Source organism: Massilia sp. P1_C10, from assembly GCF_056406475.1.
Genome location: NZ_JBFUAC010000004.1, coordinates 1 through 54,609 on the forward strand (window position 1 = coordinate 1; position 54,609 = coordinate 54,609).

Here is a 54,609-nt window from a genome sequence, read left to right on the forward strand (position 1 = left end):
CAACTGCCATGACAATGCAGTGATGGAGAACTTCTTTGGCATCCTCAAAAGCGAGATGTTTCATCGAACGAAATTCAGCAGCGTCGACCAGTTACAGCTCGCGATCACAAGCTACATCGAATACTATAATTGCAAGCGCATTAAATCGAGGCTGAAGGGCCTGAGTCCTGTGAAGTACAGGATTCGGTACGCGATCAGCTAGTTATCCTCGCTGTCCAACATTTGGGTGGCACTTCAGACCTGACCCCGAATCTGTCGGCGCCGCGTGAATTACATGTTCGGGTAATTCGGCCCGCCGCCACCCTCCGGCGTCACCCACACGATATTCTGCGTCGGATCCTTGATGTCGCAGGTCTTGCAGTGCACGCAGTTCTGCGCGTTGATCTGCAGCCGCTCGCCCGATTCGCTCGGCACGAACTCGTACACCCCGGCCGGACAGTAGCGCGCCTCCGGCCCCGCATACTTGGCCAGGTTGATATTCACCGGCACGCTGTCGTTCTTCAGCGTCAGGTGGATCGGCTGGTCTTCCGCATGGTTGGTGTTCGAGATGAACACCGACGACAGCCGGTCGAAGGTCAGCTTGCCGTCCGGTTTCGGATACGCGATCGGCTTGTAGTTGGCCGCCGGCTTCAGGCACTCGTGGTCGGCGTGCGTGTGATGCAGCGTCCACGGCGCCTTGCCGCGGAAGACGATCTGGTCGATGCCCGTCATGATCGAGCCGAGGTACAGGCCTTTCGACAGCCACGGCTTGACGTTGCGCGCCACGTGCAGTTCTTCCTTCAGCCACGACTGCTCGAACGCGGCCGGGTAGGCGGCCAGTTCGTCGTGCTGGCGCTGCTCGCCCAGCGCGCCGAACGCCGCGTCGGCGGCCATCATGCCCGACTTGATCGCGGCGTGGCTGCCCTTGATGCGGCTCATGTTCAGGAAGCCGGCGTCGCAGCCGATCAGCGCGCCGCCCGGAAACACCAGCTTCGGCAGCGACTGCAGGCCGCCGGCCGTGATCGCGCGCGCGCCGTACGAGATGCGCTTGGCGCCCTCGAAGAAGGTGCGGATCGCCGGGTGGGTTTTGTAGCGCTGGAATTCCTCGTACGGCGACAGGTAAGGGTTCTCGTACGCCAGGCCGACCACGTAGCCGACGGCGACCTGGTTGTTCTCCAGGTGGTACAGGAAGGAGCCGCCGTAGGTGTCCGCGTCGAGCGGCCAGCCGGTGGTGTGGATCACCAGGCCAGGCTGGTGCTTGGCCGGATCGATCTCCCACAATTCCTTGATGCCGATGCCGTAGGACTGCGGGTCCTTGCCCGCGTTCAGGTCGTACTTCACCATCAGCTGCTTGCCGAGGTGGCCGCGCGAGCCTTCGGCGAACATCGTGTACTTGGCGTGCAGCTCCATCCCGAGCTGGAAGTCGGCGCCAGCTTGGCCGTCGCGCTTGACGCCCATGTTCCCGGTGGCGACACCCTTGACCGAGCCGTCGTCGTTGTACAGGATTTCGGCGGCGGGGAAGCCGGGGAAGATTTCGACGCCGAGCGACTCGGCCTGCTGGCCCAGCCAGCGCACCACGTTACCGAGCGAAATGACGTAGTTGCCGTGGTTTTCGAAGCAGGCCGGCACCATGAAGCCGGGCGTGCGGTAGGCCTTGGTCTCGGTCAGGAACAGGATGCGGTCTTCGGTCACTTCCGTGTTCAACGGCGCGCCGAGTTCCTTCCAGTTCGGGATCAACTCGGTCAGCGCGCGCGGGTCCATCACGGCGCCCGACAGGATATGGGCGCCCAGCTCCCCGCCTTTTTCGAGCACGCAGACCGACACTTCCTTGCCTTGTTCGGCCGCCAGCTGCTTGAGGCGGATCGCCGCCGAGAGGCCGGCCGGGCCGCCGCCGACGACGACGACGTCGTACTCCATCGCCTCGCGCGGACCGTACTGTTCAAGAATATTGATTGGCTCTGTCATGGTATTTTTATAGGGTGAAAAATTTAAGCACGAGTGTGCGGCTTTTTGATGCCGATTGCAACTCAGCCCTCCATTTTACGGGCTTTATTAGGTGAGGCAGTCTAATACTGGCAATTTGTGTAATGATTATGTTTTCTCAAGCAGACCGCACAGGGAGTCGAACGTGGGCATTGAAGTCAATTTCGAAGGAAAAATCGCGATGATCACGGGCGCCTCGAGCGGGCTCGGGGCGCGCTTCGCGAAGGCATTGGCGGGTGCCGGCGCGCAGGTGGTGCTGGCGTCGCGCCGCACCGAGCGGCTCAAGGAATTGCGCGCCGAGATCGAAGCCGACGGCGGCGCCGCGCACGTGGTGGCGCTGGACGTCACCGACATGGCCAGCATCAAGAGCGCGATCGCGCACGCCGAGACCGAAGCCGGCCCGATCGACATCCTCGTCAACAACTCCGGCGTGTCGACCACGCAGCGTCTGCTCGACGTCACGGAAGAAGACTACTCGTACGTCATGGACACCAACCTGCGCGGCGCCTTCTTTGTGGCGCAGCAGGCGGCCAAGCGCATGATCGCGCGCGCCAAGGGCGACCCGAAGAAGCAGCACCGCATCATCAACATCGCGTCGGTGGCGGGGCTGCGCGTGCTGCCGCAGATCGGCGTGTATTGCATGAGCAAGGCCGGCGTGGTGCAGATGACCAAGGCGATGGCGGTGGAGTGGGGGCGCTACGGCATCAACGTCAACGCCATCTGCCCCGGCTACATCTCGACCGAGATCAACGAAGAGTATTTCGGGACCGACCAGGGAAAGAAGCTGATCGACCTGCTGCCGCGCAAGCGGGTAGGCAAGCCGGAGGACCTGGATGGCTTGCTGCTGCTGCTGGCGGCGGAAGAGACCCACTTCATCAACGGCGCGATCATCTCCGCCGACGATGGAATGATGGCGCATTAACACAACGACTTTTCGGACCGAGGCCCCTGAAAACCGGGGTCAGGTCCGCCGGACCTGACCCCGTCTTCGAGTCAGCCGGTCACGCCCATCAGCTTGTGCACCAGCTCCGACGACGTCGACGCCGAGAACTTGCGCATCAGCTTTGCCCGATGCATCTCCACCGTCCGCGGACTGAGATCGGTCTCGCGCGCGATCACCTTGCTGGTCTTGCCCTCGACCAGCAGCGCCGCGATCTCGCGTTCGCGCGGCGTCAGCTCCGCCGTCACCGGCCGCTTCTCGCTCAGATCCTCGAACGTCCACACGCCGGCGCCCAGCGCATGGTGCGGGTCGAGCGCGCGTCCGCTCACGTGGCACCAGAACAGTTCCCCGTTGGCGCGCCGCATGATGCGCTCGTCCGAGTAGCGCCCCTTGGCATTCATGATCGGCACGATGCGGTCGCCCGTGCGCAGGAATTCGTCCAGGGTCGGGTACAGCACCAGGAAGGACTGGCCGCGCAGCGCGTCGCTCGGGTAGCCGAACATCGATCCGAGCGCCTCGTTGGCGGACTGGATCACGCGGTCGACCGAGATGCACATGCCGACCGGCGCATGCTGGAAAATCGTCTCGTAGTCGATGGCGTATGATGCTTTGATCTGGTGCAAATCGATGGATCCCGGTGGTTTGAATAGCAGGTATTTCTACGGTATTGTGCTTTTGGCTGGCGTATTTTATGCTGAGAATCTACTCTGAGGTACAGAAAGAGCGAATTCGGCTTAACTATAAAAAGGGACCGGTATGAATAAAGTTTATCCTGACGCGGCATCGGCGCTCGCCGGTATCGTCAAAGACGGCCAGACCATCGCGGTCGGCGGCTTCGGCCTGTGCGGCATCCCGGAGGCCCTGATCAAGGCGCTGCGCGATTCCGGCGTCACTGGCCTGACCGCCATCTCCAACAACGCCGGCGTCGACGACGCGGGCCTGGGCCTGCTGCTGCAGACGCGCCAGATCAAGAAGATGATCTCGTCCTACGTCGGCGAAAACAAGGAGTTCGCGCGCCAGTACCTGGCCGGCGAGCTTGAGATCGAATTTACCCCGCAAGGCACGCTGGCCGAGAAGCTGCGCGCCGGCGGCGCCGGCATCCCGGCGTTCTTCACCAAGACCGGCGTGGGCACCATCGTCGCCGAAGGCAAGGACGTGCGCGAATTCGACGGCGAACAGTATGTGCTCGAGCGCAGCCTGGTGTCGGACGTGTCGCTGGTCAAAGCCTGGAAGGCCGACAAGTCGGGCAACCTGGTATTCCGCAAGACCGCGCGCAACTTCAATCCGAACGTGGCAATGGCCGGCAAGATCACCATCGTGGAAGTCGAAGAACTGCTCGAAATCGGCGAGATCGAACCCGATCACGTGCATCTGCCAGGCATTTTCGTGCAGCGCATCGTCGTCAATGCGCACCCGGAAAAGCGCATCGAGCAGCGCACCGTGCGCCCAAACTAAGAACAGAATTCGGAGACTACAATGGCTTGGACTCGTGATGAAATGGCTGCGCGCGCAGCGAAGGAACTGCAGGACGGTTTCTATGTGAACCTGGGCATCGGCCTGCCGACCCTGGTGGCGAACTACGTACCGAAGGACATCGAGGTGTACCTGCAGTCGGAAAACGGCCTGCTGGGCATCGGCCCGTTCCCGACCGAAGACCAGGTCGACGCCGACGTGATCAACGCCGGCAAGCAGACCGTGACGGAACTGCCTGGCGCAGCCTACTTCAGCTCCGCCGATTCGTTCGGCATGATCCGCGGCGGGAAGATCAACCTGGCGATTCTCGGCGCGATGCAGGTGTCGCAGTACGGCGACCTGGCCAACTGGATGATTCCGGGGAAAATGGTCAAGGGCATGGGCGGCGCAATGGACCTGGTGGCCGGCGTCAAGCGCGTGGTCGTGGTGATGGAGCACGTCGCCACCGCCAAGGATGGCAGCACGTCGCACAAGATCCTCAAGCACTGCACCCTGCCGCTGACCGGCGTGCGCGTGATCGACCTGATCATCACCGACCTGGGCGTGATCGAAGTGTCGGACAAGGGATTGAAGCTGGTGGAGCTGGCGCCTGGCGTGACCAAGGAGCAGGTCATCGAGGCGACCGAGGCGGAGATCGACGTTTCGGCGGTGTAAGCAGGATGGGGTCAGGTCCACCGGACCTGACCCCGGGTTGGCGCCGGGGCTTACATTCTTATTTCAGCGACCAGACATACTGCATCTGCATCCACGCCTGTTCGGGCGTGCCGTTCAAGGTGGCCGGCTTGAAGCGGCACTTGGAAATACCCACGATGGCGGCCGCATCGAGAGAACGGAATCCGCTCGATTTGACGATCTTCGAATCCGCCACCCGACCGTCCTTGTCGATCAGGAAGGACAGTGTTACCGTGCCGGCCTGGTCGAAACGGCGCGCTTCCTGCGGATAGACCGGTTTCGCACACGAGTTGAAATCCGCGACTGCCGGCGTCCGTACATCAGGGGCCTGCATGGAGGTGGTGTTGGCGCATCCTGCCAGCGCGGCGGCCAGTCCGAGGACGGGAATCGCCGGTTTCAAGTTAAATCGGGACATCGATACTCCTTTGGTGGTGGGTGGTTTACTTCAGTGTCCAGACGTACTGCATCTTCATCCACGCCTGTACGGGAATTCCGTCTTCGGTAGCCGGCTTGAAGCGGCACAGCGCAATGCCTTCGCGCGCCGCACGGTCGAGCGGCCGGAAGCCGCTTGATTTGAGAATCTTCGAATCGGCCACGCGGCCTTCCGCATCGATCAGGAAGGAGATGGTGACGGCGCCGGTGTTCTCGTCACGCAGCGACTGCTTCGGCCACACTGGCTTCGCGCAGGTCTTGAAATCGGCGACGGCGCGGGTCCTCACGTGGTGCGCCTTGGCCTGGGCCGGCACATGCAGCGCGGCCGCACAGAAGACCACCGCCATCGCGCACATCGCGACCGCCGCTTTCCAGTTCAGGGCCTGCATGTCCGGTCGCAGCAGGCGCCGGATGCGCGACACCAGCTCGCCGCCATTCGCGGCCATCGCCAGGTGCTGGCCCGAGAACTGCATCTTCTCCAGTTCGGACAGGGCCAGCGCCAGACGGCGAGGATCGCCAAGATGGGCGGCCGCCAGGTCGTCGGCGATCTGTTCGCGCTCGGCGCGGATGCGGCCCGAGATCCACCACACCGCAGGATGATAGAACAGCAGCGTCTCGACCACGTTCTGCCCGAGGTTGACCAGGTAGTCGAAGCGCTGGATGTGGCCCATCTCGTGCGCCAGCAGCGCTTCGAGCAGGTCGGCCGGCATGCCGGTGAGCAGGCTTGCCGGCACCAGCACCACAGGGCGCCACCAGCCGGCGGTGATCGGGCTGGCCAGCTTGTCGACCAAGCGCAGGCGCACCTCGCGCGCGATGCCGAAATGGCGCGCCATCGCGGACACGCGCGCCTGCCATTCCGGATCGGCGCCGTCGCGCTTCCCCAACCGGCCGATCCACCACAGGCCCATGCCCATGCGCAGGGTCAGCGCGCAGGCGCAGGCGGCCCAACCGATCACGATCCATCCGAGTTTATCCTGCAGCCACGCCAGCGCGCCGGCGTCCGCGGCGTTCGAACTCGAAACCGTCTGCAGGGTGTATCGCATCGCCTCTCCGGCCGCGGCGGCGCCGGACAGGCGCGAAGCCAGCTCGAACGCAGGCCATGCCACGCACAGCAGCAGGGCGCCGCAAGCGACGGCGTAGCGCCGCTCCGGCCTCGCGCCGCGCATGGCGAACATCGCGATGGCGGTGGCGCAGCCGATCAGCGCGCCCTGCCAGACGAAATGGAGCAGCGTCCAGCCGATGCCGCTGACCAGCGAGGCGGCGGAAGCGCTCATTTCTTTTCCTCTTTCAGCATCTTCTCGATCTCCTCCCGTTCTTTTTTCGAGATCCCGCTGCGCAGGGCGGCCATCACCAGCGCCTTGGCCGAACCCGAAAATGCCTTCTGCATCAGGTCTTTCAGCAGGTTGGTCTGCAGCGCATCCTGCGCCTGCGCCGGCGCGTACACGTGCGAGCGCTGGCTCTCGTCGCGGATCAGCAGCCCCTTGGTGTGCATGATCTGCATCAGGCGCAGCACGGTGGCGTAGGTGACGTCCGGGCGCTCCTTCTGGATTTCCTCGTGCACCTGCCGGGCGCTGGCGGCGCCGAGGGGCCACAGGGTACGCAGCAGGTCCAGTTCGGCGGCGGTCGGCTTGGGGATATTCGGTGTGGTCATGATGCGGTCCTTCGATGTTTGATTGCAGGTTAGCGCAGATAGACAGGACCGTCTAGAAAATTATTTGAATACGAATGTCTTGTGCCGCCGACGGTTTGCATCTAGCATAGACATCATTGTCTACATTGAGTCGGGGTTTAAATGAATGTGCGTGACTTTCGGATCGGCTGGCGGCTGCTGCTGAAGGAGCCCGGCTATTCGACGGCGGTGGTGCTCGGCCTGGCAGTGGGATTCGCGGTGTGCTTCCTGCTGCTTGGCTTCGTGCGCTACAGCCTTACTTACAACGCGGCGATCCCCGCCAGCGACCGTATTTTCGTGGTCAAGGAGCGGCGCAACCTGCTGCCGCGTCCCGACTGGCGCGCGAGCGCTCCCTTGCCGCTGCGCGACGTCGCGGTGGCATCCGGGCCAAACATCACCGCCACCGCCGCCAAGACGTTCAGCCTGGCCGCGCGCATCGGGACGCGCGTGGTGCCCTTCCGGTTGCAGGTGGCAGACGCCAACTTCCTCGACTTCTTCGGCATCAGCGCACTGGAGGGTGATGCCGCCGCTGCGCTGGCCAGGCCCGATGCACTGGTGCTCAGCGAATCCCGGGCGCGCCAGCTGTTCGGCAGTGCGCACGCGCTGGGGCAGCGCCTGCAAATCGACGGCGCGACGTTCGAGGTGAGGGCGATCGTGCCGGATCTGCCGGCCAACACCACGATCAGCATCGACGCGCTGGTCGGCAACGGCGCCCACAGCTGGGACGCGGCGGCGCAGGGCGGTCTGCCGTGGCGCCGGACCGCCACCGTGTACGTGAAAGCGGGGGCGGGCGTCGATGAACGCGGACTCGAAGCGCTGCTTCAGGATGCCGTGGCGCGCGAGATCGACGCGCCCATCAAGGCGCGCATGGGCAGCAGCGCCCCTGCCGGGCACCTGACCGATATCGCGATCGCGCGGCTGTCGGACATCTACTTCGACCCGGACCTGCTCAGCGGCCGCTCGGGCGCCCAGTACGGCAACAAGGTCGGCGTCGCCGGCCTGGCCGCGCTGGCGGTGCTGATCCTGGTTCTTGCCAGCGCCAACTACATCAACCTTGCCACGGTGCGCACGCTGGGGCGCCAGCGCGAGATCGGCATCCGCAAGGTGATCGGGGCAAGCGGAGCGCGGCTTGCCGCGCAGTTCGTGGCCGAATCGCTGGTGGTGTCGATGCTGGCCACGCTGTGCGGCCTGCTATTGGCGTGGATCGCAATGCCGGTATTCGGCACACTAGTGAACCGGCCGTTGACCGGCATGTTCTCGGTCTCCGCCTGCGCGGTGATGCTGGCACTCGGCGCGCTGGTCGGCATCGTCTCGGCTGCCTATCCGGCTTCGCTGGCACTGGGCCAGGCAGCCGGCAGCGCGCTTCAGGGCCGCGGCAACAGCGAGACGCGGCACGGGCTCGCGGTGCGGCGCGCCCTGTCGGCGTTTCAGTTTGCTGCCGCAATCGCGCTGATCGCCATCACGCTGGCCGTGAGCTGGCAGACGCGCTACGCGAGCCATGCCGACCCGGGCTTCGACGCCGCGTCGATGCTGGTGGTAGCGATTCCGGGCAAGCCGGACTCGCCGGCCGTGCGCGCGTTCCGGGAGGCGGTGGCGCGCGTCCCTGGCGTGAGCGGGGTGGCGGGAATGTCCGATGCGGTCGGGCGCGACGGCAACAAGATCACCTACATGGTCAATCGCCCAGGGAGAGAAACAGTGCCGGTCGAGGCGCGTATCGTCAGCCCCGAGTTCTTCGGCGTGTATCGGATCGGCGCGCTGGCGGGCAGGGTGCTCGGGCCGGAGCAGGACGGACCGGAAAGCACGTCGGTCGTGATCAACGCCATCGCGGCGAAGGCGCTGGGCTTCGCTCCGCCCGAGGCGGCAGTGGGCAAAATGTTCAACGACACGCTGCGCATCGTCGGCATCGTGCCCGACCTGCGCTACCAGAACTTGCGGCAGGCGCCGCAGCCGATGGTGTACCGGATCGGCGCGGACCGGGAAGTGCTGACGGCGCGCGTCGAAGGCAGCGTCGCCGCGGTCCGGCCGCAGGTCGAAACGCTATGGGCGCGCCATTTTCCTGACGACGTGCCGGATATCGAATCGGCGGATGCCGTGTTCACGGCCGCCTACAGCGAGGATGCGCGGCTGGCCAGGATACTCATGGCTGCCAGCGTGGTCGCCACCGCGCTGGCGTCGTTCGGCATCTACGTGCTGTCGGCGTACAGCGTCAAGCGGCGCGCGCGGGAAATCGTCCTGCGCAAACTGCATGGCGCGCGCGGCGCCGACGTGGGCCGCCTGATCGCGCGCGAATTCGCGTGGCTGATCGGCGCGGGCGCCCTCGTCGGCCTTCCGATCGCATGGTTCGCTACCGCGCGCTACCTGTCCGGCTTTGTCGAGCGCGCGCCGATGGGCGGCTGGCCATTGCTATACGCATTAGCTTGCGTCGCCTTCGTGGCGGCGTGCGCGACGGCGCGTCACACGCTGGTGGCCGCGCGCATGTCGCCGGCCCAGGCGCTGCGCGATTACTGATTCAACCCACGAAGGACCATTACGGAGAACCCATGCTGAAGAAGATCATCCTCGTTGCCTCGCTGCTGCTTCCCTTGGCCTCATCGGCCACCGACTTGCCAGATTATCCGTTCATCCACGTGGGCGGCAATGGCTTTTCATACGTGATGCCGGACGTCGGCGAGATCGACTTCGAAGTCTCGGCCTACAACAGCGATCCGGAAGCGGCGCGCCAGGTGGTCGAAGGCCGCATCGCCGAGATCCGCGCGCTAGTGGCGCAGCTGGCACTGGTAAATACGGACGTCGAGATTCGCGACGTGCGCAAGGAAATCCGCAAGCCCGATCCGGCGCAGCCCGGCGTGGTCCTGTACGACGTCAAGTGCGGCGTGCATATCAAGGTAGCCGACCTGTCGAAGTGGCGAGAGCTTGTGGGGCCGCTGATCGCGATGCCCAACCTCGACGCCTTCATGGGAAGCTTCGACACCAGCAAGCGCGACGAGGTGGAAATGGACCTGACGAGCGAGGCGATCAAGGCGGCGAAGCGCAAGGCCGAAGGGATCGCCGCCGGTTTCGGCCGCAAGCTAGGCCCGGTGAGCGGCGTTTCCGCCGGCGACCTGAAAAACGTCTCGCGCGCGATGGGATTCGCGGGCGTCGAGCCGACTCGCGCGCGCAACGTCGTCGCCCGCAGCGATCGCGAGCGCGAGGCGCTGTTGATGGTCGAGGTGATGAAGATGTCTCGGTCTGTCGACGTTATCTTCAGATTCAAATAGCTGGATCAGCACGCACGCGGATTCCGACGCCGCGCAAAGAAGCAGGCCCCGAGTCCCGCCAACAGCAGTGTGAAGGGAGCGGGTTCGGGTACCGAAGCCCCGACATCTTGCGCGATTGCGTAGTCATGCCCAGACGCGCCGATGAAGTCGACGCCCGAAGCCGTGAAGTAGGTATGACTGCTGTGAAGAGCGCTCACCTGGCCGACATTGCCAGGGAAGGCGCCGGCCGCCTGGTTCGCGCCCACGTCCGCGTGGACTGCGCCGATGAGGTCGCCCTGCACGAGCAGCAGGGCTCCAATCACCGTGTCGAACGAAAATGTGTAGGAAACATTTTCGGCATCGTACCCGGAGGAACAACCCGCATATAGTTCCGGTGCGGTAGCGCTGCACGCCCTAAACTGCAGAAGGGGTCCCACAATATCTTGCTGATAGACGCTGTAGTCAGCCCAAAGATACGCGTAGGAACTTGCAGTGACTTCGCCAGTGATGCTGGTGGCCATGTTTCGGGCGCGTCCATCTATCGACAAGGTCACTGTGACTACCGTCGGCGTGCCAACTGAAAGTGTATTGCTCGTCACCAGGACCTCATCCGCATAGGCCGCCGAAGCGTGTGCGTCGGCGTATGTGCTGACCTGACCTGAACTCGCAAGGGTTGCCGCGTTCAGATAAAGACCGACATCGCCATAATTTGCCCGAACGCCGTATCCAGCCTGGCCAATGCCGGCCGCGATCGATTCGGTGGTCGCGGCGAGCGGTGCAGCAGTGGCTGATGACGCCGGAACGCAATTAACAACCGCCGTTCCTGTATTAACTTCGCACGATGCTGAAGTGGACAGCTGGCTGCACCATCCAGCAATAGGCATCGAGAGGATGCTCATCAAGGCGATTTTGATCGCTGGTCGCATATTCGTGCTCCTTCCGATTGGGCGAATCGTTTATCGATCCGGCAAACGGAGAACCAGAGCATAAAATGTACCAGTTCTTCAAAAGCTAGTTAAATCAATGACTTGCGGAAAATGAGACTGGGCGTTGTAAGAAATTTCGACGCAAGCAGACAGCACGTGGGCAGTCGTTCAAACACGGTCTCTTGCATGCGCTCGCCGTCGCTCACCGGGCAGGCTGAAGCACGGCGCCGTCGCGCTCACTCGTTCTTGACGATGCCACGCACGTTCATGGCGAATAGCCCCACCTGCAACGCGATCAGCGCCCAGGCTTCATCGTGCCAACCCCACACGATCCAGAGCACATTACTGAGCACGAACATCGAAAAGCCGAGGATGCGGCGGTCGGTGCGCTTCGAGCCGATAAGGTAGGCGGCATACAGCGTCACCGCCATCGCCGGCCACTGCACATGGTCGATCCAATCCGGCATGCTGATCAAGCCGCCGATTTGCGGCGCGCCGGCGCAGCCGCCTTGGCCGGCGCGGCCTTCGCCGCAGCCTTCTTCGGCTTCGCGCTTGCCGCGACGCGCTCGGTCGTCTTGCTGACCACCTTGCGCGGCTTGGCTGCCGGGGCCTCTTCCTCGTCGTTGGCCGCGGGCTTGCGCGCCTTGCGCGGCGGTGGCGGCTCGTCGTCGTCCTCCACTTCCGCGGCCGCGGCCTTGCCCGGCTTCTTGCCGATACTTTGCTGCAGCAGCGCGACCAGGTCCACGACGTTGCTCGACGACGGCCGCGCGCTTTCCTTGCCCGGCATCGTGATGGTCTTGGTCTGCTTGGCCTTGACCTTCTTCTCCACCAGCGCCAGCACGTCCTCGCGATAGGTGTCGTGATACTGCTCCGGCTTCCAGTCTTCGCTCATGCCTTCGACCAGCGCCATCGCCATCTTCAGTTCCTTGTCCGTCACCGCCGCCGTCTTGGCGCTCTTGGACGGGATCTTCAGTTCGTCGGTCGCGCGGATCTCGTCGGCGAAACGCAGCGTGTTGAGCACGATGGTGTCGCCCACGCACACCAGCGCGGCGAGGTGCTGCTTGACGCGGATGACCACCGTGGCGATGCCGATCTTGCCGGCCTTGCGCAGCGTCTCGCGCAGCAGCGCGTACACCTTGTCGCCGCCCTTGCCAGGCGCGAGGTAGTAGGGCTGCTCGTAATACAGCAGCGGCACCTGGTCGGCGTCGACGAAGGCGAGGATGTCGATGGTGCCGGTGGCCTCCGGATTGGCGCGCCGCAGGTCTTCCTCCGACAGCACCACGTACTCGCCGTCAGTGTATTCGTAGCCTTTGACGATGTCGTCCCAGGTCACTTCCTTGTTGTTGTTCTTGTTGTAGCGCTTGAAGCCGACCGGCGAAAAGTCACGCCGGTCCAGCATGGTCAGGTCGAGCGAATGCTCGCTCACCGCCGGGTACATATCGACCGGGATGTGCACCAGGCCGAAACTGATCGCTCCCTTCCACAGGCTGCGTGGCATATCGTGTCCTATTCTCCGACGTAACCGGTGGCCGGCAAGACCACGCCGGTGATGTAGCTCGAGCAGATCGACGAGGCCAGGAATACGTAGGCCGGCGACATCTCTTCCGGCTGCGCCGGCCGGCGGTACGAGGTGTCGCCGCCGAACTTGCTGATCTTGTCGGGCGACTGGTCGGCCGGATTGAGCGGCGTCCACACCGGTCCCGGCGCCACCGCGTTGACGCGGATGCCCTTGTCCAGCAGGTTGGCCGCCAGCGACATCGTGAACGCGTGGATCGCGCCCTTGGTGGTCGAGTAGTCGAGCAGGTGCGCATTGCCCTGCAGGCCGGTGACCGATCCCGTATTGACGATCGCGGCGCCGCGCTTGAGGTAGGGCAGGGCCGCCTTCGCCATGTGGAAGTAGCCGTAAATATTGGTGCGCATGGTCTCGTCGAAGCGCTCTTCTGTCAGGTCGAGCAGCGAGGCTGCGTGCTCCTGGAAGGCGGCGTTATTGACCAGCACATCGAGCCGGCCCCACTCCGCCACCACCTTGTCGACCGCCTCCTGGCAGAATTCCATGTCCTTGACGTCGCCGGCCACGGTCACGCAGCGCCTGCCCTCGGCCTCGACGCAGCGCTGGGTCTCGGCCGCGTCTTCGTGCTCGTTGAGGTAGAAGATGGCGACGTCGGCGCCTTCGCGCGCGAACAGCACGGCCACCGCGCGGCCGATGCCGGAGTCGCCGCCGGTGACGATCGCCACCTGGCCCTGCAGCTTGCCGCTGCCCTTGTAATGCTCGGCCATGAACAGCGGCTTGAGCTCCATGTGCGCTTCCATGCCCGGCTTGCTCAGGTGCTGGCTCGGCAGCGGCAGCCCCGGATAGGTCGCCGAACCGGTCTGCACCGCTTCCTTGGGCTCCTTCTCCGGCCCGGCCGCCGCGTCCTTCTGGTCCTGCCGGCTCTGGATCGCCTTCTGCTTTTCCGCTACTTCGTCCTGTATCGCCATTGGTCGCTCCCGTTGTGGTCTTTTAAGTATCCTCCTCAGGATGTCCTCGGGACGGTGCGCTTCCACACATAAGGCGTGCCATGGGTATGCGTGCCGGGTGCTTTATGGCAAACTACGGGCTACCATTTTCGAGGAGAAAGTATGTCGCAGCAGGCCGAAGCCCGCACCCCGCCGGTTGGATTGTATTTGCACCTGGCCGCCGAGCGCCGGGTCGCGTTCCAGGCGGCTTGCGGCGACCAGTTCGGCCGCCTGTTCGTGGCGGAAGACGCCGCGCAGGCCGCGCACATCCTCGCGCAGGAGCCGGTCGACCTGCTGGTGATCGACCTCGATCGCTTCGACCGCGGCCTCGACCTGGACGCGCTTGGGCAGCTGGTCGCCAGCCGCAAAGGCGCGCCGGTGCTGGCGATATGCCCGTACGACGCGGCCAACTGGCTCGCCGGCCTGATGGCGCACGGCCCAATCGATTACCTGATCGGCCCCACCACCGATGCCGCGCTGCGCCAGCGGATCGCCGCGCCGGCCGCCGCCATCGATGCCGGCGCCGACGCGCTGCGCTTCGTGCGCGCGGGCGTGCTGCAGGCCGTCGCCGGCATCGACGACCTGGCCGAACTGGCTCCTGGCCTGTGCGCGGCGCTCGCGGAGTGGCCCGGCGTGGTGCATTCGGCGCTGTTCCGGACCGGCGAAGCGGGCGAGGTCACGCTGGCCGCGCAGCATTCGCCGGCCGGCATCGACATCGCCCGCGCCGGCCGCGCCTTCCCCGGCTTCGTCGCCGCGGCGAGCGGCGAACTGGTGCTGCTGGACGCGCCGGAAAAAACCGGCGATCCCGAGCTGGCGGTCGCCCTGCACGACATCGACGTTGCCATGGCCGTCGCGGCGCCGATCCCCGCGCATGGCCCCGGCGCGCCCCAAGGCAGCATCTCGCTGATGTTCGCCCAGCCGCGCCAGCTTTCCCCCGGCTCGCTTTCAGCGCTGGCCGAACTGGCCCAGCTGGCGGGCCTGGGCCTGCGCATGGCCGGCATGGCGCGCGACGCCGAACTGCTGCTGGCGCGCGTAACCGACCTGGCCACCACCGACGCGCTGACCGGCGTGGCCAACCGCCGCCGCGGCGAGACCCTGCTCGAACAGGAAATCAAGCGCGCGCGCCGCTACAAGACGCCGTTGGCGCTGATCGGCTTCGACGTCGACCACTTCAAGGCCATCAACGACCGCTACGGCCACCCGACCGGCGACGCCGTGCTGCGCATCCTGGCGGATACAGTCAGCGCCGCGCTGCGCGGCAGCGACCTGCTGTCGCGCAGCGGCGGCGACGAATTCCAGATCGTCGCGGCGCACACGAACGCCATCGACGCCCTGAAAGTGGCCGAGAAAATCCGCATGGAGGTCGAAGCGACGGTGTTCCCGGGCTGCGACCGGCTGACCATCAGCCTGGCCGTGGCCCAGGTGGGCGAGGAGGAGAGCGCCGATTCGCTGATGCAGCGCGTCGCCGCCGCCCTGAACCGGGCCAAGCGGGCGGGACGCAACTGCGTCGAACTGGCGATGCAGTGACGCCGATGCTGGGCTGGCTGAAGCAGTACCGGCGCGGCCTGCTGGCGGGCGACATCAGCGCCGGCATCGTGGTCGCGATGATGATGATCCCGCAGGGGATGGCCTATGCGATGGTGGCCGGCGTGCCGCCGGTCGCCGGCATCTACGCCAGCATCCTGCCGCCGCTGATCTACGCGGTGTTCGGCACCAGCATGACGCAGTCGGTCGGACCGATGGCGATCATCTCGCTGATGACCGCCGCCGCGCTGGGCCCGCTGGCCGTCGCCGGCACCGGCCTGTATGCCGTGCTTGCGGCCCAACTGGCGCTGCTGTCCGGCGTCGTGCTGCTGGCCTGCGGGCTGCTGCGCATCGGCTTCCTCGCCAATTTTTTCTCGCGCCCCGTGATGAGCGGTTTCACCATCGGTTCGGCCATCGTCATCGCCTGGGGCCAGCTGTCCACGCTGGCCGGCGCCGAGCTGCCGCGCTTCCATGCGCACAGCGTGATGCTGGGCGGCGCCTCGCTCGTCTTGCTGCTGCTGGCGCGCACCTGGCTGGCGCGGATTCTGCGCACGCTCGGACTGAATGCGACGGCCGCCGACATCGGCGCGCGGCTGGCGCCGATGTTCGTCGTCGTCGGCGCCACCGTGCTGACGGCGTGGCTGCACCTGGACGTGCGCACCACCGGCGCCGTGCCGGCCGGCTTGCCGGGACTGAACCTGGCCATCTCCAGCGCCCACTGGCGCCCTTTGCTGCAGCCGGCGCTGCTGATCGGCTTCATGATTTTCCTGATCAGCATGTCGGCGGCGCAGGCGCTGGCCCTGAAGCGGCAGGAAAAGCTGCACAGTAATTTCGAGCTGATCGGACTGGGCGCGGCCAACATCGGCAGCGCGCTGTCGGGCGGCTTCCCGGTCACCGGCAGCATGTCGCGCTCCGCGGTCAATTTCTCGGCCGGCGCCAACACGCCTCTGGCGAGCGTCATCACGGCGGCGCTGCTGGCCATCGCGCTGGTGGCGCCTACCGGCTGGCTGGCGCTGCTGCCGCTGCCGACGCTGGCGGCCACCATCATCGTCGCGGTGCTCGGGATGCTGGAGCTGGACACCTTGCGCATGGCGCTGCGCTACGACCGCGGCGACGCGCTTGCGCTGGTCGCCACCGCCGCCGGCGTGCTGGCAATGGGTGTCGAGGCGGGCGTGGTGATCGGCGTGGTGCTGTCGATGGGGACCCTGATCTGGCGCGCCAGCCGGCCGCACATCGCGGTGCTGGGGCGGATCGCCGGCACCGAGCATTTCCGCAATATCGAGCGCCACAGCGGCGGCACCGCGCCCAACGTGCTGCTGCTGCGGATCGACGCCGGCCTGTTCTTCGGTAACGTCGAAGCGGTCAACCAGCGCATCGAGGAAGAACTGGCGGCGCGCCCGGCCACGCGCGACCTGGTGCTGGTGCTGTCGGCGGTGAACGCGATCGACACCTCGGCCCTGTTCGGCCTGACGGAGCTGAACCAGATGCTGCGCCACCGCGGCATCGGCCTGCACCTGGCCGAAGTCAAGGGGCCGGTGATGGACCGCCTGAACGCCAGCGACCTGCTGGCGCGGCTGAACGGAAAGATCTACCTGAGCACCGCGATGGCCTGGGACGAGCTGGCGGGAAAAGCGTGACAGCACGCTGCTCTTGTGGCATCGTTGGCGGGTACACAACCGACGGAGAATCTACGCCATGCGCCACCTGATCACCATCGCCTGCCTGCTGGCCGCGATCCTGTTCTACTCGCAGGGCAGTCCGGCTGCGCCCGTATTCCTTATTCTCGGCATGATCTTCGAAGGGGCCTTCTGGATGCGGATTGTCCGCCGCAAGCATCTGAAATGAAGCTCGAGCCGGGCATCCCGGTGCTGCGCAGCTTCTCGGAGCAGCACACGCGCGAGTTCTACATCGACTTCATGGGCTTCAAGGTGAACTGGGAACACCGGTTCGAGCCGGACACGCCGCTGTACATGGAGATCGAGCGGTCCGGCCTGGTGCTGCACATCTCCGAGCACTTCGGCGATGCGGCGCCCGGCGCAGCGGTGTTCATCCGCATCGACGACATCGCCGCGCTGCACGCCGAACTCAATGCCAGGCACTATCGCCATGCGCGGCCCGGCCTCCAGCAGCAGGACTGGGGCACGGTGATGCAGATCGACGACCCGTCCGGCAACCGCCTGCGCTTCTGCCAGTCCTGACGACGTCGCGCGCCGATCTGGGGCGGCGATAACTGTTCCGCTCCAAATCTCGGTCGATTGATTTCGAAAAGTTGTAGACAATGCACCATTTTGGTGCATTTTGCTGGCATGCATCCTGCTCAGGTATAGGAATGCGCGACTGCTCACCTACCGTTGGATCCACCGCCTGGCGCGCCTCGCTGCGGCTTCGCTTCGCCGGCGATGACGGCGTCACGCGTCTCGTCGAGCGCGCGCACAGCGGCCCGTTGCGCGTGCAGAAACCGCTGTACCCGGAAGGCCCCGCAATCTGTCACGCCATCGTGATCCACCCGCCCGGCGGCGTGGTCGGCGGCGATTGCCTGTCGGTCGACGCGGAAGCCGGTGCCGGCGCCCACGCCTTTATCACCACGCCCGGCGCGGCCAAATGGTATCGGGCCAACGGCAAGGTGTCGCGCCAGGACGTGAAGATCGCGGCCGGCTCCGGCGCCGCATTCGAGTGGATGCCGCAGGAGACCATCCTGTTCGACGGCGCCGACGTGGTGCTGGACCACGAGGTCGCGCTGGAAGCCGGCGCGTGTTACATCGGCAGCGAAATCCTCTGCTTCGGCCGGCGCGCATCGGGCGAGTCGTTTTCTCACGGCGCGCTGCGCCAGCGCACGCAGATCCGCAGCGCCGGAAAACTGGTGTGGTGGGAGCAGGGCGCGATCGGGCCGGCGGCATTGGCCAGCCGTTTTGGACTTGGTGGCGCGACGGTGTGCGCAACCTTGATTGGCGTCGGATCGCCAGTGCCGGCAACGCTGCTCGCATCGATGCGCGCGCTCGATCCGGCGCTGGGGCTGACCCAAATGAAGTCGGTGCTGGTTGCGCGCTGGCTTGGCGACGACAGCGAAGCGGCGCGCCACGCACTGATCAAAGTCTGGCAGTCGCTGCGCCCGCATCTGCTCGGATGCGAGGCGCCGCTGCCGCGCATCTGGAACACCTGACCCGGAGCCGACATGGACCTGACCCCGCGCGAAAAAGACAAGCTGCTGATCTTCACCGCCGGCCTGCTGGCCGAACGGCGCCTGGCGCGCGGCCTGAAGCTCAATTACCCGGAGGCGGTGGCACTGATCAGCGCGGCCATCATGGAAGGCGCGCGCGACGGCAAGAGCGTGGCGCAGCTGATGTCCGAGGGCGCGACGATCCTGACGCGCGCCGACGTCATGGAGGGCATCGCCGAAATGATCCCCGACATCCAGGTCGAAGCCACTTTCCCGGACGGCAGCAAGCTCGTGACCGTTCACAATCCGATTCCCTGAGGAGCGCCATGATACCGGGCGAATACCGGCTCGAGCCGGGCGACATCGAGATCAACATGGGCCGCGACACGCGCACGCTGTTGGTGGCGAACAGCGGCGACCGGCCGATCCAGGTCGGCTCGCACTTCCACTTCTACGAGGTCAACACGGCGCTGCTGTTCGAGCGCGCCGATGCGCTCGGGATGCGGCTGAACATCGCCGCCGGCACCGCGGTGCGCTTCGAGCCGGGCCAGCGGCGCACCGTGGAACTGGTCGCGCTGGCGGGCGAGCGCAAGGTCTATGGATTCAACGGCCTGGTGATGGGGGCGCTGCCATGACGAGGATCACGCGCGCGGCCTACGCCGAAATGTACGGCCCGACCACGGGCGACCGCATCCGCTTGGCCGACACGGAGCTGTTCATCGAGGTCGAAAAGGACTACGCGATCTACGGCGAGGAAGTCAAATTCGGCGGCGGCAAAGTGATCCGCGACGGCATGGGCCAGTCGCAGCGTAGCCACGCCGATGTGATGGACACGGTGATCACCAACGCCGTCATCGTCGACCACTGGGGCATCGTCAAGGCCGACATCGGCATCAAGGCGGGCATGATCGCGGCGATCGGCAAGGCGGGCAATCCGGACATCCAGCCCGGCGTGACGATGGCGATCGGCGGCGCCACCGAGATCATCGCCGGCGAAGGGATGATCGTCACGGCCGGCGGCGTCGATACCCACATCCACTTCATCTGCCCGCAGCAGATCGAGGAAGCCTTGATGAGCGGCGTGACGACGATGATCGGCGGCGGCACCGGGCCGGCTGTGGGCACCGCGGCCACCACCTGCACGCCAGGGCCGTGGCACCTGCATTCGATGCTGGGCGCGGCCGACGCCTTCCCGATGAACCTCGGCTTCCTCGGCAAGGGCAACGTCAGCCTGCCGGAGCCGCTGGAAGAGCAGGTGCGCGCCGGCGCCATCGGCCTGAAGCTGCACGAGGACTGGGGCAGCACGCCGGCGGCGATCGACAACTGCCTGGCGGTGGCGGACCGCATGGACATCCAGGTCGCGATCCACTCCGACACGCTCAACGAAGGCGGCTTCCTGGAGACCACGCTGGCCGCGTTCAAGGACCGCACCATCCACACCTTTCACACCGAGGGCGCCGGCGGAGGCCACGCGCCTGACATCATCGCCGCGGTGGGCCAGACCAACGTGCTGCCGTCGTCGACCAATCCGACCAGGCCGTTCACCGTTAACACGCTCGACGAGCACCTCGACATGCTGATGGTCTGCCACCACCTCGATCCTGCAATCGCCGAAGACGTGGCGTTCGCGGAGTCGCGCATCCGTCGCGAGACCATCGCCGCCGAGGACATCCTGCACGACATCGGCGCCATTTCGATGATGTCGTCGGACTCGCAGGCGATGGGGCGGGTCGGCGAAGTGATCATGCGCACCTGGCAGACCGCGCACAAGATGAAGGTGCAGCGCGGCGCGCTGGCGCCGGATGGCGCGCGCAACGACAACTTCCGCGTCAAGCGCTACATCGCCAAGTACACCATCAACCCGGCCATCACGCATGGCGTGGCCCATGCGGTCGGCTCGCTCGAGCCGGGCAAGATCGCCGACATCGTGCTGTGGAAGCCGGCCTTCTTCGGCGTCAAGCCGTCGATGATCCTCAAGGGCGGCATGATCGCGGCGGCGCAGATGGGCGACCCGAATGCGTCGATCCCGACGCCGCAGCCGGTGCATTACCGGATGATGTTCGGGGCCTTCGGCGGCGGGCTGAAAAAGTCGTTCACCTTCGTCTCGCAGGCGGCGTTCGACGCGGATATCGGCCGCGAACTGGGACTGGCGAAGACGCTGATCCCGGTGCGCGGCATGCGCCACCTGCGCAAGTCCGACATGATCCACAACGGCGCCGCGCCGCACATGGAAGTCGATCCCGAAACCTATGAAGTGCGCGCCGACGGCGAGCTGCTGGTGTGCGAAGCGGCGGCCGTGCTGCCGATGGCGCAGCGTTATTTCCTGTTCTGAAAGCGAGCCATGCTGACCCTGCATACCAAAGTCCCCGACGCCTCCGAACTGCATGGCCGCCTGGTGCTGCCCTACGACCAGCGCGAGAAGTGCCGCCTGCGCGGACGGCTCGAATCGGGCGAGGAAGTGGCGATCTTCACCGCGCGCGGGACGGTGCTGCGCGACGGCGACCTGCTGGCCGGCGAGGACAAGCGCGTGGTGCAGGTGGTCGCCGCGCTGGAGCCGACTTACGCGGTGTTCTGCTACAGCGAGCCGGCGCTGGCGCGCTGCGCCTTTCACCTTGGGAACCGGCATACCCAGGTGCAGATCGGCGCCGGCTACCTGCGCATCAGGGTCGATCCGGTGCTCAGGGAGATGGTCGAGGGGCTGGGCGCGCACGTGGTCGAGGAGATGGCGGCGTTCGAGCCGGAGGCGGGCGCGTATGCCGCGGGGCACAGCCATGCTTCGCCGGTGCCGGTGCGGCAGAAGATTCATCGGCCGGCAATCGCATGAACGCCGCTGCGCTCCTGCATTTACTGCAGTTCGCCAGCCCGGCGCTGCCGATCGGCGGCTACAGCTATTCGCAGGGGCTGGAGACGGCGATCGAGCGCGGCATGGTCACCGATGCCGCTTCCGCCCGCAATTGGATCGCGGCCTACATGGATCTGATCTCCCTGTGGGACGCGCCGATTCTGTGGCGGCTGATGAAAAGCGACGAGGCCGGCGTGGCCTTGTGGAGCGAGCGCTTCATCGCCTCGCGCGACAGCTCCGAGTTTCGCGCAGAGACGATTCAGATGGGGTATTCGCTGGCTCGCCTGCTGGACGAACTGGGCGTGCCCGGCGGCGAAGGCGAGGTGGCGTTGCCGACAGCGTTCGCCCGCGCAGTGGCGGCGTACGACATCCCGCACGAAGAGGCGCTGCTTGCGATGCTGTTTTCGTGGTGCGAAAACCAGGTGCTGGTGTGCGTGAAGTCGGTGCCGCTCGGGCAGGTCGCGGGGCAGCGCCTGCTGCTTTCGCTGGCGCCCGAGATCGAACTGGCCGCGGTGCGTGCGCGCGAGCTGCGGGATGACGAGATGTCGAACTGGTCGCCCGGATTATCCATGCTGTCGATGCGGCACGAGGTGCAGCATGGGCGGCTTTACCGTTCCTGAAAAGAGAGAATTGCTATGAGTTCCAATCCACTGCGCGTAGGCATCGGCGGGCCGGTCGGATCCGGCAAGACGGCCTTGTGCGAGAAGCTGTGCCGGGCGATGCGCGACGACTACGACATGGCCGTCATCACCAACGACATCTACACGCGCGAGGACATGGAGATACTGTTGCGGGCGAACGCGCTGCCGCCGGAGCGGCTGATGGGCGTGGAGACGGGAGGCTGCCCGCACACGGCGATCCGCGAAGACGCGTCGATCAACCTGGAGGCGATCGCCCGCATGCAGGCCGACTTCCCCGACCTCGACCTGATCCTGATCGAGTCGGGCGGCGATAACCTGGCGGCCACCTTCAGTCCCGAGCTGTCCGACCTGACGCTGTATGTGATCGACGTGGCGGGCGGGGAGAAGATTCCGCGCAAGGGCGGTCCGGGCATCACGCGGTCCGATCTGCTGATCATCAACAAGACGGACCTGGCGCCGCACGTGGGCGCGGACCTGGACGTGATGGCGCGCGATGCGCGGGTTCAGAGGGGAGAGCGGCCGTTCCTGTTCACCAACCTGCGCACCGGCGAGGGCGTGCAGGCGGTGACGGCGTTCATTCGCGAGCAGGGGCTGCTCGACGCGGTCCACTAGTTTGTCGTACCAGCCTTCGCTGGTACGACAAGCTTAGGCATTGGCCCGCGGCGGCGCCAGCACGATCGGCGCTTCGAGTTCGGGATGCAGGCCATGATGGCCCTTGTATGCCGCGGCGATTGCGGCCATGTCGCGCTCCTGGTCGCCGGTCAGGTCGATGGTGTCGACCACCGACAGTTCCTTGTTCGGATAGTCGATGTAGACGATCAGCAGCGGCACCTTGGCGGTGACGGCCAGGTGGTAGAAGCCGCTGCGCCAGTGCGGCCGGTAGCTGCGCGTGCCTTCCGGCGCCAGCGCGATCCAGCACCAGTCGGCCGCGTTCATGGTGTCGGCCAGGCGCTGGGTCGCGCCGGTGGTCTTCTCGCGCTCGACCGCCATGCCGCCCCAGTGGCGCATCGCCACGCCCATCGGGCCCTTGAACAGCGACTCCTTGCCCAGCCAGCGGAATGGCAGGCCGACCGCCCACTTGGCCAGCAGGCCGACGATGAAGTCCCAGTTGGAGGTGTGCGGGTAGACCACGGCGACGCCGTGCGGGCCGGGCAGCGGCTTGAAGCGCACGCGCCAGCCGAACATGTTCAGGAGCCGCAGCGATATCCGCTGGCCCAGGGTGGGTAGTGCAGCCGCTTTGAGCTGGTATTGGTCCATATTTTCTCCGACGACCTGTCCAGCAGGATCTGATAATTTTGCCATCTTTCCCACGGAAGCTTGAAACAATTGCAATTGGGAAATTCGCGCATCGCATTTTATAGCGGTCGGGGCGGGGGAGACAAGCAAAAAGAGGTGGCGGCGTTGCGCGCGCGGCTTGTATCATGCGGTGACTGAATTGACAGGATTTTCATGGACATCACGATTTATCACAACGCCCGCTGCGGTACGTCGCGCAATACGCTGGGCCTGATCCGCAATGCCGGCGTCGAGCCGACCATCATCGACTACCTGGCCAACCCGCCGTCGCACGCGCTGCTGAAGGCGATGACGGCCGCCGCCGGCCTCAAGGTGCGCGACGTGATCCGCACCAAGGAAGCGGCCTACACGGAGCTGGGGCTGGACAATCCTGCGCTCGACGACGATGCGCTGATCGACGCGATGCTGGCGCATCCGGCGCTGATCGAGCGTCCGTTCGTGGTCAGCGCGCAGGGCGTGCGCCTGTGCCGGCCGTCGGAGCTGGTGCTCGACATCCTGCCTCCGCAGCAGGGCCCCTTCACCAAGGAAAACGGCGAGCAGGTGATCGACGAAAACGGCCAGCGCATCGCGCGCTGACCCCCGGCCTCAATGCTGCCAGGCGCCGATGTCGACGGCGCCGCTGCGGGGCGCCCCCTTGAAATCGAAGGGCAGCGCGCGCGCGGCGTCGCCCTTGCCGATCGCCGGCGAATTGCTGGCCAGCCGGAAGTCGGGCGTGCCGGTGCGGTTGTAGGCCAGGAACTGCGGCGCCGCAGCCACCGAGGCCTTGGGCGACAGGCCGTTGGCCAGGCTCCAGTCGCCCGCCGAATTCTGGAACACCAGGTTATTGCTGTAGCTGTTGTGCTTTCCCGTCGCGCCGCTCTCCGTGATGCCGTGCTTGTTGTCGAACACGATGTTGTTGGCGACGTGCGTGTTGTCGTTCGGGCCGGCGGTGAAGAAGTAGTCGCCGCCGCCGACCAGGATGCCGTAGGTCGACGCCGTCACGGTGTTGTTCACCACCGTGACGTTGTTCGCGTCGCGCCACAGGTGGATGCCGGCGTATGCCGCGCGGTAGACGATGTTGTTGGCCACCAGCGCCGAGGTGTTGACGTTGATGCCCTGGATAGCCTGGCAGCCCGCCGGGCCGATGTCGTGCACGTGGTTGCCGACCACTTCGGCCTTGATCCCCTTGAAGTAGCTTTCGATGCCGATGCCGGCGCCGTCGGTGCTGCTGCAGGTGACGTTGGTGGCGATGTGGTGCACGTGGTTGTGGCGGATCGAATCGTAGGAGCCGCCGTTGTAGATCCCGTGCATCCACTTGACGCCGCCCTGGTAGGCGCTGCCATCGACTTCGAAGCCGACGATGTCGACGTAGCTGCCGCGGTTGTCCCAGCCGGTCGGGTTGGCGGAGCTGGCCGGCGGGACGATCTTCGCGCCGCCGCGCACCGTCGACACGTAATACACGCGCGCCTTGGCGGTGCCGTTGGTAAGCGTCTTGAAGCCGCCCGGATAGCTGCCGGGGGCGACGTGGATGGTGGTGTCGGGGAAGGCCGCCTGCGCGGCGCGCTCGATCGAGCGGAACGGCGCCGCCTCGGTGCCGACGGCGGTATCGAGGCCGGCGGGGCTGACGTACAGGTGGTAGGCGGTGCGCGGCAGCTCCTGCGTCTGCGCGGTGTTCTCTCGGACGCCGCAGGAGGTCGCCGCCGCGGCCAGTCCGATGCAGCCCAGCGAGCGGGTCACAATATGGTTCATGGGGTAATCCTCGCAACAAAATTCACTGGACAAGTTTGGACCATGGCAAAAAACGGGGAGGTCGAATCGATCAATCTTGATTTTGCGTTTGCTCAAGACTTGGGCCGGAAATCTATGGATGAGCCCAGCCGTTTGCCTTGGCGCGCGGGCTGCGGTATGGTGGACTTTTGACTCTGCGGGGATAGGCGATGAGAACACTGATGCTGCCCTCGGGACGGCCGATTCCCGTGCTGGGCCAGGGCACGTGGGGCATGGGCGAGGATCCCGGCCGCAAGCGCGCCGAGGCCGACGCGCTGCGCCTCGGCATGGACCTGGGCATGACCCTGATCGACACCGCCGAGATGTACGGCGAAGGCGGCGCCGAGGAAGTGGTGGCCGCGGCGCTGGCCGGGCGGCGCGACCAGGCTTTCGTCGTCAGCAAGGTGTATCCGCACAACGCCGGCAAGCGCGCGGTGCAGGCGGCGTGCGACCGCAGCCTGGCGCGGCTGGGCACAGACCGCATCGACCTGTACCTGCTGCACTGGCGCGGCTCGGTGCCGCTGGACGAGACGATGGAAGGGTTCGAGGCGCTGAAAAAGGCCGGCAAGATACTCGATTACGGCGTCAGCAATTTCGACGTGAGCGACATGCGCGAGGCCGGCGCAGGCGTCGCGGCAAACCAGGTGCTGTACAACCTGGCGCGCCGAGGCGTCGAATGGGATCTGCTGCCGTGGTGCCGCGAGCGTGGGGTGCCGCTAATGGCGTATTCGCCGCTGGAGTCGTCGGCGTCGGAGCAGGCCGGCTTGCTGCGCACGCGGGGCTTGGTGAAGGTGGCCGAGCGCCATGGCGTGAGCGCGGCGCAGGTTGCGATCGCATGGCTGCTGCATCAGGCGGGCGTGGTGGCGATTCCGAAGGCGGTGAAGCCGGCGCACGTGCGCGAGAATCGCGCCGCGTACGATATCGTGCTGACCGCGCAGGACATGGCGGATCTCGATGCGGCGTTTCCGCCGCCGCGGCGCGCCAGTCCGCTCGATATGCGATAAAAAATTGGGGTGAAGCAGGGGTTTAGTGAAGCGAAGCTTCGCTCCTGCGGAACGGTCGAGCCTTGCAAGGCTCGACTCCTTCCAGGTCCGCCGGACCTGACCCCGAGGTTGACGCTGCGGTTAGATCAGCTCTTCGGCGTCGTCATGGCCTGCTTGATCATCACGCAGCGCTTGTCTTCCTGGTGCGTTTGCAGCAGCGCGCGGCGGGTGCCGGCCGACAGGTCCTTGTACTGCGCCACCGCCGTCTCGAGCCGCTTGACGCTGGCCGGCGAGCAGCCCGCCGGAATCAGCTCTCCGTAGCTGCGCATGAACACCGGTCCGGCCGCCTTGTCGATCGCAGGCAGCCTGGCCAGTCGCTCGGCGGCGCTCTTTTCGCTCAGCGCGTTTTGTTCGACCGGGTACAGGTTGTCCATCGCGACCCGCACCTTGGAGAACGGTAGCGTGGTCTTCAGGTCGTGCACCTTGCCCAGCCACTCGCTCTTGACCGCCGGGTCGGGACGGGCCACGGTCGCGGCCAGCGCCGACGACTGCCCCGTATCCGACTTGTCGCGCGCCAGCTCGGCCGTCACCAGCTCGGCGCTGCCCGGGTAGGCGAAGCGGTTCAGGCGTTCGATGATCGACCAGCGCACGTCCTGGCTCACCGCCAGGCCTTCCACTTTCAGCTTGCCGTCGAGGAGGCCGGCGAGGCGGTCCAGCGCGCCCTTGCTGGTGGCCACGCCCATGTACATGCCGAACCAGCGGCGCTGGAAGTTGGTGTCGCCTTTGTTCGATTCGACGCCGGCCCAGGCCATGTCCTCCAGCGCCTGCGTGGTGGCGCGCGTGTAGGCGGCGTTGGCGTGCATCGCGTCGAGGTAGTACTTCGACGTCTGCATCATGCCGAGCACCTTGCCGAGGAGGGTGTAGTCCTTCTCGGCGCCGGCGTTGGCCAGCGCGGTCTTGAGGAAGTCGTTGAGCGGCAGGTGGCCGTCGCGCACGCCGTCCCACAGGCTTTGCCACAGCATCGAGCGAAGCAGCGGATCTTCCACCTGCGCCAGGCTGGTTTGCGCGGTGGCGAACGAGCGCTTGTCCAGCTGGACCTTGGCGAAGCCCCAGTCCTCGTAGTTCGGATAGACCAGGTCGGGACAGGCGCTGCCCACCAGTTCCGGCACGCGCGTGCTGGCGCCCTTGTAGGTGGTGGCGACGTTCTTCGCCAGGACCATCTTGCCGCCTTCGAGCTTGAAGGTGGCGACCTGCACGCGCTGCTCGCGCAGGGTCGGCAGGGCGGCGCTCGGCGCGCTCTGCTGCAGCGCGAAGCTGGCGATCTTGCCGTTGGCGCAGCTGTACCTGGCGGCGACCGTGTTCACGCCGGCGTTATACAGCCACTGCTGCGTCCACGGCCCGAGGTCGCGGCCGGCCGCTTCGCCCAGGCTGCCGATGAAGTCGTCCAGCTTCGCATTCTTGAAGGCGTACTTGACCAGGTAGTTGTGCACGCCCTTGCGGAACACTTCTTCGCCGAGCAGGTGGCGCAGCTGCATCAGCGTCGACGCGCCTTTCGCGTAGGTGATCGAGTCGATGTTGTCGAAGGCGTTGGCGGTCGACGGCACCGGCACTTCGATCGGGTGCGTGGTCAGCGACTGGTCCTGCATGTAGGCGCCTTGCTTGGCGCCCGAGTAGAACGACTGCCAGGCGTTCTTGAATTCGGTCGATTCGGCCGTCGCCAGCGTGCCCATGAAGGACGCGAAGCTCTCGTTCAGCCACAGGCCGTTCCACCATTTCATCGTCACCAGGTCGCCGAACCACTGGTGCGCCATCTCGTGCATGATCACCGAGGCGAGGCCCTGGCGCTGCGACTCGGTCATCGCCTCCTTGTACATGAAGCCGCGCTCGGCGAAGGTCACCGCGCCGGCGTTCTCCATCGCGCCGTACAGGAAATCCGGCACCAGCAGCTGGTCGTATTTCTCCCACTGGTAAGGGATGCCGAAGTATTCGTCGAAGAACGCCAGGCCCTGTTTGGTGTACTTGAACCAGTCGGCCGGATGGATCTGCGCCGCCACCGACTGGCGCGCGAACAGCCGCATCGGATATTCGGCGCTGCTGTCTTCCCATACCTTGTACGGGCCGGCGTGCAGCGAGAAGTTGTAGGGGCTGAGCTTCTTCGATGCCGGGAAGGTCCAGCGCTTGCCGGCGGCGTCGGGCGCCACGGCCGATTCGCGCCTGGTGGAGACGACCACCCAGTCGGCCGGCGCGGTCACGTTGACCTGGAAGGTCGCTTTCAGGTCGGGCTGGTCGAACAGCGCAAACATCTGGTGCGCGGCGGCCGGCTCGAAGTGCGAGTAGGTGTAGACCTTGCCGTCGACCGGGTCGACCATGCGGTGCAGGCCTTCGCCGTTGGTGCTGTGCAGGCGGGTGTAGTTCACCACCACCGTGTTGCGGCCCTTTACCAGGTCCTGCGGCTGCAGCGTGATGAAGAACTGGTTGTACTCGGGCGCCAGCTTCTTGCCGTTCACTTCGAGCGAGGCGATGGTCGCCTTATCGAGGTCGATGGTCAGCGGCGTGCTGTTGTCGGACAGGTCGAAGCTGATCTTGCTGGTGCCGCCGAACGACTCCTTGCCGGTCAGCGCGAAATCGAGCACGTAGTCGACGTTGGACACGCGCGCCGATCGGGCGGCCGCTTCGGCCTGGGTGATGTAGGTGTTGACGGCGCGCGGCACTTCGGCGACAGCGGCGCCGCTGGCGAGGGCGGCGGCGACGGAGAGGGCGAGGACTCGGCGGGTGAAGATTTTCACGGTGTTCCTTTTGTTGGGGGGGTGACGAAAGTGCGGGCCAGAATATCACGCGAATTGCGGAAAGAAAATCTTGACTTGATATGTATATCAACGTATTTTACCAACTGGTTAATTAGGGATCGCCATGGAACACGATCGACTCAGCATGACTTTCGCGGCGCTGGCCGACCCGACCCGGCGCGCCATTCTCGCGCGGCTGACGGCGGGCGAGCTGTCGGTGACCGAGCTGGCCGAGCCGTTCGAAATCAGCCTGCCGGCGGTGACAAAGCACCTGCAGGTGCTCGAGCGCGCCGGCCTGGTGTCGCGCAGCCGCCACGCGCAGTGGCGCCCGTGCAAGCTGGAAGCCGAACCGCTGCGCGCGGCCAGCGGCTGGATCGACGAGTACCGCAAATTCTGGGAGGCCAGCTTCGACCGGCTGGACGATTATCTTCAAGTTCTTCAACAGGAGCGCAACGATGAATGACAACGCCTCAGTCGACCTGCGGATCACCCGAACCTTCAACGCGCCGCGCGAGCTGGTGTGGAAGACCATGACGCAGGCCGAGCACCTGAAGCACTGGTGGGGACCGAAGGGCGTGCCGATCGACGTGAAGAAGTACGAGCCGCGGCCGGGCGGCGTTTTCCACTATTGCATGCACTTCCCGGGCGGGATGGATATCTGGGGACGTTTTTTGTACCGCGAACTGGTCGAACCGGAGCGCATGGTGTGGATCAACGGCTTCGCCGATGCGGAGGGCAACGCGATTGCCAATCCGATGAGCCCTGTGTGGCCGCTGGAGGTGCTGAATACGACCACGCTGGAGGAGGTCGACGGGAAGACGGTGCTGCACTTGCTGTCGCAGCCGTTCAACGCCAGCGATGCCGAGCGCGCGGCGTTCCTGGCGATGCATGCGTCGATGCAGGGAGGCTTTGGCGGCATGTACGACCAGTACGAAGAATATCTGGCCACGCTGCAGAAGGCGTGAGCCGGCGATAAACCCGGGGTCAGGTCCGGCGGACCTGACCCCATGTTCCTCGTTACGCTTGCAGTGCAGGGTAGTCGGTGTAGCCTTCGGCGCCCGGACCGTAGAACAGCTGCGGACGCGCCGGATTGAATTCGGCGTTCGCCTTCAGGCGCTGCGGCAGGTCCGGATTCGCGATGAACAGCTTGCCGAAGGCCACCGCATCGGCCTTGCCGTCGGCGATCAGCGCATCGGCGCTCTCGCGCGTCAGCTGCTCGTTCGCGATGTAGACGCCGCCGAATTCCTTCTTCAGCAGCGGCCCGAGGCTGTCGTCACCCACCGCTTCGCGCGCGCAGATGAAGGCGATGCCGCGCTTTTTCAGTTCGCGCGCCACGTAGCCGAAAGTCTCGGCCGGCGTAGAGTCGCCCATGTCGTGCGCATCGCGGCGCGGCGCCAGGTGCATGCCGACGCGGTCCGCGCCCCACACCTCAATGCAGGCGTCCGTCACTTCGAGCATCAGGCGCGCGCGGTTCTCGATCGAGCCGCCATAGTTGTCCGTGCGCTGGTTGGTGCTGTCTTGCAGAAACTGGTCGAGCAGGTAGCCATTCGCGCCATGGATTTCAACGCCGTCGAAGCCGGCCAGCTTGGCGTTTTCGGCGCCCTTGCGGAAGGCCGCGACCACGCCGGCGATTTCTTCGGTCTCCAGCGCGCGCGGCACCGGGTAGCCGCGCTCGGGACGCAGCAGGCTGACGTGGCCCTTGGCGGCGATCGCGCTCGGCGCCACCGGCAGGTCGCCGTTCAGCAGTGCGGGATCCGAGATGCGGCCGACGTGCCACAGCTGCAGGAAGATGCGGCCGCCCGCGGCGTGCACCGCCTCGGTGGTCTGCTTCCAGCCTTCGACCTGCTCGTCGGACCAGATGCCCGGCGTGTTTTCGTAGCCGACGCCCTGCGCGGTGACCGAGGTCGCTTCCGACAGGATCAAGCCGGCGCTGGCGCGCTGCTCGTAGTACTTGGCCATCAGCGCGTTCGGCACGCGCGCGCCGCCGATGGCGCGGGCGCGGGTCAGCGGCGCCATGATGATGCGGTTCTTCAGTTGCAGGCCGCCGATGGTGATCGGATCGAATAATGTCGTCATGTTGAATTCCTTAAAGTCCTTGGTGGATATGGGCAAGGAAAGCCTGGATGGTTTCCTCGTTGCGTTTGTAGAAGATCCATTGGCCGACGCGGCGCGAGGTAACCAGCCCGGCGCGCTGCAAGGTCGCCAGGTGGGCCGACACGGTCGACTGCGACAGCCCGGTGCGTGCGTCGATCAGGCCGGCGCATACGCCGATGGCGAGCGGGTACTCCTGCTGCGCGAAATTGGCCTCGGGGTCTTTCAGCCAGCAAAGAATTTGCCGCCGTACCGGGTTGGCCAATGCCTTGTGGATGATGTCGATGTCCATGGATCTATCGGGTTTCTTCGAATCTAATATCGTGATTCTACGATATATCCAGAAATGGTGCTGGCGACCGGAAAAACAAGGGGGCGCTTACGGGAAGTGGGCCAGGATCAGCGCGACCAGGGCCGGCAGCGCCTGGATGTACAGGATAGAGCGCTTGACCGTCACCGCTCCCAAGACGCCGGCGACGATCACGCAGGTCAGGCCATAAATCTTGAACAGGAACCCGACGTGCCAGTCAGGATGCAGCAGTCCGATCAGCAGCGCCGCCACCAGGAACAAGTTGTAGCAGCCCTGATTGGACATCGCCGGCGCCAGGATTTCGGCTTTCTCGGCCGACAGCCCGAACACCTTGCGCCCCTTCGTCTTGAACAGCACCGTCTCCAATAAAAAGAAGTACACGTGCAGCAGCGCGACCAGCGCGATCAGGACGTTGGTGAGGGTATGCATGACTGGCTCCGAATATTGTTATGGAGCACAGTGTACATGTGGTCAACGCGGCGCCATCGCGAATGCCCACAGGCGGCCGCCGAACTGGTTCAGCGCCAGGCCGCCCAGCACCAGCACGCCGGCGACGATTTTCCACCATTGCAGCGATTCGCCGAGGAACAGGGCGGCGCTGGCCATGCCCGCCACCGGCACCAGCAGCGAGAACGGCGCCACCGTCGACGCCGGGTAGCGGCGCATCAGCATCGACCACAGGCCGAAGCCGAGGATGGTGTTCGGGTAGGCCTGGAACAGCACGGTGGCGAGCGACTTCAGGCCGAACCGGCCGGCCGCCAGTTGCCACGCGGCGCCGCCTTCGACCAGCCATGAGGCCACCAGCAGCGGCGGGGTCGCCACCAGCGAGCCCCACACCACCAGCGACAGCGCATTCACCTGGCCCATCTTCTTGGTCACGATGTTGGCGCAGGCCCAGCACACGCCGGCCAGCACCACCAGCAGGAAGCCGATCAGCGTGGCCTTGCCCTCCAGGTGGATCGCCACCAGCGCCATGCCGCCGAACGCGACCAGCGCGCCGAGCAGCTGCGCGGCCCTTGGCCGCTCGCCCAGCATCAGCACCGCGAGGCCGATCGTAAAAAAGGCCTGCAGCTGGATCACCAGCGATGCCAGGCCGGCCGGCAAACCGAGCTTGATGCCGGTGAACAGCAAGGTGAATTGCAGCGCGAACTGGAACATGCCGTAGGCCAGCACCAGGCCGATCGAGGTGGCCGGGCGCGCGACGAAGAACACCAGCGGCAGCGCGGCAAACAGGAAGCGCAGCGCGGTGAACAGGATGGGCGGCAGGTCCTGCAGGCCGATCTTGATGACGACGAAGTTCACGCCCCAGATGCTGACCACGGCGAGTGCGGTGAGGATGTCGGCGGGCGTCATCGCGTGCTTCATGGGAGCGGCCTTCTGCTTGTCCGGTGGTCAGCGTGCGATTATCGCGCACATCGGCCGGGCTTGCTGGGCGCTGCCCGCTGTGCTAACGTCGCTGCAATTTTGCAGGGACGGTCCTGCCAACACCGGGGGCTGTCCAATGAGCTGGATCATTCTGTTTTTCGCGGGCGTGCTGGAAATCGCATGGGCGGTCGGCCTGAAGCACACGGCCGGCTTCACGCGATTGTGGCCGTCGGTGTTCACGCTGGTGACGATGGCCGGCAGCGTCGGCCTGCTCGGCCTCGCGCTGCGCCACCTGCCGCTCGGCACGGCCTACGCGGTATGGACCGGCATCGGCACGGTCGGCACCGCGGTGTTCGGGATGGTGATGATGAACGAGCCGGCAGGGGCCTTGCGCCTGCTGTCGATCGCGATGATCGTCGCCGGCATCGCCGGGCTGAAGCTGCTGACGCCGGCCTGAATGGCGGTGGCGACAAACCCGGGCATCGGGCCGCGGCCTGTGCTTACCGATTATTTGATGCGCGCCCAGCGCTCGTAGATGCGCGCCAGTTCGCCGCTGGCCTTGAGCTGCGCCAGCGCCTGGTCGATCATCGGCGCGACGGCCGGATTGGCCTTCTTGCTGGTCCAGAAATACACATAGTCTTCGTTGAATACCGCCGGCAGGATCCGCAGCTTGTCCTGCAGGTGCTCGACGCGAATCAGGTACTTGAGCGTGAACTCGCTCATGTAGGTGTAGCGGCCGTGGCCATGCACGGTCTTGCGCAGGTTGACCACGTTGTCGCCGGTGCTGTCGTCGACCTGCAGCCCGCGCGCCTTCAGCTGCCCGATGTAGGCGGAGCCGCGCGCCGTGTTGATCAGCGGGTGCAGCCGCAGCAGGTCGTCGAAGTTTTCGACCACCTGCGTGTCGCTGGCAACGGCGGCCAGGCGGTGGCGGATTTCGAACAGCGGCACCGTGGAGCGGATCGCGATGCGGCGGCGAAGCTCGGATTCCATCACGCCGCAGGCGGCCCAGCTGGTGCCGCGGTCCAGGGCGTCTTCGATCACCGGCAGGGAACGCGGGCGCTCGAATCCGATGAAACGAAGGCGCGGCTCGATCCGCTCGATGGCGGCCAGGAGATCCGGGCAGAAGCCTTGCGGAACCCCGCGATTGTCGATCCACTTGGGCGGAATGCTTTCCTGCGCCATGATCCGCACGGCGATCTGCCCGGCGCCGGCACTGGCAGCAAACAGCAAGGCGCCCGCAAACGCCGTCGCTCGCAGCAGAACATTTCCGTTGCCCAGAGTTATCATTGTTGTGGATAAGGCGCTATACAGCCGAGGATTGTCGCATATTCCAGAACGGTCCGATGCACGCTTATGGGGCAGGCGGCGGGAGGGGCGGGCCAGGCATTCCTGGCCCACGGGGTCAGGCGAAGTTCGGATTCGCCCTTGTGAGGTAGTACCACTCCTGGTTGGCGCCGGCGTTCACGTCCGGGAACAGGATGCGGCCATCGAGCTCGGACAGCACCGGCGTGCCGTCGGCGCGCACGCCGATTTGCGTGCCCTTGGTTACCGGGTCGAAGCTCGACCACTGGCGCACGAAGGCGTCGTCGGCGTGCATCTTGTCGTGCACCACCACCATCGACAACGCTTCCATCTGGTCTGCCGGCACGGGCGCCGGCGCCGGGGCGTCGATAATTTTTTGGAAGGCGAGCGTGTTCATGATGGCGCGGTACGCCACGTCCGGCGCGGCCGGATCCTTGTGCTGGCCGCATTCGAGCGTCAGCGCGTAGCCGCCGGTGCTGCGCATGAACTCCGTGGTGCCGACGCCGTAGCGCAGCACGGTTTCGAGTTGCGACTTGTCGCTCATGCGGCGCTGCACGCCGTCGCCGTAGGTGGCCAGCCAGCCGTCGACGAAGCGGCGCACGCCGAGGATGCGCGCCATCGCGCGTTCTTTTTCGGCGTGTTTGAACGGCTGCAGCGTGCCTTCGTTGTTTTGCGGGCCGACCATCACGAACGGCTCGCTCTGCGCGTTGAACGAGTGCAGGTCGAGCAGCACGTCGTGCTGCGCCAGCAGGGGGCACAGCCAGTTGGCGATCTGGTCTTCGAAGTCCTGCGGGTCCTCGTTCGGGAACAGGTTGCGGTTCAGGTTGCGCTCGCCCGAACGCTGCTCCAGCCGGTAGGCGAGGGGATTGGTGACCGGGACGAAGGTGACGCTGCCGTTCGCGATCAGCAGCTTGCCGCTGTCGATTTCTTCAATCACGCGCAGGATCGCCTTGGTGCCGCAGGTTTCGTTGCCGTGCACGGCGCCGGTGATGATCAGCCGCGGCCCTTTGCCCAGGCCAGTGTAGTTGATCGATTTGAATTGCAGGTCGCGTGCGATGGTCATTGCTGCCAGATCCATGAAAAATGTCGGTGCCGACATTTTATCGGGAAACGGTGGCGCGTGCGGAAAGCCCGTGGCATCATGCGCCGCATGACTATCCAGGCAACTTCCCAGCGCGTGCACGGCCTCGACACCCTGCGCGCGCTTGCGATCGTGCTGGTCGTGCTGCACCATTACGTGCTGTTCGTCAGCGGCGACGACACCTTCGGCTGGGTCGGCGAGGTGGGCTGGGTCGGCGTCGACCTGTTCTTCGCGCTGTCCGGCTACCTGATCGGCAACCAGATCTTCGGCGCGCTGCGCAGCCGGCAGGGATTCTCGCTTGGCCATTTTTACGGAAGGCGGCTGCTGCGCACGCTGCCTAACTTTTACGCGATCCTGGCGCTGTACTTCCTGTCGTCGTGGTTCCGCGTCGACAAGCCCTTGCCGCCGCTGTGGAAGTTCGTCACCTTCACCCAGAACATCCACCTCGAGCCGGGCACCGCGTTCTCGCACGCCTGGTCGCTGTGCATCGAGGAGCAGTTCTACCTCCTGCTGCCGGCCGCCGCGCTGCTGGCCGGCGCGCTGCGCGGCGGCGTGCGCTGGGGCTGGGCCGCGATCGCCGCCACGCTTGCCGCCGGGATGCTGGCGCGCGGCTTTCTGTGGCAGGACTTGGTCCATGGCCCGCTGGCGCAGCACAACTACTTCAAGTTCATTTACTACTCGTCGTTCTGCCGCTTCGACGAACTGGTGGCGGGCGTGGCGCTGGCGCTGCTGAAAAATTATCACGCCGGCGCGTGGCGGCGCCTGACCGAGCACGGCAACCTGGCGCTGGGCGCCGGCGCCGCGGTGTGCGCGCTCGCGTGCGCGCTGTTCCTGGCCGACCGCTACGCCTTCGCGGTCACGGTCGTCGGCTATCCGATGCTGGCGCTGGGCTTCGGCCTGCTGATCGTCGCCGCGCTCGGCGAGCGCTCGCTGCTGCGCACCGTCCGCGTGCCGGGCGCCGGCAGCCTGGCGCTGTGGTCGTATGCGATCTACCTGACGCACAAGCAGGTCTGCATCCTGGCGGCGCGGCCGCTGGCGGCATGGGGCTACGGGCCGGAGTCGCCGCTGGCGATCGGCGTGCTGCTCCTGCTGTCGGTGCTGTCGGGAGGGGTGCTGTTCAAGCTGGTGGAGACGCCATTCATGGCGCTGCGCGATCGCTACCTGCCGTCGAACCTGCGGACGGCGCCGGCAAGGGCGGGATCAGGTCCGGCGGACCTGAACCCGGGCGTTTAGCCGACGGCGTCGATGACGTTGTACGCCGCGAGCATCGCGCCGAGGTAACCGAGCACCGCGCCGGTGTCGTAGCCGCTGTTCTCGATCACGCCGCGCAGTCCGGGCACCGCTTCGAGCGTGTGCGGGCTGCGGTAGGCGTTGATCAGCAGCGTCACCAAGTCGACCGGATTGCCGCAGGAGCGGCGCATGCGCGTTTCGATCACCGACAACAGCGCGCGCTGCATGCGCGGCGTCGGATTGACGATGTGGGCGAAAATGAGCGGGGTGTTGGCGATCGACTCGCACAGCGAGCGTTCGATCCGCTCCGGCTTGAGGTCGGAGGCGATGTCGAAATAGGCGGGATTCCAGCGGGTGCGCGCGTACTGGTGGCCGGGCGGGAAAGAGTCGACCGTGTCGAATCCGCACTTGCGGCTGATCCAGGACATGAGGTCCGAAATGTTATCGAGGAGTGACATGGCGGCAGTGTAGCCGAAAAAATGGGGGTGTAGCAGGGATGAGCGAAGCGCAGCTTCGCCCTGCGAAACGGTCGAGCCTTGCAAGGCTCGACTCCTCCCTGGTCCTGCGGACCTGACCCCATCTGTGCACTTACGCAGCGAATTTACCAGCCCGGAAGTCCTCGACCGCCTGCTGCAATTCGGCCTGGGTGTTCATCACGAACGGCCCATACTGCGCGATCGGCTCGCCCAGCGGCCGTCCCGCGATCAGCAGCACCCGGGCCGGCTCGGCGGCCTTGATGCGCACGCCGTCGGCGCCTTCCGGATTGGTCAGGATCGCCATCCGCGCGCTCGGCACGCCTTTGTCCTCGACCGTCACTTCGCCCCTGAACACGTACAGGAAGGCGTTGTGCCCCGGCGGCAGATGCTGCTCGAAGCTCGCGCCGGCGGCCAGCTCGATGTCGAGGTAGACCGGCTCGGTGCCGTCACGCTGCACCGCGCCCTGCACGCCATGGCTGGCGCCGGCGATCACCTGCACCGTCGCTCCCGCATCGGTCGAAAAGCGCGGAATCTCCTGGTTCGGGATGTCGCGGTACCACGGCGCGCGCATCTTGTCCTTGCCGGGCAGGTTGAGCCACAGCTGGAAGCCTTCCATCAGGCCGTCGTTCTGCTCCGGCATCTCGGAGTGGATCACGCCACGCCCGGCCGTCATCCACTGCACGCCGCCGTCGGTGATCAGGCCCTCGTGGCCGGCGCTGTCCTTGTGCCGCATGCGGCCCTTGATCATGTACGAGATGGTCTCGAAGCCGCGGTGCGGATGCTCGGGGAAGCCGGCGATGTAGTCGCCCGCCTTGTCGCTGCCGAAGGCGTCGAGCATCAGGAAGGGATCGAGCCGGCGCTGCAGCGTCTGCGTCAGCACGCGGTTGATCTTCACGCCGGCGCCGTCCATCACGAACTGTCCGTTGACCACGCGCTCGACGCCGCGCGGCGTATTCACTCGTTCTGCTGTCAACTGCTTGCTCATCATGTTCTCCTTGAGTTGGCGGCGCCGGTTCGGCTTACGCCAGTGCTGCTTCGATGTCGGCGTCGGCTTGTGCCTGTGCCTTTGCCACTGCTTCCGGACCCATGCCATGGCCTTCCGAGTACACGAACGTCACGTCGGTCAGGCCGAGGAAGCCGAGGAAGGTTTGCACGTGAGGCACTTGCGAATCGCTGGCGCCGCCGCGGTGGATGCCGCCGCGCGACAGGGTCACGAATACCTTCTTGTCCTTCAACAGGCCTTCAGGGCCGGTCGCGGTGTAGCGGAAGGTCACGCCGGCGCGGGCAATCGCGTCGAACCAGGTCTTCAGCTGCGAGGTGATGCCGAAGTTGTACATCGGCGCGCCGATGACGATCACGTCGGCCGCCTGCACTTGCGCGATCAGGGCGTCGTCGAGGGCCACGCGCGCCGCCTGCTCCGGCGTGCGCTGGTCGGCCGGGGTGAACAGCGCGCCCAGCGCCGCTTCGTCGATCGACGGGTGCGGGTTGCTGGCCAGGTCGCGGCGCACGAGGGTGGCGCCCGGATTGTCGGCCAGCAGGCCGGCGACGATCTTGTCGTTCATGCGGGTGGACTCGGAACCGGTGCTGCGGGCGCTGGAATTGATTTGCAGAATGTTCATGTGGAGCTCCTTGGTGACTGATGTGAAACTACGATGAAGATCACTTTAACAGTCCCATAATCAATCCGGAAGACGCTACAATGGATAACATTAATCCGCTAGTGGGACAATGAAAATGGACGTCGAACCGAATGATTTGCTGCTGTTCGCCCGCATCGTCGAGAGCGGCAGCTTCAGCAAGGCCGCCTTGCGCGTCGACCTGCCGAAGTCGACCGTGTCGCGCCGCATCGCGCTGCTCGAGGCGAAGCTGGGCGAACGGCTGCTGCAGCGGACCACGCGCAAACTGATGCTGACCGAATTCGGCGAGAGCCTGCTCGAACACGCGCGCAAGGTGGTGGAAGAGGTGGAGGCGGCCGGCGCGCTGGTGCAGCACCGGCAGCAGGAGCCGAGCGGGCGGCTGCGCGTGTCGATGCCGAACGACTTCGCGAACCTCGGGCTGACGCGCGTGATGCAGGAGTTCATGGCGCGCTACCCGGCGATCACGCTGGAACTGGACCTGTCGCCGCGCCGGGTCGACCTGGTGGCCGAGAACTTCGACATCGCCATCCGCATGGGCGACCTGCCGGACGATTCGTCGCTGGCGGCGCGCCGCGTGGCGCTGGAGAAGGTGGGCCTGTACGCGTCGCCATCCTACATCGCCACGCGCGGGCTGCCGGAGTCGCCCGACGACCTGCTGAAGCACGACCTGCTGTGCCTGTTGAGCCGCAACGGCGGCGCTCAGCCCTGGGTGCTCACGCGCGGCAAGGCGCAGTGGGCGCGCGAGCTGCCGGCGAAGCTGACCGCCAATTCGCCCGACCTGCTGGCGCGCATGGCATGCAACGGGGCGGGCATCGCGGCCAGCTCGGACCTGTTCGCGACGTCGTTCATGCAAAAGGGAGAGCTGGTGCGGGTGCTGCCGGATTGGGACCTGCCGATGGTGACCGGGTGGGCGGTATTCCCCGGCCGGCGCCTGATGCCGGCCAAGACCCGCGCCTTCCTCGACATGATGGAAGGGCTGTGCTGCGAGGACGCGAAGAAGCGGCTGTCGGCTTAAGGGCGGTTGCCCATCATCTCGCCGAGGCGGATCGAGCGCTCCGGCGCCCACGCCGGATTGAACGAAATCGTGTTCGGCTTGAACAGCATGACGATGGTGGACCCGAGCAGGAAGCGTCCCATCTCCTCGCCTTTTTTCAGCACGATGTCCTTGTCCTGGTAATCCCACTCGGCGATGCGGCCAGGGCGGGTCGGGTTGACCACGCCGTGCCACACGGTCTCCATGCTGCCGACGATGGTCGCGCCCACCAGCGTCATGACAAACGGCCCGTGCTCAGGCGACTCGAACACGCACACCACGCGCTCGTTGCGGGCGAACAGGCCCGGAATGCCGCGCGCGGTGGTCGGGTTCACCGAGAACAGCGCGCCCGGCACGTAGATCATGCGCGTCAGGCGGCCGTCGCACGGCATGTGCAGGCGGTGATAGTCCTTCGGGCTGAGGTACAGGTTGGCGAAGGCGCCGTGCTGGAAATGCGCGGCCAGGCTGGCGTCGCCGCCGACCAGTTCCGCGGTGGTGAACTTGTGGCCCTTGGCCTGGAAGATCTGGTGGTCGTCGATCGCGCCGAACTGGCTGATGGCGCCGTCGACGGGGCAGATGAAATCGGCATCGGCCAGCGGGCGCGCCTGCGGCTTGATCGGCCGCGTGAAGAATTCGTTGAAGCTGCTGTAGCTGGCGATGTCGGGATTGACCGCTTCGTCCATGTTGACGCCGTACTTGGTGACGAACCAGCGGATCAGGTTGGTCGTCCACACGCCGCCCCTGGCGCCGGCGACGCGGCCGGCGAGGGTGGTCAATGCCTGTTTCGGCAGCAGGTACTGGGGCAAAACCTTGATGCGGTCGGACACGGTGTCAGCCTTTCAACTTAGACGATTGACAATTATAACGGTGCGCTGATGTAAGTCATAGTTTTCCAGCCGGCGCCGCTTGCGGTCGCGCCGTCATGGTCCTATGCTTTGGGGATGGAACAGCGGATCGCGAAGGTTGAGGATTTTGTCGTAGAGGCGCGAGATCGCCTGACGACCATCGAAACGCGCCTCGACCAGACCGCTACCAAGGCCGACCTCGCTGCGCTGGAAGCGAGGATGCACAAAGGTTTTGCCGAAATGATCCGGTGGGTGGTGGGAACGGCCATCGTGCTGGGAGCAACTTCGATCACCGTCATCACTTTCGTGCTCAACTATGCATCGCCTCCCAGGCAGACTCTTGCGCAGGTGCCTGCTCCGATAGTGATTCAGGTGCCGCCGTATCCGGAGCCGGCACGATAGTCCCGATCGATATGCATGTGGAAACAAAACATGCATATCAAAAATAGTTCTTCAATGCCAACGCAGCGCCGACGGATTCACGGACAATGGCGGCTTCAGCCATTTTCCGCCTCGTCGCCATGCCTTCGCCAAAGAACAATCCATTCCGCCTGACCGTCCTTGCCGCTGCTTTGGCCGCGGCGATGTCCGCCCACGCGCAGCAAACCGCGCCCGCCGCCAAGCCGCAGCCGGCCAAGCCCGCCGAGGAAAAGATCCAGCAAGTCGAAGTCAAGGGTTCGGCCGAGGCCTACAATCCGCGCCGCGACGACACCGCCAGCAAGATCGTCGTCAACCACGACGAGATCGTGAAATACGGCGACACCAACGTGGTCGATGTGCTCAAGCGCCTGCCCGGGGTGACGGTGAGCGGCGCGGCCGGCCGCAACGGCGCCGAGGTGCGCATGCGCGGGCTGGGCGCGGGCTACACCCAGATCCTGCTCAATGGCGAGCGCGCCCCGGCCGGCTTCTCGCTCGATTCGCTGTCGCCCGAGGTCATCGAACGGATCGAAGTGCTGCGCGCGGCCAGCGCCGAGTACTCGACCCAGTCGATCGCCGGCACCATCAACATCATCCTGAAGAAGGCGATCAAGAAGGCGCAGCGCGAAGTGAAGCTGGGCGTGGGCGGCGGCCAGGGCTTCGTCAATCCGAACGCCAACCTGCAGATGTCCGACAAGGCCGGCAAGCTCTCGTACTCGCTCACCGCCAACGCGTTCTACCAGCGCTTCGACCGCGAATCGCCGGTCATCGAAGAAGTGTCCGACCTCTCGGGCCATCCGCTTGGCTATCGCAGCACCGCAACGCGAGACAAGGGGCAGTTCACCGCCATCAACATCAGCCCGCGCCTGAACTGGACGTTCGATAACGGCGACACGCTGACGTCGCAGACCTTCATCAACATCAACCGCTTCAGCATTACCTCGAATGCCGCGACCACGACGAAGCTGGGAAGCCCGCCGCCTTATCCGCTGGCGATGGTGATGATGTCGAACGAAAACGAATTCTTCCGCACCGACCTGAACTGGGTCCACAAGATGGATTCCGGCGCCAAGTGGGACATCAAAGTCGGCGGCCTGGTCGGAGGCCTCGGTAATGAGCTGCATCAGCTGGGGTCCGGCGGTCCGTCGAACATCCAGCCACTCGATTTGCAGGTGCACACCAGGGGCACCGATCACGGCGTCAATACGACCGGCAAGTTCTCGACGCCGATGTTCGAAGGCCATGCGCTGTCGATGGGCTGGGACGGCGGCATCAGCACGCGCGCCGACGCCCGCAAGCAGGATGCGCCGTTCAGCGACGAGCACTTCGACTCGCGCGTGACCCGCATGGCCGGCTACGCCCAGGACGAGTGGAACGTCACGCCGCGCTGGTCGGTCTACCTGGGCGCGCGCTGGGAAGGCATCCGCACCGTCACTTCGGGCACGTCGTTCGCGACGGCCGAATCGACCAGCAGCGTGTGGAGCCCGGTGTTCCAGACGCTGTACAAGCTGCCGGGCACGAAGTCCGACCAGGTGCGCTTCGCGGTGACGCGCACCTACAAGGCGCCGAGCACCCAAAGCCTGATCCCGCGCCGCAACGTCAGCGTCAACAACGACGAAGCCAATCCCGACTTCCAGGGAAATCCGAACCTGAAGCCTGAGCTGGCCCTGGGATTCGATGCGTCGTACGAGCACTATTGGGGCGAGGGCGCGCTGTTCTCCGTGAGCGCATCGTCGCGCCGCATCAGCCAGTACACCCGCAACGACATCGTTCCGATCGACGGTCGCTATGTCCAGATGCCAATCAACGACGGCGAGGCCAATACCCACGGACTGGAGGTGGAAGCCAAGTTCCCGTTGAAGTCGGTGATTGCGACCGCGCCGGCGCTGGACCTGCGCGCCAGCATTAGCCGCAACTGGTCGACGGTCGATTCGGTGCCGGGCCCGAACAACCGCCTCAATTCGCAGACGCCGCTGTCGGCGACCTTCGGCGTCGATTACAAGGCCGGCGCGCTGACCACCGGCGGCAGCTTCGCGTTCAAGAACGGCGGCCCGGTGCGGATCTCCGCAGACCAGTACGGGTACCAGTCGGTGCGCCGCGACCTCGAGGTCTACGGCTTGTGGAAGTTCAGCCCCGCCAACCAGCTGCGGGTAGCGGTCAACAACATCCTGCACCAGGACTTCGTCAACCAGACCACCTTCGTCAATTCAAAGGCCGGCACGGTGACGACCCGCACCGGAATCAATCCGGGCGTGGTGGTCCTGCGCGCAACGATGGAAATGAAGTTCTGATGTGCGCTACGCCAGCCGCATCGCGACCGCCCCGCAGGCGACCAGCGCGATCGCGGCCAGGCGTTGCGGGCTGATTTTCTCGTGCAGCACCAGGGCGGCGATCGCGGCGGCGAACAGGATCGACGTCTCGCGCAGCGCCGCCACCGCCGCCACCGGCGCATGCGTCATCGCCCATAACGCGATCGCGTACGAGCCGATATTGGCGGCGCCTCCCAGCAGCATCACTCCCACGTTCATTCGCGCGTAAGCGACGATCTGGCCGGGCCGGCTCTTGCCCGCCCATACCAGCAGGCCGATCGCGGTCAGCATGAAGATCCACATCGTGTACGCGATCGGCGAGCCGGACTTGCGCACGCCGGCGCCGTCGATCAGCGTGAACGACGCGATCATGCAGGCGGTAAGCAGCGCGAACATGGTGGTGCGGCCCGCGCCAGGCTTGCGCGAACGCGCGGTGAAGAACAGCGCCAGGATGCCGCCGCAAATGCAACCGGTCGCTATCCACTGCGCGACGCCGAGCCTTTCGCCAAGCACCGGGCCGCTCGCCAGGGCCACCAGCAAGGGGGCGCTGCCGCGCATCAGCGGATACGCATGGCTCATGTCGCCGTCGCGGTAGGCGGCGACCAGCAGCGAGTAATAGGCAAGCTGCGTTACCGTGGACACGGCAATGTACATCCAGCTTTCCTGGGCGGGCGCGGGAAGGAAGGGCAGGGCGATTGCTGACAGCAATCCGCCGCCGCCCGCCACCAGCACGGTGACCAGGAAGATGTCCGGACGTGATTTGACGAGCGCGTTCCAGCTCGCGTGCATCAGCGCCCCGAACAGCACCACGCACACTACCAACGTACTCATTTTGAACGATTTCGGAAGTAGCGCCGCGCCACGACGATGGCGACCGCCTGCATCGCCGCGCACAGGAAAAACGTCGTGCCGACTCGCCAGTCCTGCGGCGGCAGGTGGCTTGCGGCGCCGAGGATCGCGGTGCCGACCAGCGGCATCACGATGACTCCGAGGCTGGAGATCGACTGCAGGGATCCCATCAACTCGCCTTGCTGGCCGGCGGCGGTTTCCTTGGAGAGGATCGATTGCAGGGCCGGGCCGGCTGCGAACGCCAGCAGGTTGCACAGGATGAAGACGTACATCATCCAGCCCTGGGTGGCGAGGCCGTACAGGATGTAAGTGATGGCGCCAGAGAGAAGGCCGAGCAGCGACAGGCGCACTTCGCCGAAGCGGTGCATCAGCACGCCGAGCAGGCCGGCCTGCACTACCGCGGCGGACACGCCCACGCAGAACAGCGCGATGCCGTTTTCGCGCGGGGTCCAGTCGAAGCGGAAGATGGTGTACAGCACCCAGGTCGATTGCAGCGTCATCTGCGCAAACGTCATCAGCGCGTAGACCACGACCAGGCCACGAATGTCGCCGCGTTTCAGCAGGCGGACAAGGGCGCCGAACGGGTTTATCCGCGCCAGCGAAAACGCGGCGCGATTCTCGGCCGGCAGCGACTCGGGCACGGCGAAATAACCGTACAACAGGTTGGCCGCCGACAGCGCTGCCGCGACGTAGAACGGCAGGTGCAGGCCGACGCTGCCCAGCAGGCCGCCGAGCATCGGGCCGCAGATGAAGCCCAGGCCGAAGGCGGCGCCGACCTTGCCGAAGCTTTTGGCGCGGTTGTCCGCGGTGGAGATGTCCGACGCGTAGGCCGAAGCGACCGACATGCTGGCCGAAGACATGCCGCCGATGACGCGGCCGATGAACAGGCATGCCAGGTTCGGCGCCCATGCGGTCGTCAGGAAGTTGATGCACATGCCGGCCATCGACACCATCAGCACGGGACGGCGGCCGACGCGGTCGCTGAGCGCGCCGAGCATCGGCATGAAGATGAACTGCATCAGTCCGAACGTCGCCGACAGCACGCCGAACCACAGCGCCTGCTGCTCGCGGCCGGCGACGAACTCCCCCACCAGCAAGGGCAGCACCGGCACGATCAGGCCGATGCCCAGCATGTCGATGAAAACGCAAACGAGGACGAAGTTCAGGTTGCCGGCGGGCGGACGGGCGATCGCGGAGCTGCTGGTCATGGGGTGGGGCTCGATTCGGATGAGCTTGTATCTTACCACCGGGGTCGGGTCCGCCGGACCTGACCCCGGTTCCGCGAGCCGCGACAATTCTTCATGGGTGCGTTCTTGCGAGCTGCGACAGGGCGTCGGCATCGGCATTCTTATGTCGGGGGATCCAGCGAACCGCCACGTCGCGCAATTGGCCGATCAGCGCGAGCGCGGCGTCGCGATAGTCAAGCAGCGAGACCGCCGCTTTCTCATCGGGGCCATTCAGGTCGTCGATCACCACCTTGCTGTCGCCGTAGATTGTCAGGCCGTGGGCGTTGCTGCGCACGGCCGCCTCGAGCAGCGCGATCAGGGCGCGATATTCCGCTTCGCTGCTGTTGCCGTGGCCGGCAGGGCGGGAAATCTCGATCTTCTCGCCGTCCGGACCTTTAAGCAGCGCGCCGATGCCGCACTCTCCCGGATTCGGATGCGCCGAGCCGTCGAACCACGCGCGCCACGCGGTCGGCGCGCCGTCGTGCCTCGCCTGGCGTCGGGCCAGCACGCCGGCGCGTGCGGTTCGGCGCGCGGCCGCGCGTTCGGCATTGGCGGCCTTAAGCGCAAGGCGGGACGCGACCAGGGTCTCGAGGGAGTCCGAGCCGGCGCTTGCCAGCATGGTCTCGCGCAGCGCCTGCTCGGGCGTGCGGGAGTTGCGCACTTCGAGCCTGCGGCTGGCAGTCAGTTCGGATTTGAAGGCGGCGGACAACAGGCTGGCGAAATCGGGCATCCGCGCAGGATACCCGTTTTGAAGGAATCGCGTCATCGAAAAAAGGCGCCGAAGCGCCTTTTCTATGCCGCGTTAATTGCGGTACGGGTTGTTGGGACGGGAGTCGCGGTTGTTCGGCACACCGTCGCCGTCGCGATCCCGGTCATAGCGGTTCGGAACGCCGTCGCGGTCCTGGTCGCGGCGGCCATGCTCGTAGCGGTCGGGGATGCCGTCGCGGTCACGGTCGCGGCCATGCTCGTAGCGGTCGGGGATGCCGTCGCGGTCGCGGTCACGCCCGCGCTGGTTCCAGCGCGGCTGCTCGAAGAACCAGCGGCCGTCGCGCTGCACCCAGACCGGCTGCGAGTACACGTAGCCCGGACGTTCGGCGATCCAGATACCCGGGACCCATTCATAACGGTTGCCGCGCCAATCCCAGTACCCCGACTGCCACACATACCCGTGGCGCGGGCGCGGGATGCGCTCGTAGCGTGGCGCCGGCGGTGCGATGCGGATTTCGTTATAGGCTGGCTGCGCGACCGGCTGCCAGCCGCCCGTCACCAGGCGGTAGCCGCCGCCGTCGCGGACCCATTCGCCGGGGCGATAGTGATAGCCGCCGCGTTCAGGCTCCCAGTGGCCGGCCACCCACACGTGGCGGCCGCCGTCCCAATTCCAGTAGCCTGGTGCCCAGACGTAACCGTGGCGCGGCGCCGGCACGCTTTCGAAACGGGGCGCCGGCGGCGCGGTCTGGATGACGACGTTGAAGCCGGACTGCGCCAGTGCCGGCAGCGGAACCCAGGCAGCGGCGCCAAGGGTGATCAGTGTTGCGAATGCGAGTGTGCGTTTCATTTTGGTCTCCGTTTTTCAAAAGCCTGCAATTCAATATAACAAGCTGATGCGGCCTTGCGGAGATTTGATTAATTTGCTTACAACTGAAACAGGTCGCGCCCAATTCGATGTGCGCCAACGTACGGATGGGGCGCGCTGCCAGGCAGCGGCCCGTCCCGGTCAGATGCTGCTGCGCGGTGCGTCCTGCTTCGCCAGCAGGCGCTCGTCTTCCAGCGAACGCTGCTTCTCGATTGCGCTCATGCGCTTGGCGGGAACCGACACGACGGCCATCCTCGACGGCGTCGCCACGCTGCTGTCGATGATCTGCGCAGCAGGGACGGCGGCTTCGGTCGGGGCCATGAGGTTGGCGGCGGTGACCGTCACACCGAGGGCCACGGCGAAAACGGCTTCGAAGTTTTTGAGGACGTTCATGGTAGTTCCTTTCAGTGTGGCGTTGCGATGACTCCAATGTAGGCAAAGGCCCGCGCGGTCGCCAGCCGATTGCGACGAGGCGCGGATTTGGCGGGCCGGCCTGCGAAAAAAGGCGACGAACCGCGCCAGCGAGCCCATCCCTTTTTCACTGTCCCCCGGCTAAGGATGAGCGGTCGGCGTGCGCGGGTGCGCAGCCGCCTCATACAGACGGGAATCCAATGCTCGGCACGATCCGAAACCTGATGCAGCAGGCGCACTCACGGCGCATCGCATGGCGGCGCGCGCGCAACCTGAACGCCGCGGTTCGCGCCGGCGCCAAGCCAAAGCCGGCTGCGGCGGTCCCGGTCGAGCGCGTTGCGTTTCGTCCGCGCGCGCTGACGGCCGTGCACTGGATCGGTGCGGCCGGCTTGCTGGCGGCGATTGGCGGCGCCTTCCTGCTGGCCGCGCACGCGCGCAGCCTGGCGGTCGCCGGCGACGTTCCCGGCGCCGGCGGCTTGCCGCATCCGGTCGCGGTGTTCCAGCCGGCGCTGCCGGGCGTCGCGTTCAGCGTCCCGGAAGAAGGCGCCATTTCGCTGGAGGCGCACGAAGGCGGCATGCTGCTGGTCGCCGCCGGCATGCGCAGCGCGCCGCCGCTGCGCATCGACCTGTGCGCCCAACTGGCCGGCAAGGTGGATGGCCGCCTGCTGCCGATCCGGATCGGCTACGGCTTCGACGACGTGGCCCGCTGGGCCGAGCGCGGCGCCCGGGTGGCGCCGCTGCGCAATGTGGCGCTCAGCGGCCCGGATGCCGCCGACATGCCGCGCGTTCAGGTCAGCGGCAACGCGGTGCGCGATTTCGCCGCGGCCGATTCCGAGCCGCTGCAGCTGCGCTGGGACAGCCTCGATCCCGCCGTGCGCTGGATCGGCGACGCCGGCTGGGGCAAGGCCGAGCAGGGCGCGCACGGCCAGGTCGCGCTGCGCCGCGACGGCTGGCTGCTATGGCGGCATGACGCCGCAATGCATATCCAGCGCCGCGCGGGCGGCGCTTGTCCCGCCGGGGAACTGGTGGTGCAAGTGGTGCGCACCGGGCCTGCGCGCTCGAAGGCGCTGGTGACGGCGTATCCGGCTGCGGGCCAGCCGGTGACGGCCTGGCTGGCCGCGGGACGCTACGTGGTGCCGGCCGACCCTGGCCGCGGCGTGGAAGACCAGGCGCTGTTCCTCGAGCTGCGGCGGCGCGGCATGATCCGGCTGGGCGCCGGCGGCTTGGCCGAACTGGCGCCGCGCGACCTCGCCGCCTGGCGCGCGGCGCCGGCGCCGGAGCGTGCGGGCCGATTGGCGGGGTGGGACAAGATCGTGCTCGACCCGGCCGGCGTCAAGCTGCTCAAGCGCCTGTACCGCATGGCCGACGGCGAGTACGTACGCGAACAGGTACGTGTATTCAATGGCGAGCGCCGCCTGCTGGCATGGCGCTCCGTGCAGCGATCGCCGCTGGGGCAATGGCATGCCAGCGTCGCGTCGGCACCGGCCTCCGAAACGTCCCTGATGCCGGCTTCGGCGGCGCGCCTGTTCTCCGAAGTCGCGCAGGGATGGGCGCCGTGGACCCGCATCGACGAGTGGCCCGAGGGCGCCGCCGCGCGCCTGTCGCTCGACCTGGCGCAGCCCGCGCGCGGCGGCGAGACCGTGAGACTTATGCTGGTCGGGCGCGCGTCCAACGTGCAGGGAGCGCGCGTGCTGGCGGCGCACGGCGTATGCAGCGGACGCGCGTGTCCGGCGCGCGACGCGGTCCAGGCGCTCGCGCTGGAACTGCTGCCGGGCGCGCGCAGCGTGTCGCTCGACGCCGCCCCGCTCGACATGACCGTGCTGGCGATGCCGGGCGACCAGCAATACCGCCACCTGCGCGTGGCGAACGGCCAGCTCGATTGGCAGCAATTGGCGCCGATGGCGGCGGTGCGCACGGCGGCGCTGGCTGACGTGACGCTCGAAGACCGCAACGGCGCGCCGCTTTGGAGCGGCGGCGCGCCGACCCGCGCGGCGATCGACGCCGGCCTCGCGCCGCTGCTCGGCATCCGCGCGGACCATGCAAGCAGCGTGGCCGGGATGCTGGCCCGCGTGCCGGCCCCCGGCGGCTTGCCGCACGATGCGCGACTGACGCTCGACCTCGCGCTTCAGGTCGTCAGCCAGGGCGCGCTCGATTGCATCGGCATGAAGCGCGGGCGCTGGGATGGCAAGGCGTGCAGCGGCGGAACTCCCGCGCCGGCCGGCAGGCACGCCGGCATCGTCATCCTCGACACGGAGACCGGCGACATCCTGGCCGCCGCCGGCGCCGGCAATGCCCCCGTCACCGCGGCGAACTGGAACGAGGTGCGCAATTTCGACCGCACCGACCCGGCGCGCAGCCCCTTGCGCCTGCCGGCCCTGCAGCACGACGGCGGCGCCCATTCGAGCCCCGGCTCGACCTTCAAGGTGATCAGCGCGATGGGACTGGAACAGGCGGCGCGGCGCGATCCGCAGCTCGAAGCGCTGTTGGCGGGGATGCCGCTGCCCGCGATCAACCGCATGGCGAGCCAGAAGGGTTTCGCGTTCCGGACCGACGCGTCGGTGTACCCGATGTCGACCACGCTGGCCCACGTCACCAACTACAAGGACCAGCACCTCGATCGGCGCGCGCAGGACGGCAAGCTGGGACTGGCGCAGGCGCTGACGTACAGCCTCAATACCTGGTTCGCCTGGTCGGGCGAATTGAGCGACCGCAGCCTGTTCGGCCGCGCCGAGGGCGGGGCGCCGGACCTGCAGCCGCTCGAAGCCGGGGCCCTCGACGGCGTGCGGCCGATCGTCGGCATGGCGCACCGCCTCGGCTTCGGCCAGTCGCTGCGGCTCGACGGCGGCCTGCTGCCGCCCGACTACAACTGGTCGGCGTGGGACGCGCTGCAGGCCAGCGCCGCGAACATCGATCCGATCCACACCCGCCACGAGCTGCGCCAGATGTCAATCGGACTGCGCATGCAGGTCACGCCGCTGCAGATGGCGCTGGCGGCCGGCGCGGTCGGGCAGGGCCGCATTATCGCGCCGCGTCTGCTGCTCTCGCTCGACAAGCGCGCGGCCGAAACACCGGCCATGCCGCCCGTCGGCGTGCGCCTGGACCGGATCAGGGCCGGCATGAAAGGCGTGGTCGATGTGGGCACCGGGGCCGGCGCCTTCCGCGACAAGCGCTTCGACGGGCTGCGCGCCGGCCTCTCCGGCAAGACCGGCACGGCGCCGACCTCTCCGAAGGGCGGCGGCGACTCCGCGACAGTGTGGTTCACCGGCTGGCTGGAGCCGGGCAGCCTGCCGAACCAGCCGCACCGGCTGGCGGTGGCGGCCTTCGTCAGCCACTCCGAAGCGACCGGCGGCGAGCACGCGGCGCCGATCGTCGCCGCGGTGCTGGCGTCGGCCCTTGCGCGGAATCAGGAACAGAAGGGTAAATAGGCGGTTCAAGCGAGCCTTGCCGGGCGCCGTTGTATGGCATCATTTTGGTGCGTCCAACGAGATTCGAGGAAAGGTATGCGCCTGCCGGGAACCCGGTATCAAGAGCACGGGTGGGAACAAGTGCGCAAGCTGCTGGGACTTTGCTCCCTGGCTGCGTTCGCCCATACGTCGCCGGGCCGCTTGCTCGATCCCTCCAGCCGCCTCGACGCCTTGTCCGAATATGTCGAACACACCTCCGGCGCATTGCGCGCCGCCTGGCGTTCGTCGCGCGCCGAATCGCCCGGCAACAGCTACGGCGAAAGCGTGCTCGAACTGGCGCTCGGCCTGCTGTTCGAACTGCAGGCGCGGCCAGCCGACTGGGATGCCTTCGCCGCCGCGGTCGACAATGAGCACCAGAAGATCGGCGCGTTCTGGGACCAGGCCGGCGGCGACGCGATCCTGCGCAAGAAGGTCAACGACATGTACGCGGTCCTGCGCGACAAGGTCGATTCGGACAACTACCAGGTTGCCTGCGGCCGCAACTGCAGTCCCAACAAGATGTACGCCTACCGGATGGTGGACACCGCGTACGGCGACATCGCCCGGATCTTCGAAGCATGGCGCCAGCATCCGGCGCAGGTCGGCGCCATCCTGGGCCGCGGGGTCGATGCGGCGGCGGCCCCGATCGAGGTGCGCCAGATGAAGTCGATCGGCGGCTGCAAACCCGAATGGGTGATCAACTGGAGCGAGTCGCGCGAACGGTTCACCGGCGCTGCGGGGCCCCTCCACACCAAATCCAAGCGCTTCGCCAGCCTGAAAAACAGCCCGGAGAAGATCGGCGCCATGCTGCGGGAGATCGGCGACTACGAGGAACTGTCGTCCAACCGCGATTGCGACTGGCAGCAGGACGGCATCGCCGCAGCCGGCTGGCTGGACGACCTGGCGCGCGTGCTGGACGAAGCCGAACCGGACCCGGGGGTTTCACCGACCCCCGGCTATATCGACTTGACAGGCGCCGTCCGGCCGATGGCCGGCGATTCGCTGCCCGTGCGGCTGGCGGTGTACCTGAAGATGCTGGGCGCGCACGACGACAGCTATCCGGTGGAATGGCTCGATCCGGCGACCGGCGAGCTGCCGACGATGCAGCAGCTGGCGGCGATGGACCAGGTGTCCTTGCCGACGCTGCGCAAACGGCGCGATGCGGCCATCGCCACGCTCCTCGGGGCACAACGACCATGAAGGAGAACGATTTGAAGACATTGGACGACAAGCTGCGCGAAAAACTGCTGCTGTCGCGCCGCGTCGAGGGCGACCGGCTGATGCTGGCCGACGCCGTGCTCAACGCCGCGCTGGACGGCAGCCGTCCCCTGAGCGCCGGCGAAAGGGCGGCCCTCGCGGACTCGCCATTGACGCTGCGCCGCCTGCGCCAGCTGTCGATCGACCGAGCCGCCGCTGCGAACACCTGGTCCGGCAGCGCCGGCATGCTGCGCGCGGCGTCCAGTGGGGGCATCGATGCGCTGGCCACCGACGACCAGCACTGGGCCCTGCATTTCGTGCCCCAGGGCGCGGGCTGGCAGGTGATCCTGAAACTGGCGGCGGATGCGCCGTTCGCGCCGCAGCTGATGCGCGAGCAGCCGATGCTGCGCGTGACGGACGGCGGCGGCGCCATCGTCCTGCAGGGACGCCTCGACGCCGACGGCGAATGCGAGACCGCATGGCCGTTCGACACGCCTCCGGCCCAGCATTTCCAGCAGTCCGGCGCGCGTTTCGCGGTCGAACCGGTGAGGGCGTAGCCACGATGGCGGGCATCTTCAAATGGCCGGAGCGCGGTCCCGTCGTCGATACGACGGGCCTGGGTTCGGCCGTGATCGCGATGCCGCTGCCTGCCGGCTGCGCCGTGCCGCCCGGATGCGGCGCCGTGATGGTGGACCGCGGCGGGAGAACGCGGCGCGCGCCCGACGGCGCCCGGCTGGCGCCCGATCCCGGCGAGACCGCGTGGGCTTTCCATCCCGGGCCCTACCGCGCGGACCTGGCGCCGTTCGCACAGGCGCCTGAAATCGGCTTGCGCGTGGCCTTTGCGATCGACAGTCCCGACCCGCGCGTGACGCAGCAGCGCTTCGACCTGTACCTGGCCAGCGAGGCGGCCGGCGCGGTGCCGGTGGCGCAGTTCTGCGCCGCGATCGAGGCGGCGCTGCGGCACGAATTGGCGCTGGGCCACCTTGACCTCCCGCCTTGCACCACGCTGGACGAATGGAACGCATTCCGCGCCGGCTTCAACCAGCTGCTCTACATGCGCTTCGGCGTGACGGTGGAGGAATGCGTACCGGCCGACCTGGGCGATGCGGTCGATTTCGCGCAGGTCCTGCTGGCCCGCGCCGAGGCGGCGCCGGAAACGGCGGTCGCGGCCGCGCCGGCGGCGGTGCCGGAGCCGCTTTCAGACGCGCGCGCCCTGCGCCGCCTGTTCCTCGAACTGCCTTGCGTCATGTGCGGCCTGCGCCTTGCGGTGCTGCCGTCAGGAGCGGGGCTGTTCCGGCGCCACCAGGACCTGCTGCAGCGGCTCGACCTGGCCAGCCTGTCGGTCGCCACCATGCCTGCACTGGAGCTGGCCGCGCCTGGCGTGCCTCTGGACGCGCATCAGCAAGCGCGCCGCATCCGCCACGCGCAGGGCGCGGTGGACGCGCTGGACGAAGCGTGGGCGCTGCTGGCGCGCCTGCAGTCCGGCGCCGAAGCGCAGATGCCCGGGCTGTTCGACGAGGCCGAGCGCATCGTCGCCAACCTCGAATACCACGTCGGCGAGCGCCGCATTGCGCTGCCTGAAGGTGAACCGGCATGAACCAGCTGCCCGACACCGCCGAATGCCGCAGCCTGCTGGCCGACGGCTCGATCCTGACCGTGACGGCGACCCGCCGCCCGCGCGCGAACCGCGCCGACATCAAATGCAGCGCCGCCGGATCGCCCGCGCTGGCCGAGCGCATGCTGCAGGTGCTGCGCCTTGCGCGCCACACCGAGCCGCGCTTCGACAGCCGCGACCAGGTCGTCGTCAGCATCGACCGCGCACCCGGCATCCATGAACGCGACTGGGAGCTGGCCGTGGTGCTGGCCGACCGCATGGTGCGCGGCGTGTGGCGGCCGGCCGGCCCGGCGCTGGCCAACGGCTGGTCCGACGCGTGGGAGCTGGGGCGGATCCGCGGCCACGACGCGGCCGGAGCGCCGGGCCACGCGCTGCTTGGCGGTCCCGACGGGCTGGCGCACCTGGGCATGCTGACCGGGCAGCCCGACCAGGCCGGAGCCGTATCGTCGGCGCTCGCCTGGTTCCCGCTGCACAGCGGCGGCATCAACGACAGCCTGTGCTGGGTCGAGGTCAGCGTGTATCCGCTAGCGCGCGACGCGGGCGAAGAGGAAGACGCGATCGCCACGCCGGGCCTGGACCTGACGCAGCAACTGGCGGTACGCCAGGCGCTGGCGGGCGCGCGCCACTTCGACGGCCGCGGGCTGGGACGCTGGCGCAGCGTGGTGCGCTTCGGCCAGCGCTTTCACGGCAATTCGTTCGAGCTGGCGCTGGTGATGGCCGACCGCCTGGCGCGCGGACGCGAGTTCCTGCCGCGCGGCCGCGTCATCGCCACCGGCTGTTCCAGCGCCTGGCACGCGGGCCGGGTCGACCCGGTCGACGGCCGCGAGCCGAAGTGCGCGCTGATCCTGCGCGAGGCCGTCGACGGCGACCGCATCCTGCTGCCGGCGGAGTGGGAAAGCGCGCTCGCGGCGGGGTTTGCGCAGGCGGTGCGCGACAAGGGCGCCAGCGTGGCCTGCGTCGGCCGCATCGGGATGATATAGACAATAGCGGCGCACGCCTCGCGTGCGCCATGTAAAAGCATGCCTGCCCCTGCTAGAATCGAAGCGGGAGGGCCACGGATCGAATAACCAGGAGTGGATATGTTCCAGATGTTTGGGTTTGGCGGCGTCAAATGTCCGCGCTGCGAGCACAAGAACGCGGACGGCGCGGGTTACTGTGCCCAGTGCGGCCTGACGCTCGGCGCGCCGCGCAACGAGCCGGTGCTGCGCGAGAACCGCTGGATCCCCGGCCCCAACGAGCTGGCCGTGTTCTTCGGCGTGCGCGAGCTTTCGGGGCTGTTCGTCAAGACGCTGCGCGTGCCGGCCACGACCCGCGCCTACATCCTGCAGGGCGACAAGGCCACCGAGGTGCCGCAGGGCGAATACGAAATCGAAGGCTTCTTCACGCGCCTGAACCACCTGCTGCGCAACCAGCACGCC

The 54,609-nt window shown here is 66.5% G+C and carries 59 protein-coding genes (1 of these 59 only partly in view); 32 read left to right on the plus strand and 27 right to left on the minus strand.

What is annotated here, in order from left to right; translation table 11 throughout:
* The coding region (locus AC1D02_RS09980) for an IS3 family transposase (protein ID WP_477316271.1) at positions 1-202 on the plus strand (202 nt) is incomplete at its 5' end.
* A 68-nt stretch (positions 203-270) separates the two neighbouring features.
* Here AC1D02_RS09980 and AC1D02_RS09985 read toward each other — a convergent pair.
* Complete coding sequence (locus tag AC1D02_RS09985; RefSeq protein ID WP_477316273.1) at positions 271-1,944, minus strand: electron transfer flavoprotein-ubiquinone oxidoreductase; 1,674 nt, start codon at positions 1,942-1,944, stop codon at positions 271-273.
* Positions 1,945-2,107: 163 nt separating this feature from the next.
* Between AC1D02_RS09985 and AC1D02_RS09990 the strand changes: the two genes are divergently transcribed.
* On the plus strand, positions 2,108-2,884 hold the full coding sequence (locus AC1D02_RS09990) for an SDR family oxidoreductase (protein WP_477316275.1): 777 nt from the start codon (positions 2,108-2,110) through the stop codon (positions 2,882-2,884).
* A gap of 71 nt (positions 2,885-2,955) precedes the next feature.
* On the opposite strand, the gene AC1D02_RS09995 is transcribed toward AC1D02_RS09990, so the two are convergent.
* Positions 2,956-3,516: a LuxR C-terminal-related transcriptional regulator gene (locus AC1D02_RS09995; protein ID WP_477317143.1), complete on the minus strand. Its 561-nt coding sequence runs from the start codon at positions 3,514-3,516 to the stop codon at positions 2,956-2,958.
* A gap of 142 nt (positions 3,517-3,658) precedes the next feature.
* Here AC1D02_RS09995 and AC1D02_RS10000 point away from each other — a divergent pair, with 142 nt between their 5' ends.
* Positions 3,659-4,357 (plus strand): CoA transferase subunit A, encoded by a 699-nt coding sequence (locus AC1D02_RS10000; protein ID WP_477316277.1) that lies wholly within the window; start codon positions 3,659-3,661, stop codon positions 4,355-4,357.
* Positions 4,358-4,378: 21 nt separating this feature from the next.
* The gene (locus tag AC1D02_RS10005) at positions 4,379-5,029 is read left to right on the plus strand and encodes a 3-oxoacid CoA-transferase subunit B (protein WP_477316279.1); all 651 of its coding nucleotides are present in this window, start codon (positions 4,379-4,381) and stop codon (positions 5,027-5,029) included.
* 58 nt (positions 5,030-5,087) lie between these two features.
* On the opposite strand, the gene AC1D02_RS10010 is transcribed toward AC1D02_RS10005, so the two are convergent.
* From AC1D02_RS10010 to AC1D02_RS10020, 3 genes are read right to left on the minus strand one after another with little or no spacing between them, the layout of a single operon-like run.
* Positions 5,088-5,462: an energy transducer TonB gene (locus AC1D02_RS10010; protein ID WP_477316281.1), complete on the minus strand. Its 375-nt coding sequence runs from the start codon at positions 5,460-5,462 to the stop codon at positions 5,088-5,090.
* Positions 5,463-5,487: 25 nt separating this feature from the next.
* Positions 5,488-6,753 carry a M56 family metallopeptidase gene (locus AC1D02_RS10015; RefSeq protein WP_477316283.1) on the minus strand — a complete coding sequence of 422 codons (1,266 nt, stop codon included), beginning with the start codon at positions 6,751-6,753 and terminating at the stop codon, positions 5,488-5,490.
* Positions 6,750-7,130 (minus strand): BlaI/MecI/CopY family transcriptional regulator, encoded by a 381-nt coding sequence (locus AC1D02_RS10020; RefSeq protein ID WP_477316285.1) that lies wholly within the window; start codon positions 7,128-7,130, stop codon positions 6,750-6,752. The genes AC1D02_RS10015 and AC1D02_RS10020 overlap by 4 nt, the downstream gene beginning before the upstream one ends.
* Positions 7,131-7,271: 141 nt before the next feature.
* On the opposite strand from AC1D02_RS10020, the gene AC1D02_RS10025 reads away from it, so the two are divergent.
* Together AC1D02_RS10025 and AC1D02_RS10030 are read left to right on the plus strand one after the other, a co-directional pair.
* Positions 7,272-9,656 (plus strand): ABC transporter permease, encoded by a 2,385-nt coding sequence (locus tag AC1D02_RS10025; RefSeq protein WP_477316287.1) that lies wholly within the window; start codon positions 7,272-7,274, stop codon positions 9,654-9,656.
* 32 nt (positions 9,657-9,688) lie between these two features.
* Positions 9,689-10,405: an SIMPL domain-containing protein gene (locus AC1D02_RS10030; protein WP_477316289.1), complete on the plus strand. Its 717-nt coding sequence runs from the start codon at positions 9,689-9,691 to the stop codon at positions 10,403-10,405.
* A gap of 5 nt (positions 10,406-10,410) precedes the next feature.
* Here the strand turns inward: AC1D02_RS10030 and AC1D02_RS10035 are convergent, their stop codons facing one another.
* From AC1D02_RS10035 to AC1D02_RS10050, 4 genes are all read right to left on the minus strand, one after another.
* Entirely contained in the window at positions 10,411-11,310 is a 900-nt protein-coding gene (locus AC1D02_RS10035; RefSeq protein WP_477316291.1) for a PEP-CTERM sorting domain-containing protein, read from the minus strand.
* 236 nt (positions 11,311-11,546) lie between these two features.
* Complete coding sequence (locus AC1D02_RS10040) at positions 11,547-11,777, minus strand: hypothetical protein (protein WP_477316293.1); 231 nt, start codon at positions 11,775-11,777, stop codon at positions 11,547-11,549.
* A gap of 5 nt (positions 11,778-11,782) precedes the next feature.
* Positions 11,783-12,808, minus strand: coding sequence for a non-homologous end joining protein Ku (gene ku, locus AC1D02_RS10045; protein WP_477316295.1), 1,026 nt, complete (start codon positions 12,806-12,808; stop codon positions 11,783-11,785).
* An 8-nt stretch (positions 12,809-12,816) separates the two neighbouring features.
* The gene (locus AC1D02_RS10050; protein WP_477316297.1) at positions 12,817-13,788 is read right to left on the minus strand and encodes an SDR family oxidoreductase; all 972 of its coding nucleotides are present in this window, start codon (positions 13,786-13,788) and stop codon (positions 12,817-12,819) included.
* Positions 13,789-13,929: 141 nt separating this feature from the next.
* Here AC1D02_RS10050 and AC1D02_RS10055 point away from each other — a divergent pair, with 141 nt between their 5' ends.
* The 11 genes from AC1D02_RS10055 to ureG all read left to right on the plus strand — a co-directional run bounded on the left by AC1D02_RS10055 (position 13,930) and on the right by ureG (position 22,582).
* Positions 13,930-15,333 (plus strand): GGDEF domain-containing protein, encoded by a 1,404-nt coding sequence (locus AC1D02_RS10055; RefSeq protein ID WP_477316299.1) that lies wholly within the window; start codon positions 13,930-13,932, stop codon positions 15,331-15,333.
* Positions 15,334-15,338: 5 nt separating this feature from the next.
* Positions 15,339-16,967: a SulP family inorganic anion transporter gene (locus AC1D02_RS10060; RefSeq protein ID WP_477317145.1), complete on the plus strand. Its 1,629-nt coding sequence runs from the start codon at positions 15,339-15,341 to the stop codon at positions 16,965-16,967.
* A 58-nt stretch (positions 16,968-17,025) separates the two neighbouring features.
* On the plus strand, positions 17,026-17,175 hold the full coding sequence (locus tag AC1D02_RS10065; protein WP_477316301.1) for a hypothetical protein: 150 nt from the start codon (positions 17,026-17,028) through the stop codon (positions 17,173-17,175).
* Positions 17,172-17,528: a glyoxalase superfamily protein gene (locus AC1D02_RS10070; protein ID WP_477316303.1), complete on the plus strand. Its 357-nt coding sequence runs from the start codon at positions 17,172-17,174 to the stop codon at positions 17,526-17,528. The genes AC1D02_RS10065 and AC1D02_RS10070 overlap by 4 nt, the downstream gene beginning before the upstream one ends.
* Positions 17,529-17,659: 131 nt before the next feature.
* Complete coding sequence (locus AC1D02_RS10075; protein ID WP_477316305.1) at positions 17,660-18,490, plus strand: urease accessory protein UreD; 831 nt, start codon at positions 17,660-17,662, stop codon at positions 18,488-18,490.
* Between the two features lie 12 nt (positions 18,491-18,502).
* Positions 18,503-18,805: an urease subunit gamma gene (gene ureA, locus AC1D02_RS10080; RefSeq protein WP_477316307.1), complete on the plus strand. Its 303-nt coding sequence runs from the start codon at positions 18,503-18,505 to the stop codon at positions 18,803-18,805.
* Positions 18,806-18,813: 8 nt separating this feature from the next.
* Positions 18,814-19,122, plus strand: a complete 309-nt coding sequence (locus tag AC1D02_RS10085) for an urease subunit beta (protein ID WP_477316309.1) — start codon at positions 18,814-18,816, stop codon at positions 19,120-19,122.
* On the plus strand, positions 19,119-20,819 hold the full coding sequence (ureC, locus tag AC1D02_RS10090; RefSeq protein ID WP_477316311.1) for an urease subunit alpha: 1,701 nt from the start codon (positions 19,119-19,121) through the stop codon (positions 20,817-20,819). Before AC1D02_RS10085 ends, ureC begins: the two co-directional genes overlap by 4 nt.
* A 9-nt stretch (positions 20,820-20,828) precedes the next feature.
* A complete protein-coding gene (ureE, locus tag AC1D02_RS10095; RefSeq protein ID WP_477316313.1) occupies positions 20,829-21,311 on the plus strand; it encodes an urease accessory protein UreE in 483 nt (160 codons plus the stop codon).
* The gene (locus AC1D02_RS10100) at positions 21,308-21,949 is read left to right on the plus strand and encodes an urease accessory protein UreF (RefSeq protein WP_477316315.1); all 642 of its coding nucleotides are present in this window, start codon (positions 21,308-21,310) and stop codon (positions 21,947-21,949) included. The genes ureE and AC1D02_RS10100 overlap by 4 nt, the downstream gene beginning before the upstream one ends.
* 15 nt (positions 21,950-21,964) lie before the next feature.
* Positions 21,965-22,582 carry an urease accessory protein UreG gene (gene ureG, locus AC1D02_RS10105; RefSeq protein WP_477316317.1) on the plus strand — a complete coding sequence of 206 codons (618 nt, stop codon included), beginning with the start codon at positions 21,965-21,967 and terminating at the stop codon, positions 22,580-22,582.
* 33 nt (positions 22,583-22,615) lie between these two features.
* Here the strand turns inward: ureG and AC1D02_RS10110 are convergent, their stop codons facing one another.
* On the minus strand, positions 22,616-23,227 hold the full coding sequence (locus AC1D02_RS10110) for a 1-acyl-sn-glycerol-3-phosphate acyltransferase (protein ID WP_477316319.1): 612 nt from the start codon (positions 23,225-23,227) through the stop codon (positions 22,616-22,618).
* Between the two features lie 192 nt (positions 23,228-23,419).
* On the opposite strand from AC1D02_RS10110, the gene arsC reads away from it, so the two are divergent.
* Complete coding sequence (arsC, locus tag AC1D02_RS10115) at positions 23,420-23,842, plus strand: arsenate reductase (glutaredoxin) (RefSeq protein WP_477316321.1); 423 nt, start codon at positions 23,420-23,422, stop codon at positions 23,840-23,842.
* Positions 23,843-23,851: 9 nt separating this feature from the next.
* On the opposite strand, the gene AC1D02_RS10120 is transcribed toward arsC, so the two are convergent.
* Complete coding sequence (locus AC1D02_RS10120) at positions 23,852-24,994, minus strand: choice-of-anchor Q domain-containing protein (RefSeq protein ID WP_477316323.1); 1,143 nt, start codon at positions 24,992-24,994, stop codon at positions 23,852-23,854.
* 188 nt (positions 24,995-25,182) lie between these two features.
* Between AC1D02_RS10120 and AC1D02_RS10125 the strand changes: the two genes are divergently transcribed.
* A complete protein-coding gene (locus AC1D02_RS10125) occupies positions 25,183-26,016 on the plus strand; it encodes an aldo/keto reductase (protein WP_477316325.1) in 834 nt (277 codons plus the stop codon).
* A 125-nt stretch (positions 26,017-26,141) separates the two neighbouring features.
* On the opposite strand, the gene pepN is transcribed toward AC1D02_RS10125, so the two are convergent.
* Positions 26,142-28,781 carry an aminopeptidase N gene (gene pepN / locus AC1D02_RS10130; protein WP_477316327.1) on the minus strand — a complete coding sequence of 880 codons (2,640 nt, stop codon included), beginning with the start codon at positions 28,779-28,781 and terminating at the stop codon, positions 26,142-26,144.
* Between the two features lie 124 nt (positions 28,782-28,905).
* Here pepN and AC1D02_RS10135 point away from each other — a divergent pair, with 124 nt between their 5' ends.
* Both AC1D02_RS10135 and AC1D02_RS10140 read left to right on the plus strand, forming a co-directional pair.
* Complete coding sequence (locus AC1D02_RS10135; RefSeq protein ID WP_477316329.1) at positions 28,906-29,244, plus strand: ArsR/SmtB family transcription factor; 339 nt, start codon at positions 28,906-28,908, stop codon at positions 29,242-29,244.
* Positions 29,237-29,746, plus strand: a complete 510-nt coding sequence (locus AC1D02_RS10140; RefSeq protein WP_477316331.1) for an SRPBCC domain-containing protein — start codon at positions 29,237-29,239, stop codon at positions 29,744-29,746. The genes AC1D02_RS10135 and AC1D02_RS10140 overlap by 8 nt, the downstream gene beginning before the upstream one ends.
* A gap of 52 nt (positions 29,747-29,798) precedes the next feature.
* Here the strand turns inward: AC1D02_RS10140 and AC1D02_RS10145 are convergent, their stop codons facing one another.
* From AC1D02_RS10145 to AC1D02_RS10160, 4 genes are all read right to left on the minus strand, one after another.
* On the minus strand, positions 29,799-30,857 hold the full coding sequence (locus AC1D02_RS10145; protein ID WP_477316333.1) for an alkene reductase: 1,059 nt from the start codon (positions 30,855-30,857) through the stop codon (positions 29,799-29,801).
* 10 nt (positions 30,858-30,867) lie between these two features.
* The gene (locus AC1D02_RS10150; protein WP_477316335.1) at positions 30,868-31,164 is read right to left on the minus strand and encodes an ArsR/SmtB family transcription factor; all 297 of its coding nucleotides are present in this window, start codon (positions 31,162-31,164) and stop codon (positions 30,868-30,870) included.
* An 87-nt stretch (positions 31,165-31,251) separates the two neighbouring features.
* Entirely contained in the window at positions 31,252-31,611 is a 360-nt protein-coding gene (locus AC1D02_RS10155; protein ID WP_477316337.1) for a DUF1304 domain-containing protein, read from the minus strand.
* Between the two features lie 42 nt (positions 31,612-31,653).
* On the minus strand, positions 31,654-32,535 hold the full coding sequence (locus tag AC1D02_RS10160; protein WP_477317147.1) for an EamA family transporter: 882 nt from the start codon (positions 32,533-32,535) through the stop codon (positions 31,654-31,656).
* 148 nt (positions 32,536-32,683) lie between these two features.
* On the opposite strand from AC1D02_RS10160, the gene sugE reads away from it, so the two are divergent.
* Entirely contained in the window at positions 32,684-33,004 is a 321-nt protein-coding gene (gene sugE / locus AC1D02_RS10165) for a quaternary ammonium compound efflux SMR transporter SugE (protein WP_477316339.1), read from the plus strand.
* A gap of 50 nt (positions 33,005-33,054) precedes the next feature.
* Here the strand turns inward: sugE and AC1D02_RS10170 are convergent, their stop codons facing one another.
* Complete coding sequence (locus AC1D02_RS10170) at positions 33,055-33,777, minus strand: substrate-binding periplasmic protein (RefSeq protein ID WP_477316341.1); 723 nt, start codon at positions 33,775-33,777, stop codon at positions 33,055-33,057.
* Between the two features lie 172 nt (positions 33,778-33,949).
* A complete protein-coding gene (locus AC1D02_RS10175; protein ID WP_477316343.1) occupies positions 33,950-34,912 on the minus strand; it encodes a M14 family metallopeptidase in 963 nt (320 codons plus the stop codon).
* An 87-nt stretch (positions 34,913-34,999) separates the two neighbouring features.
* On the opposite strand from AC1D02_RS10175, the gene AC1D02_RS10180 reads away from it, so the two are divergent.
* The gene (locus AC1D02_RS10180; protein ID WP_477316345.1) at positions 35,000-36,163 is read left to right on the plus strand and encodes an acyltransferase family protein; all 1,164 of its coding nucleotides are present in this window, start codon (positions 35,000-35,002) and stop codon (positions 36,161-36,163) included.
* Here the strand turns inward: AC1D02_RS10180 and AC1D02_RS10185 are convergent.
* The 3 genes from AC1D02_RS10185 to AC1D02_RS10195 all read right to left on the minus strand — a co-directional run bounded on the left by AC1D02_RS10185 (position 36,160) and on the right by AC1D02_RS10195 (position 38,255).
* Positions 36,160-36,588 (minus strand): hypothetical protein, encoded by a 429-nt coding sequence (locus AC1D02_RS10185; RefSeq protein ID WP_477316347.1) that lies wholly within the window; start codon positions 36,586-36,588, stop codon positions 36,160-36,162. The genes AC1D02_RS10180 and AC1D02_RS10185 overlap by 4 nt on opposite strands.
* A 160-nt stretch (positions 36,589-36,748) precedes the next feature.
* Positions 36,749-37,621, minus strand: a complete 873-nt coding sequence (locus AC1D02_RS10190) for a pirin family protein (protein ID WP_477317149.1) — start codon at positions 37,619-37,621, stop codon at positions 36,749-36,751.
* A 34-nt stretch (positions 37,622-37,655) separates the two neighbouring features.
* Entirely contained in the window at positions 37,656-38,255 is a 600-nt protein-coding gene (locus AC1D02_RS10195) for an FMN-dependent NADH-azoreductase (RefSeq protein ID WP_477316349.1), read from the minus strand.
* A gap of 115 nt (positions 38,256-38,370) precedes the next feature.
* Between AC1D02_RS10195 and AC1D02_RS10200 the strand changes: the two genes are divergently transcribed.
* The gene (locus AC1D02_RS10200) at positions 38,371-39,288 is read left to right on the plus strand and encodes a LysR family transcriptional regulator (protein WP_477316351.1); all 918 of its coding nucleotides are present in this window, start codon (positions 38,371-38,373) and stop codon (positions 39,286-39,288) included.
* Here AC1D02_RS10200 and asd read toward each other — a convergent pair.
* Positions 39,285-40,133, minus strand: coding sequence for an archaetidylserine decarboxylase (gene asd, locus AC1D02_RS10205; protein WP_477316353.1), 849 nt, complete (start codon positions 40,131-40,133; stop codon positions 39,285-39,287). The genes AC1D02_RS10200 and asd overlap by 4 nt on opposite strands.
* Before the next feature lie 114 nt (positions 40,134-40,247).
* Between asd and AC1D02_RS10210 the strand changes: the two genes are divergently transcribed.
* Together AC1D02_RS10210 and AC1D02_RS10215 are read left to right on the plus strand one after the other, a co-directional pair.
* Positions 40,248-40,553 (plus strand): hypothetical protein, encoded by a 306-nt coding sequence (locus AC1D02_RS10210; RefSeq protein ID WP_477316355.1) that lies wholly within the window; start codon positions 40,248-40,250, stop codon positions 40,551-40,553.
* Positions 40,554-40,639: 86 nt separating this feature from the next.
* Positions 40,640-42,859 (plus strand): TonB-dependent receptor plug domain-containing protein, encoded by a 2,220-nt coding sequence (locus tag AC1D02_RS10215; RefSeq protein WP_477316357.1) that lies wholly within the window; start codon positions 40,640-40,642, stop codon positions 42,857-42,859.
* A 6-nt stretch (positions 42,860-42,865) separates the two neighbouring features.
* Here the strand turns inward: AC1D02_RS10215 and AC1D02_RS10220 are convergent, their stop codons facing one another.
* The 5 genes from AC1D02_RS10220 to AC1D02_RS10240 form a co-directional block, all read right to left on the minus strand.
* The gene (locus AC1D02_RS10220; protein ID WP_477316359.1) at positions 42,866-43,708 is read right to left on the minus strand and encodes an EamA family transporter; all 843 of its coding nucleotides are present in this window, start codon (positions 43,706-43,708) and stop codon (positions 42,866-42,868) included.
* Positions 43,705-44,934, minus strand: a complete 1,230-nt coding sequence (locus AC1D02_RS10225) for an MFS transporter (protein WP_477316361.1) — start codon at positions 44,932-44,934, stop codon at positions 43,705-43,707. The genes AC1D02_RS10220 and AC1D02_RS10225 overlap by 4 nt, the downstream gene beginning before the upstream one ends.
* A 91-nt stretch (positions 44,935-45,025) precedes the next feature.
* Positions 45,026-45,682, minus strand: coding sequence for a ribonuclease HI family protein (locus AC1D02_RS10230; protein ID WP_477316363.1), 657 nt, complete (start codon positions 45,680-45,682; stop codon positions 45,026-45,028).
* A 72-nt stretch (positions 45,683-45,754) separates the two neighbouring features.
* Positions 45,755-46,507, minus strand: a complete 753-nt coding sequence (locus AC1D02_RS10235; RefSeq protein ID WP_477316365.1) for a hypothetical protein — start codon at positions 46,505-46,507, stop codon at positions 45,755-45,757.
* A gap of 159 nt (positions 46,508-46,666) precedes the next feature.
* Entirely contained in the window at positions 46,667-46,918 is a 252-nt protein-coding gene (locus AC1D02_RS10240; protein WP_477316367.1) for a hypothetical protein, read from the minus strand.
* Positions 46,919-47,136: 218 nt separating this feature from the next.
* On the opposite strand from AC1D02_RS10240, the gene AC1D02_RS10245 reads away from it, so the two are divergent.
* The 6 genes from AC1D02_RS10245 to AC1D02_RS10270 form a co-directional block, all read left to right on the plus strand.
* Positions 47,137-50,361, plus strand: a complete 3,225-nt coding sequence (locus AC1D02_RS10245; protein ID WP_477316369.1) for a penicillin-binding transpeptidase domain-containing protein — start codon at positions 47,137-47,139, stop codon at positions 50,359-50,361.
* A 75-nt stretch (positions 50,362-50,436) separates the two neighbouring features.
* The gene (locus AC1D02_RS10250) at positions 50,437-51,579 is read left to right on the plus strand and encodes a hypothetical protein (RefSeq protein WP_477316371.1); all 1,143 of its coding nucleotides are present in this window, start codon (positions 50,437-50,439) and stop codon (positions 51,577-51,579) included.
* 11 nt (positions 51,580-51,590) lie between these two features.
* Positions 51,591-52,133, plus strand: a complete 543-nt coding sequence (locus tag AC1D02_RS10255; RefSeq protein ID WP_477316373.1) for a hypothetical protein — start codon at positions 51,591-51,593, stop codon at positions 52,131-52,133.
* Positions 52,134-52,138: 5 nt separating this feature from the next.
* Positions 52,139-53,173 carry a hypothetical protein gene (locus AC1D02_RS10260; protein ID WP_477316375.1) on the plus strand — a complete coding sequence of 345 codons (1,035 nt, stop codon included), beginning with the start codon at positions 52,139-52,141 and terminating at the stop codon, positions 53,171-53,173.
* The gene (locus tag AC1D02_RS10265; protein ID WP_477316377.1) at positions 53,170-54,171 is read left to right on the plus strand and encodes a hypothetical protein; all 1,002 of its coding nucleotides are present in this window, start codon (positions 53,170-53,172) and stop codon (positions 54,169-54,171) included. The genes AC1D02_RS10260 and AC1D02_RS10265 overlap by 4 nt, the downstream gene beginning before the upstream one ends.
* Before the next feature lie 99 nt (positions 54,172-54,270).
* Positions 54,271-54,609 carry the start of an SPFH domain-containing protein gene (locus tag AC1D02_RS10270; protein WP_477316379.1) on the plus strand. It continues 1,797 nt past the right edge of the window, so only the first 339 of its 2,136 coding nucleotides appear in the window; it begins with the start codon at positions 54,271-54,273; the stop codon falls past the right edge of the window.

Bases quoted from the DNA above. Each gene is read 5' to 3' on its own strand.
- AC1D02_RS09985 (WP_477316273.1), bottom strand. From the start codon at position 1,944: ATGACAGAGCCAATCAATATTCTTGAACAGTACGGTCCGCGCGAGGCG.
- AC1D02_RS10000 (WP_477316277.1), top strand. From the start codon at position 3,659: ATGAATAAAGTTTATCCTGACGCGGCATCGGCGCTCGCCGGTATCGTC.
- AC1D02_RS10005 (WP_477316279.1), top strand. From the start codon at position 4,379: ATGGCTTGGACTCGTGATGAAATGGCTGCGCGCGCAGCGAAGGAACTG.
- AC1D02_RS10010 (WP_477316281.1), bottom strand. From the start codon at position 5,462: ATGTCCCGATTTAACTTGAAACCGGCGATTCCCGTCCTCGGACTGGCC.
- AC1D02_RS10015 (WP_477316283.1), bottom strand. From the start codon at position 6,753: ATGAGCGCTTCCGCCGCCTCGCTGGTCAGCGGCATCGGCTGGACGCTG.
- AC1D02_RS10020 (WP_477316285.1), bottom strand. From the start codon at position 7,130: ATGACCACACCGAATATCCCCAAGCCGACCGCCGCCGAACTGGACCTG.
- AC1D02_RS10025 (WP_477316287.1), top strand. From the start codon at position 7,272: ATGAATGTGCGTGACTTTCGGATCGGCTGGCGGCTGCTGCTGAAGGAG.
- AC1D02_RS10030 (WP_477316289.1), top strand. From the start codon at position 9,689: ATGCTGAAGAAGATCATCCTCGTTGCCTCGCTGCTGCTTCCCTTGGCC.
- AC1D02_RS10035 (WP_477316291.1), bottom strand. From the start codon at position 11,310: ATGCGACCAGCGATCAAAATCGCCTTGATGAGCATCCTCTCGATGCCT.
- AC1D02_RS10040 (WP_477316293.1), bottom strand. From the start codon at position 11,777: ATGCCGGATTGGATCGACCATGTGCAGTGGCCGGCGATGGCGGTGACG.
- ku (WP_477316295.1), bottom strand. From the start codon at position 12,808: ATGCCACGCAGCCTGTGGAAGGGAGCGATCAGTTTCGGCCTGGTGCAC.
- AC1D02_RS10050 (WP_477316297.1), bottom strand. From the start codon at position 13,788: ATGGCGATACAGGACGAAGTAGCGGAAAAGCAGAAGGCGATCCAGAGC.
- AC1D02_RS10055 (WP_477316299.1), top strand. From the start codon at position 13,930: ATGTCGCAGCAGGCCGAAGCCCGCACCCCGCCGGTTGGATTGTATTTG.
- AC1D02_RS10060 (WP_477317145.1), top strand. From the start codon at position 15,339: ATGCTGGGCTGGCTGAAGCAGTACCGGCGCGGCCTGCTGGCGGGCGAC.
- AC1D02_RS10065 (WP_477316301.1), top strand. From the start codon at position 17,026: ATGCGCCACCTGATCACCATCGCCTGCCTGCTGGCCGCGATCCTGTTC.
- AC1D02_RS10070 (WP_477316303.1), top strand. From the start codon at position 17,172: ATGAAGCTCGAGCCGGGCATCCCGGTGCTGCGCAGCTTCTCGGAGCAG.
- AC1D02_RS10075 (WP_477316305.1), top strand. From the start codon at position 17,660: ATGCGCGACTGCTCACCTACCGTTGGATCCACCGCCTGGCGCGCCTCG.
- ureA (WP_477316307.1), top strand. From the start codon at position 18,503: ATGGACCTGACCCCGCGCGAAAAAGACAAGCTGCTGATCTTCACCGCC.
- AC1D02_RS10085 (WP_477316309.1), top strand. From the start codon at position 18,814: ATGATACCGGGCGAATACCGGCTCGAGCCGGGCGACATCGAGATCAAC.
- ureC (WP_477316311.1), top strand. From the start codon at position 19,119: ATGACGAGGATCACGCGCGCGGCCTACGCCGAAATGTACGGCCCGACC.
- ureE (WP_477316313.1), top strand. From the start codon at position 20,829: ATGCTGACCCTGCATACCAAAGTCCCCGACGCCTCCGAACTGCATGGC.
- AC1D02_RS10100 (WP_477316315.1), top strand. From the start codon at position 21,308: ATGAACGCCGCTGCGCTCCTGCATTTACTGCAGTTCGCCAGCCCGGCG.
- ureG (WP_477316317.1), top strand. From the start codon at position 21,965: ATGAGTTCCAATCCACTGCGCGTAGGCATCGGCGGGCCGGTCGGATCC.
- AC1D02_RS10110 (WP_477316319.1), bottom strand. From the start codon at position 23,227: ATGGACCAATACCAGCTCAAAGCGGCTGCACTACCCACCCTGGGCCAG.
- arsC (WP_477316321.1), top strand. From the start codon at position 23,420: ATGGACATCACGATTTATCACAACGCCCGCTGCGGTACGTCGCGCAAT.
- AC1D02_RS10120 (WP_477316323.1), bottom strand. From the start codon at position 24,994: ATGAACCATATTGTGACCCGCTCGCTGGGCTGCATCGGACTGGCCGCG.
- AC1D02_RS10125 (WP_477316325.1), top strand. From the start codon at position 25,183: ATGAGAACACTGATGCTGCCCTCGGGACGGCCGATTCCCGTGCTGGGC.
- AC1D02_RS10135 (WP_477316329.1), top strand. From the start codon at position 28,906: ATGGAACACGATCGACTCAGCATGACTTTCGCGGCGCTGGCCGACCCG.
- AC1D02_RS10140 (WP_477316331.1), top strand. From the start codon at position 29,237: ATGAATGACAACGCCTCAGTCGACCTGCGGATCACCCGAACCTTCAAC.
- AC1D02_RS10145 (WP_477316333.1), bottom strand. From the start codon at position 30,857: ATGACGACATTATTCGATCCGATCACCATCGGCGGCCTGCAACTGAAG.
- AC1D02_RS10150 (WP_477316335.1), bottom strand. From the start codon at position 31,164: ATGGACATCGACATCATCCACAAGGCATTGGCCAACCCGGTACGGCGG.
- AC1D02_RS10155 (WP_477316337.1), bottom strand. From the start codon at position 31,611: ATGCATACCCTCACCAACGTCCTGATCGCGCTGGTCGCGCTGCTGCAC.
- AC1D02_RS10160 (WP_477317147.1), bottom strand. From the start codon at position 32,535: ATGACGCCCGCCGACATCCTCACCGCACTCGCCGTGGTCAGCATCTGG.
- sugE (WP_477316339.1), top strand. From the start codon at position 32,684: ATGAGCTGGATCATTCTGTTTTTCGCGGGCGTGCTGGAAATCGCATGG.
- AC1D02_RS10175 (WP_477316343.1), bottom strand. From the start codon at position 34,912: ATGACCATCGCACGCGACCTGCAATTCAAATCGATCAACTACACTGGC.
- AC1D02_RS10180 (WP_477316345.1), top strand. From the start codon at position 35,000: ATGACTATCCAGGCAACTTCCCAGCGCGTGCACGGCCTCGACACCCTG.
- AC1D02_RS10185 (WP_477316347.1), bottom strand. From the start codon at position 36,588: ATGTCCTGGATCAGCCGCAAGTGCGGATTCGACACGGTCGACTCTTTC.
- AC1D02_RS10190 (WP_477317149.1), bottom strand. From the start codon at position 37,621: ATGAGCAAGCAGTTGACAGCAGAACGAGTGAATACGCCGCGCGGCGTC.
- AC1D02_RS10195 (WP_477316349.1), bottom strand. From the start codon at position 38,255: ATGAACATTCTGCAAATCAATTCCAGCGCCCGCAGCACCGGTTCCGAG.
- AC1D02_RS10200 (WP_477316351.1), top strand. From the start codon at position 38,371: ATGGACGTCGAACCGAATGATTTGCTGCTGTTCGCCCGCATCGTCGAG.
- AC1D02_RS10210 (WP_477316355.1), top strand. From the start codon at position 40,248: ATGGAACAGCGGATCGCGAAGGTTGAGGATTTTGTCGTAGAGGCGCGA.
- AC1D02_RS10215 (WP_477316357.1), top strand. From the start codon at position 40,640: ATGGCGGCTTCAGCCATTTTCCGCCTCGTCGCCATGCCTTCGCCAAAG.
- AC1D02_RS10220 (WP_477316359.1), bottom strand. From the start codon at position 43,708: ATGAGTACGTTGGTAGTGTGCGTGGTGCTGTTCGGGGCGCTGATGCAC.
- AC1D02_RS10225 (WP_477316361.1), bottom strand. From the start codon at position 44,934: ATGACCAGCAGCTCCGCGATCGCCCGTCCGCCCGCCGGCAACCTGAAC.
- AC1D02_RS10230 (WP_477316363.1), bottom strand. From the start codon at position 45,682: ATGCCCGATTTCGCCAGCCTGTTGTCCGCCGCCTTCAAATCCGAACTG.
- AC1D02_RS10235 (WP_477316365.1), bottom strand. From the start codon at position 46,507: ATGAAACGCACACTCGCATTCGCAACACTGATCACCCTTGGCGCCGCT.
- AC1D02_RS10240 (WP_477316367.1), bottom strand. From the start codon at position 46,918: ATGAACGTCCTCAAAAACTTCGAAGCCGTTTTCGCCGTGGCCCTCGGT.
- AC1D02_RS10245 (WP_477316369.1), top strand. From the start codon at position 47,137: ATGCTCGGCACGATCCGAAACCTGATGCAGCAGGCGCACTCACGGCGC.
- AC1D02_RS10250 (WP_477316371.1), top strand. From the start codon at position 50,437: ATGCGCCTGCCGGGAACCCGGTATCAAGAGCACGGGTGGGAACAAGTG.
- AC1D02_RS10260 (WP_477316375.1), top strand. From the start codon at position 52,139: ATGGCGGGCATCTTCAAATGGCCGGAGCGCGGTCCCGTCGTCGATACG.
- AC1D02_RS10265 (WP_477316377.1), top strand. From the start codon at position 53,170: ATGAACCAGCTGCCCGACACCGCCGAATGCCGCAGCCTGCTGGCCGAC.